Annotated in this window: 48 protein-coding genes, 1 tRNA gene and 1 rRNA gene (1 of these 50 only partly in view); 20 read left to right on the forward strand and 30 right to left on the reverse strand. The window is 65.7% G+C overall.

What is annotated here, in order from left to right; genetic code table 11:
• Positions 1–176 precede the first annotated feature (176 nt).
• Positions 177–290: ribosomal RNA gene (gene rrf / locus A3CW_RS0136850) — 5S ribosomal RNA — on the forward strand.
• A gap of 191 nt (positions 291–481) precedes the next feature.
• On the opposite strand, the gene A3CW_RS53500 is transcribed toward rrf, so the two are convergent.
• Positions 482–655 (reverse strand): hypothetical protein, encoded by a 174-nt coding sequence (locus A3CW_RS53500; RefSeq protein ID WP_165822956.1) that lies wholly within the window; start codon positions 653–655, stop codon positions 482–484.
• Positions 656–788: 133 nt separating this feature from the next.
• On the opposite strand from A3CW_RS53500, the gene A3CW_RS53505 reads away from it, so the two are divergent.
• A complete protein-coding gene (locus A3CW_RS53505; protein WP_169739135.1) occupies positions 789–959 on the forward strand; it encodes a hypothetical protein in 171 nt (56 codons plus the stop codon).
• Positions 960–984: 25 nt separating this feature from the next.
• Here A3CW_RS53505 and A3CW_RS0136865 read toward each other — a convergent pair whose 3' ends face one another.
• The 4 genes from A3CW_RS0136865 to A3CW_RS0136880 form a co-directional block, all read right to left on the reverse strand.
• The gene (locus A3CW_RS0136865; protein ID WP_169739134.1) at positions 985–2,337 is read right to left on the reverse strand and encodes an MATE family efflux transporter; all 1,353 of its coding nucleotides are present in this window, start codon (positions 2,335–2,337) and stop codon (positions 985–987) included.
• The gene (locus tag A3CW_RS0136870) at positions 2,334–2,642 is read right to left on the reverse strand and encodes a DUF2288 domain-containing protein (protein WP_028208010.1); all 309 of its coding nucleotides are present in this window, start codon (positions 2,640–2,642) and stop codon (positions 2,334–2,336) included. The genes A3CW_RS0136865 and A3CW_RS0136870 overlap by 4 nt, the downstream gene beginning before the upstream one ends.
• A 658-nt stretch (positions 2,643–3,300) precedes the next feature.
• Positions 3,301–4,020 (reverse strand): peptidoglycan DD-metalloendopeptidase family protein, encoded by a 720-nt coding sequence (locus A3CW_RS0136875; RefSeq protein WP_028208011.1) that lies wholly within the window; start codon positions 4,018–4,020, stop codon positions 3,301–3,303.
• A 165-nt stretch (positions 4,021–4,185) separates the two neighbouring features.
• Positions 4,186–5,100 carry an aldose epimerase family protein gene (locus A3CW_RS0136880; protein ID WP_028208012.1) on the reverse strand — a complete coding sequence of 305 codons (915 nt, stop codon included), beginning with the start codon at positions 5,098–5,100 and terminating at the stop codon, positions 4,186–4,188.
• 497 nt (positions 5,101–5,597) lie between these two features.
• On the opposite strand from A3CW_RS0136880, the gene A3CW_RS0136890 reads away from it, so the two are divergent.
• Positions 5,598–6,428, forward strand: coding sequence for an undecaprenyl-diphosphate phosphatase (locus A3CW_RS0136890; RefSeq protein ID WP_028208013.1), 831 nt, complete (start codon positions 5,598–5,600; stop codon positions 6,426–6,428).
• Between the two features lie 116 nt (positions 6,429–6,544).
• A tRNA-Arg gene (locus A3CW_RS0136895) sits at positions 6,545–6,621 on the forward strand.
• 375 nt (positions 6,622–6,996) lie between these two features.
• On the opposite strand, the gene A3CW_RS0136900 is transcribed toward A3CW_RS0136895, so the two are convergent.
• The 3 genes from A3CW_RS0136900 to A3CW_RS0136910 all read right to left on the reverse strand — a co-directional run bounded on the left by A3CW_RS0136900 (position 6,997) and on the right by A3CW_RS0136910 (position 10,106).
• The gene (locus A3CW_RS0136900; RefSeq protein WP_028208014.1) at positions 6,997–7,491 is read right to left on the reverse strand and encodes a hypothetical protein; all 495 of its coding nucleotides are present in this window, start codon (positions 7,489–7,491) and stop codon (positions 6,997–6,999) included.
• 328 nt (positions 7,492–7,819) lie between these two features.
• On the reverse strand, positions 7,820–8,380 hold the full coding sequence (locus A3CW_RS48825; protein WP_154678150.1) for a PH domain-containing protein: 561 nt from the start codon (positions 8,378–8,380) through the stop codon (positions 7,820–7,822).
• 142 nt (positions 8,381–8,522) lie between these two features.
• Positions 8,523–10,106 (reverse strand): acid phosphatase, encoded by a 1,584-nt coding sequence (locus A3CW_RS0136910; protein WP_211254116.1) that lies wholly within the window; start codon positions 10,104–10,106, stop codon positions 8,523–8,525.
• A 284-nt stretch (positions 10,107–10,390) separates the two neighbouring features.
• Here A3CW_RS0136910 and A3CW_RS0136915 point away from each other — a divergent pair, with 284 nt between their 5' ends.
• Positions 10,391–11,809 (forward strand): cytochrome-c peroxidase, encoded by a 1,419-nt coding sequence (locus A3CW_RS0136915; RefSeq protein WP_028208016.1) that lies wholly within the window; start codon positions 10,391–10,393, stop codon positions 11,807–11,809.
• A 32-nt stretch (positions 11,810–11,841) separates the two neighbouring features.
• Here the strand turns inward: A3CW_RS0136915 and A3CW_RS0136920 are convergent, their stop codons facing one another.
• Positions 11,842–12,084, reverse strand: a complete 243-nt coding sequence (locus A3CW_RS0136920; protein ID WP_035515067.1) for a hypothetical protein — start codon at positions 12,082–12,084, stop codon at positions 11,842–11,844.
• A 189-nt stretch (positions 12,085–12,273) separates the two neighbouring features.
• On the opposite strand from A3CW_RS0136920, the gene A3CW_RS0136925 reads away from it, so the two are divergent.
• Complete coding sequence (locus A3CW_RS0136925) at positions 12,274–12,672, forward strand: hypothetical protein (protein WP_028208018.1); 399 nt, start codon at positions 12,274–12,276, stop codon at positions 12,670–12,672.
• A gap of 7 nt (positions 12,673–12,679) precedes the next feature.
• A complete protein-coding gene (locus A3CW_RS0136930; RefSeq protein WP_028208019.1) occupies positions 12,680–13,129 on the forward strand; it encodes an NUDIX domain-containing protein in 450 nt (149 codons plus the stop codon).
• Between the two features lie 84 nt (positions 13,130–13,213).
• Here the strand turns inward: A3CW_RS0136930 and A3CW_RS0136935 are convergent, their stop codons facing one another.
• Entirely contained in the window at positions 13,214–14,932 is a 1,719-nt protein-coding gene (locus A3CW_RS0136935; protein WP_028208020.1) for a glutamine--tRNA ligase/YqeY domain fusion protein, read from the reverse strand.
• A gap of 150 nt (positions 14,933–15,082) precedes the next feature.
• Here A3CW_RS0136935 and A3CW_RS0136940 point away from each other — a divergent pair, with 150 nt between their 5' ends.
• Positions 15,083–15,646, forward strand: a complete 564-nt coding sequence (locus A3CW_RS0136940; RefSeq protein WP_035515070.1) for an RBBP9/YdeN family alpha/beta hydrolase — start codon at positions 15,083–15,085, stop codon at positions 15,644–15,646.
• A gap of 22 nt (positions 15,647–15,668) precedes the next feature.
• Here the strand turns inward: A3CW_RS0136940 and A3CW_RS0136945 are convergent, their stop codons facing one another.
• On the reverse strand, positions 15,669–16,889 hold the full coding sequence (locus tag A3CW_RS0136945) for a CaiB/BaiF CoA transferase family protein (protein ID WP_028208022.1): 1,221 nt from the start codon (positions 16,887–16,889) through the stop codon (positions 15,669–15,671).
• A 326-nt stretch (positions 16,890–17,215) separates the two neighbouring features.
• Here A3CW_RS0136945 and alaS point away from each other — a divergent pair, with 326 nt between their 5' ends.
• Positions 17,216–19,840: an alanine--tRNA ligase gene (alaS, locus tag A3CW_RS0136950; RefSeq protein ID WP_028208023.1), complete on the forward strand. Its 2,625-nt coding sequence runs from the start codon at positions 17,216–17,218 to the stop codon at positions 19,838–19,840.
• 84 nt (positions 19,841–19,924) lie between these two features.
• Here alaS and A3CW_RS0136955 read toward each other — a convergent pair whose 3' ends face one another.
• A complete protein-coding gene (locus A3CW_RS0136955; protein ID WP_028208024.1) occupies positions 19,925–20,860 on the reverse strand; it encodes a LysR family transcriptional regulator in 936 nt (311 codons plus the stop codon).
• A 97-nt stretch (positions 20,861–20,957) separates the two neighbouring features.
• Between A3CW_RS0136955 and A3CW_RS0136960 the strand changes: the two genes are divergently transcribed.
• The 3 genes from A3CW_RS0136960 (at position 20,958) to A3CW_RS0136970 (ending at position 23,304) form a co-directional block, all read left to right on the forward strand.
• Positions 20,958–22,187: a YbfB/YjiJ family MFS transporter gene (locus A3CW_RS0136960; RefSeq protein WP_028208025.1), complete on the forward strand. Its 1,230-nt coding sequence runs from the start codon at positions 20,958–20,960 to the stop codon at positions 22,185–22,187.
• Positions 22,188–22,280: 93 nt separating this feature from the next.
• Positions 22,281–22,811 (forward strand): NUDIX domain-containing protein, encoded by a 531-nt coding sequence (locus A3CW_RS0136965; protein ID WP_028208026.1) that lies wholly within the window; start codon positions 22,281–22,283, stop codon positions 22,809–22,811.
• 52 nt (positions 22,812–22,863) lie between these two features.
• A complete protein-coding gene (locus A3CW_RS0136970) occupies positions 22,864–23,304 on the forward strand; it encodes an acyl-CoA thioesterase (protein WP_028208027.1) in 441 nt (146 codons plus the stop codon).
• Between the two features lie 63 nt (positions 23,305–23,367).
• Here A3CW_RS0136970 and A3CW_RS0136975 read toward each other — a convergent pair whose 3' ends face one another.
• The 3 genes from A3CW_RS0136975 to A3CW_RS0136985 all read right to left on the reverse strand — a co-directional run bounded on the left by A3CW_RS0136975 (position 23,368) and on the right by A3CW_RS0136985 (position 26,236).
• The gene (locus A3CW_RS0136975) at positions 23,368–24,279 is read right to left on the reverse strand and encodes an ATP adenylyltransferase family protein (RefSeq protein WP_028208028.1); all 912 of its coding nucleotides are present in this window, start codon (positions 24,277–24,279) and stop codon (positions 23,368–23,370) included.
• A gap of 6 nt (positions 24,280–24,285) precedes the next feature.
• A complete protein-coding gene (locus tag A3CW_RS0136980) occupies positions 24,286–24,771 on the reverse strand; it encodes an adenosine-specific kinase (RefSeq protein ID WP_028208029.1) in 486 nt (161 codons plus the stop codon).
• A gap of 208 nt (positions 24,772–24,979) precedes the next feature.
• A complete protein-coding gene (locus tag A3CW_RS0136985; RefSeq protein WP_028208030.1) occupies positions 24,980–26,236 on the reverse strand; it encodes an MFS transporter in 1,257 nt (418 codons plus the stop codon).
• A gap of 417 nt (positions 26,237–26,653) precedes the next feature.
• Between A3CW_RS0136985 and A3CW_RS0136990 the strand changes: the two genes are divergently transcribed.
• Positions 26,654–28,336, forward strand: a complete 1,683-nt coding sequence (locus tag A3CW_RS0136990; protein WP_028208031.1) for a methyl-accepting chemotaxis protein — start codon at positions 26,654–26,656, stop codon at positions 28,334–28,336.
• A gap of 74 nt (positions 28,337–28,410) precedes the next feature.
• Here A3CW_RS0136990 and iolB read toward each other — a convergent pair whose 3' ends face one another.
• From iolB to A3CW_RS0137025, 7 genes are all read right to left on the reverse strand, one after another.
• Positions 28,411–29,214 carry a 5-deoxy-glucuronate isomerase gene (gene iolB / locus A3CW_RS0136995; RefSeq protein ID WP_028208032.1) on the reverse strand — a complete coding sequence of 268 codons (804 nt, stop codon included), beginning with the start codon at positions 29,212–29,214 and terminating at the stop codon, positions 28,411–28,413.
• On the reverse strand, positions 29,211–30,125 hold the full coding sequence (gene iolE, locus A3CW_RS0137000; protein WP_028208033.1) for a myo-inosose-2 dehydratase: 915 nt from the start codon (positions 30,123–30,125) through the stop codon (positions 29,211–29,213). The genes iolB and iolE overlap by 4 nt, the downstream gene beginning before the upstream one ends.
• 33 nt (positions 30,126–30,158) lie before the next feature.
• Entirely contained in the window at positions 30,159–32,150 is a 1,992-nt protein-coding gene (gene iolD / locus A3CW_RS0137005; RefSeq protein WP_028208034.1) for a 3D-(3,5/4)-trihydroxycyclohexane-1,2-dione acylhydrolase (decyclizing), read from the reverse strand.
• Entirely contained in the window at positions 32,147–34,147 is a 2,001-nt protein-coding gene (locus A3CW_RS0137010; RefSeq protein WP_028208035.1) for a bifunctional 5-dehydro-2-deoxygluconokinase/5-dehydro-2-deoxyphosphogluconate aldolase, read from the reverse strand. The genes iolD and A3CW_RS0137010 overlap by 4 nt, the downstream gene beginning before the upstream one ends.
• 37 nt (positions 34,148–34,184) lie before the next feature.
• Positions 34,185–34,994 carry an ATP-binding cassette domain-containing protein gene (locus A3CW_RS0137015; protein WP_028208036.1) on the reverse strand — a complete coding sequence of 270 codons (810 nt, stop codon included), beginning with the start codon at positions 34,992–34,994 and terminating at the stop codon, positions 34,185–34,187.
• 13 nt (positions 34,995–35,007) lie between these two features.
• A complete protein-coding gene (locus tag A3CW_RS0137020) occupies positions 35,008–36,171 on the reverse strand; it encodes an ABC transporter permease (RefSeq protein WP_028208037.1) in 1,164 nt (387 codons plus the stop codon).
• A gap of 237 nt (positions 36,172–36,408) precedes the next feature.
• The gene (locus A3CW_RS0137025) at positions 36,409–37,470 is read right to left on the reverse strand and encodes a sugar ABC transporter substrate-binding protein (RefSeq protein ID WP_028208038.1); all 1,062 of its coding nucleotides are present in this window, start codon (positions 37,468–37,470) and stop codon (positions 36,409–36,411) included.
• Between the two features lie 275 nt (positions 37,471–37,745).
• Here A3CW_RS0137025 and A3CW_RS0137030 point away from each other — a divergent pair, with 275 nt between their 5' ends.
• The 4 genes from A3CW_RS0137030 (at position 37,746) to A3CW_RS0137045 (ending at position 41,111) form a co-directional block, all read left to right on the forward strand.
• Positions 37,746–38,636, forward strand: coding sequence for a MurR/RpiR family transcriptional regulator (locus tag A3CW_RS0137030; protein WP_028208039.1), 891 nt, complete (start codon positions 37,746–37,748; stop codon positions 38,634–38,636).
• Positions 38,629–39,651: an inositol 2-dehydrogenase gene (gene iolG, locus A3CW_RS0137035; RefSeq protein WP_028208040.1), complete on the forward strand. Its 1,023-nt coding sequence runs from the start codon at positions 38,629–38,631 to the stop codon at positions 39,649–39,651. Before A3CW_RS0137030 ends, iolG begins: the two co-directional genes overlap by 8 nt.
• A 58-nt stretch (positions 39,652–39,709) precedes the next feature.
• Positions 39,710–40,765 carry a Gfo/Idh/MocA family oxidoreductase gene (locus A3CW_RS0137040; RefSeq protein WP_028208041.1) on the forward strand — a complete coding sequence of 352 codons (1,056 nt, stop codon included), beginning with the start codon at positions 39,710–39,712 and terminating at the stop codon, positions 40,763–40,765.
• Positions 40,766–40,883: 118 nt separating this feature from the next.
• Complete coding sequence (locus A3CW_RS0137045) at positions 40,884–41,111, forward strand: sulfurtransferase TusA family protein (RefSeq protein ID WP_028208042.1); 228 nt, start codon at positions 40,884–40,886, stop codon at positions 41,109–41,111.
• Positions 41,112–41,194: 83 nt separating this feature from the next.
• Here A3CW_RS0137045 and galU read toward each other — a convergent pair whose 3' ends face one another.
• Positions 41,195–42,076 carry a UTP--glucose-1-phosphate uridylyltransferase GalU gene (gene galU, locus A3CW_RS0137050; protein WP_028208043.1) on the reverse strand — a complete coding sequence of 294 codons (882 nt, stop codon included), beginning with the start codon at positions 42,074–42,076 and terminating at the stop codon, positions 41,195–41,197.
• A 79-nt stretch (positions 42,077–42,155) separates the two neighbouring features.
• On the reverse strand, positions 42,156–45,023 hold the full coding sequence (locus A3CW_RS0137055; protein ID WP_028208044.1) for a valine--tRNA ligase: 2,868 nt from the start codon (positions 45,021–45,023) through the stop codon (positions 42,156–42,158).
• A gap of 258 nt (positions 45,024–45,281) precedes the next feature.
• Here A3CW_RS0137055 and A3CW_RS0137060 point away from each other — a divergent pair, with 258 nt between their 5' ends.
• Positions 45,282–47,663, forward strand: a complete 2,382-nt coding sequence (locus A3CW_RS0137060; protein WP_028208045.1) for a UvrD-helicase domain-containing protein — start codon at positions 45,282–45,284, stop codon at positions 47,661–47,663.
• Positions 47,664–47,706: 43 nt separating this feature from the next.
• Positions 47,707–48,525 carry a 5'-methylthioadenosine/adenosylhomocysteine nucleosidase gene (locus tag A3CW_RS0137065; RefSeq protein WP_051481963.1) on the forward strand — a complete coding sequence of 273 codons (819 nt, stop codon included), beginning with the start codon at positions 47,707–47,709 and terminating at the stop codon, positions 48,523–48,525.
• Between the two features lie 13 nt (positions 48,526–48,538).
• Here the strand turns inward: A3CW_RS0137065 and A3CW_RS0137070 are convergent, their stop codons facing one another.
• From A3CW_RS0137070 to A3CW_RS48835, 6 genes are all read right to left on the reverse strand, one after another.
• Entirely contained in the window at positions 48,539–50,437 is a 1,899-nt protein-coding gene (locus A3CW_RS0137070) for a propionate--CoA ligase (protein WP_028208047.1), read from the reverse strand.
• 211 nt (positions 50,438–50,648) lie between these two features.
• Positions 50,649–51,284 (reverse strand): hydrogenase maturation protease, encoded by a 636-nt coding sequence (locus A3CW_RS48830; RefSeq protein ID WP_051481964.1) that lies wholly within the window; start codon positions 51,282–51,284, stop codon positions 50,649–50,651.
• A 264-nt stretch (positions 51,285–51,548) separates the two neighbouring features.
• Entirely contained in the window at positions 51,549–52,412 is an 864-nt protein-coding gene (locus tag A3CW_RS0137080) for an efflux RND transporter periplasmic adaptor subunit (RefSeq protein WP_028208048.1), read from the reverse strand.
• 40 nt (positions 52,413–52,452) lie between these two features.
• Positions 52,453–52,653, reverse strand: coding sequence for a DUF1656 domain-containing protein (locus tag A3CW_RS0137085; RefSeq protein WP_028208049.1), 201 nt, complete (start codon positions 52,651–52,653; stop codon positions 52,453–52,455).
• Complete coding sequence (locus tag A3CW_RS0137090; protein ID WP_028208050.1) at positions 52,643–54,889, reverse strand: FUSC family protein; 2,247 nt, start codon at positions 54,887–54,889, stop codon at positions 52,643–52,645. The genes A3CW_RS0137085 and A3CW_RS0137090 overlap by 11 nt, the downstream gene beginning before the upstream one ends.
• Before the next feature lie 11 nt (positions 54,890–54,900).
• The gene (locus A3CW_RS48835) at positions 54,901–56,529 is read right to left on the reverse strand and encodes an efflux transporter outer membrane subunit (protein WP_051481965.1); all 1,629 of its coding nucleotides are present in this window, start codon (positions 56,527–56,529) and stop codon (positions 54,901–54,903) included.
• A gap of 156 nt (positions 56,530–56,685) precedes the next feature.
• Here A3CW_RS48835 and A3CW_RS0137100 point away from each other — a divergent pair, with 156 nt between their 5' ends.
• Positions 56,686–57,252, forward strand: the 5' portion of a protein-coding gene (locus A3CW_RS0137100; protein WP_028208051.1) for a LysR family transcriptional regulator. 372 nt of this gene lie beyond the right edge of the window; the window shows 567 of its 939 coding nt (coding positions 1–567); it begins with the start codon at positions 56,686–56,688; its stop codon lies beyond the right edge, outside the window.

Here is a 57,252-nt window from a genome sequence, read left to right on the forward strand (position 1 = left end):
CGTAAGGCTTGATCCTATAACAGGTGTGCCTCCGCCCCGCGTGGGTGGGCAGGACGCACAGGTTGAGAGATCGGTGTTGTGCCGGAAACAACACAACCCCAATTCAGCAACACCTCTTTACGCTTCTTCCCGATTGGCTGTGGCGCGATAACACCGCGACGCAGCAACCCGTCAAGCCTGATGACCATAGCGAGCTGGTCCCACCCCTTCCCATCCCGAACAGGACCGTGAAACAGCTCCACGCCGATGATAGTGCGGATTGCCCGTGTGAAAGTAGGTAATCGTCAGGCTCCTTATGCTGCAACGTCCAGAACCCCGGTGTCTCCGAAAGAGCACCGGGGTTCTGGCGTTTGGGCGCGTGGGAAATAAAAGGCTAGCTGCTCGTTCACAGAACGACGCAGCAAATCCACCTCACGGCCAGCTTGACTGGCCGCAGTGAGATTCAGGCAAGGGGCACGCCGGCGCGGTGCCGGCGCTGGGTTCAGTGCCTGCGGCGAACCCGGTCGAGCACGTGATGCTCGGCCAGCCAGTGATGCATCATGCCTTCGCCGTCGTGCTCTTTCCGATAGGCGCGCGATTCGAAAATCGATAGCCCAAGCAGAACCAGCAGACCCACAGCAAGACCGATCAGACCCGCAATAGTTTCAGCATCCATGGCAGCCTCCTGTCGATTGCAGCCATGTCCGTATCTTAGAACAGTGTCGCAACGGAAAAAATAGCGAGTTCAGCCGCTTCGCTATCTGGCGCGGAGCGCTGCTCGGATTACCATTCAAAAAGGATTTGACGCGATGTACCGTGTTTATCTGGCCCTTGCAATGGCCGCTTTGCTTTCGGCGTGCGCCGACAACGCAACGACCCACCGCCACGGCACCCCGCCGCAGGATCCGCCCGACTACCACGGTGTGCCGACCGACGACCGGCCGCCGATGATGATGGACAACCCGCCGCCTGCCCAGTAAGCGCCGTCGCCTGGCGCGAGCGCCGTCAGTGCAACTGCACAGGGACAGGTACGATCGCGCCGCTGATGCGCGGCAGCAAGGGCGAGAGCGTCAGACCGCGCGCGGCCATGAAGACGAGCAGGGCGATCCACAGCCCATGATTGCCGAGCGGCCCGACCAGCGCCCATGACGCGCACAGAAACACAGCCAGCGACACCGCCATGGCTTGCATGAGTTCGCGCGTGCGCGTTGCGCCGATGAATACGCCGTCCAGCAAAAAGCCCCAAACGGAGATGAGCGGCGAAAGCGCGGCCCATGGGAGGAATGCCTGGGCGGCGGCACGCACTGCCGGCTGGTTGGTTAGCTGCCCGATGATCCATGGGCCGCAGGCCCAGTAAACCAGAGAAAAACCGAAGGCCCCCAGCGCTGCCCAAAACAGGTTGATCTTCACGGCCTGGCGGAACGCATTGCGATTACCCGCGCCGATCGCTGCGCCTACCAGCGCCTCGGCTGCGTGGGCGAACCCGTCGAGACCGTAGGCCATGAAGGTCTGGAAGTTGAGGAGCAGCGCGTTCGCGGCAAGGATTGCGTCGCCTTGCTTCGCGCCCAGATGCGCGAACCACCCAAACGAGCCCAACAGGCAAAGCGTGCGCAGAAAGATATCGCGATTGATCGCGACGAGGCGTTTGAGCGCTGCCGGCTCGAGCACGGTTTGCAACGCGAGCGGTGCGAGCCCGCGAGGGCGAAGCCTCCACAGTACGCAGGCGCCGAAGACAAAACCGAGCGTATCGGCCGTAGCCGTCGCTGCGCCGATCCCGGCGATGCCCCACCGCAGCCCGTACACGTAGGCGAGCACGGCAACGACGTTCGTCAGATTGATGAAGATCTGCGAAAGCAGCGCAATGCGCACGCGCTGAATGCCGAGCAGATATCCAAGCACGACGTAGTTCGCCAAAGCGAAAGGCGCAGAGCCGATACGCGCAAGGCAGTAGACCCCGGCATTGCGTTGCACGTCTGCGCTGCCGCCAATGACCGCAAGCGTGTACCGGATCAAGGGCGATTGAATCAGCAGGATCGCGGCGCCGATCGCGAATGCCAGCAGCAGGGCGCGCAAGACATTCGTGCGCAATGCAGGGAGGTCGCGCGCGCCGTAGGCCTGTGCGACGAGCCCCGTCGTCCCCATGCGCAGGAAGCCGAAACCCCAAAACACGAAGTTGAAGAACAGGCCGCCTAGTGCGACGCCGCCAAGATCGGCTGCGCTGCCGAGGTGGCCTGCTACAGCCGTGTCGACGGCGCCGAGGATAGGCTGCGTGAGATTGGCGAGGACGATGGGAAACGCGAGCGTCAGCACGCGTCGATGCCAGCCTCGCAGGTCGGGCAGGGCCTCGGTGCCGCTCAAGCGCGTTCCTGCACGCACACCCAGGGCGAGACGACGACTGCCCACAACTCCGGCTTGCGCGCGGCGTAATCGGCAGCGGTTTCTGCCGGCATACGTGCGACGAGTCCCGAAGAAAGCCATTGCATGACGACCGCACTGTCGTCGTTGGCGATGGCCTCCGCTACGCTGACGAGGTCGAGATCGCGCACCACGCTCAGCAACTTGCCTTGCGCGAAGAAGCGTTCGAGATCCTGCCAGTCGATCTTGGCGGTTTCGCCGAGCAGCCTGGCGTACGTCGAACTGGGGTTGGCGTCTTCGATAGTCATGATGGTTGGAAATTCGTAGCGGCCGATACTATAAACGATAGTCTGCCTGCCGATCGGCGGCCGGAAGGCGAACGCTGGATCCGCGGTATTAATCACATTAATAAGTCGATATCCAGGCTTGCGGCGCCAAAATACAGACAATAAGCCACATTAAATCAGTCAAACATCTGACCTAAGCGCGCTGCGAATTGGCGTTTCAAATTTGTACGCCACACCGAATAAATGCACTCTTGCGTGCGCTTGCACACTAAAGCCGGCTGCCTCGAAAATGCGAAAAGCGCCGTGCTTTAAACCGATGATCCCGGCTCGCAAAACCGCTCGATAAAGCAATCTGCTTCAGCCAGAATAGCCCGTCCAGCAAGCCTTTGCGCCGTTTGACGACTTGTCGTTGTGTGTCATTGAAGCGTGCGATCTTATGCACGGCAGCAGTTGATTCGGGGTCCTCATTCGGTGCTGAAAAGTGATGCGACACATAATCCGTGCGCCGTAGCACATTTTCGCGCTAATTAAGTGATTGCGCCGCAGGAAGCGCGTTGATAGATTGCGATTCGGCGCATGGTAAACCGGTCCTTTGCCGATATGCGCCAAACCCCCGTTAGCCCGGCGCCATGCCGGGCTTTTTTTCGTCCAATGATTTGGGTGGCCGTAGCGGCCTGTCTCAACGTGCGGGAAGTTCTCGAGTCGGATCGATCGAGCGTCCCTGGTATCGCAGTTCGAAATGCAGCATGACGCGATCGTTGTCGCTGCTGCCCATTTCCGCGATCTTTTGACCTTGCGCGACGCTCTGACCTTCCTTCACGAACAATGCCTGATTGTGCGCATAGGCCGTCAGGTAGTCGCCGCTGTGCTTGATGATCAGCAAATTACCGTAGCCACGCAGACCATTACCGGCATAGACCACGGTGCCGGGCGCCGCGGCGACGATGGGCGTGCCGGCCGCATTGGCGATATCGATGCCCTTCGAGTTGCGGCCGTCAAAATTGCGGATGACCTGGCCGCTAGTCGGCCAGACGAGTGAAATCGACGGCGCGGCCGTTGCCGCCGGCGCTGATGAAGGCGCGGACGACGTATCGGTTGTGTCGGCGCTCTCGCGCGGGGCAGTCGCGGCGCTACGCGGCGCGCCACCGGTGCGGGCGCTCGCCGTGCCGGCGGGCGGCTCCACGCGCAGGACCTGGCCGACTTCGATGGCGTCGGCGTTCGACAGATTGTTCCAGCGCACGATGTTCTGCACGGACTGGCGATTGCTGCGCGCGATCTTGTACACGGTGTCGCCGCGCTCCACGCGATAAAAGCCGGGGCCGACCGGAGCCGATCCGCACGCCGCGAGCAGCGCAACGAGCGCCGCACATGCAATCCGTCTGATTCCTGGTGCCAACATTGAACCTCGCATGACCTTGCCTCGACGGACCACGGTCCGCCGCGCTGGCAAAACGCCTGATTTTAGCGGGTTTGCCAACGCAACTGGGGTTTTGCCTGACGAATGACTGACGCAAGCGGCAGCATCCATACCGGCGCCGGCCCAGCACGGCGCCGGTGCGCGCGATTAGCCGCCGAGCGTCTCGACACCGATGCGCAGCGTCGCCGTCTCCGTTTGACCCGGTGCGAGCCAGCGCAGGCCGAGCCCGTTGTGGATCGCGTCGGGCAGACCAAGCCAGGGTTCGACGCAGTAGAAGTCGGAGTCCGCGGCTTCCGTCCACGTCGTGACCGCGTACCAGGCAAGCGAGCCGGGCCGGTTCAGGTCGATCGTCACCGCGCGGCCGAGTCCCGGCGCTACGAGGCGCACCGGCGAGGCGGGCGGCGTTGGCTCGAGCACATGGAAGCGGTCGATGATGCTTGCGTCGTCGAGCCTGTATTGCGTTTTGCCCGGTTCGGGCGCACTGATCGAGCCGTCCGCGAGTTGATGACGGCGCTGGCTAGCCGGCAGGTCGAGCGTCGTCTGAGCGCGCTGGGCATGTGGCAGGGCGAAGTAGAAGTGATGGCCCGCGTACCAGGGAAGCGGATCCGGGCCGGTATTGGTCGCGGCGAGCGTCACGTCGAGCGTATGCGCGTCGGCCAGCCGGTAGGCCGCCTCGAAGCGAAACGCGAACGGGTAGCCGGCGCGGGTGGCGTCGGAGTCGACGAGCGTCATCTGCAGGCCGTGCCCATCGTCGTCGACTTGCGCCGCGAACGGCAGGTCGCGCGCGAAGCCGTGCATCGGCAGATCGCGGACCACGCCTTGGGCGTCGCGCCAGCGCCCGATCTGGCCGTCGACACGATGGCGGCCAAGGAAGGGGAAGAGCAGCGGATTGCCGCCGCGCACGCGTGCCGGCTCGGCCCAATTCGCATTTTCCGGCCACACGATGACCGGCTGGCCGCCGACGTGCCACGAAAGCAAACGGCCGCCGGCCCACGGCGCGAAGCGCAGCGCCGAGGCACCGCGGGTGAGGGTGAGGACGTCCTGTTCTGGATGTGCGTTCATGGGCGGGCCTGGAGTGGGTGGAAAGAGGGTGGCGCATATGCGCCGGGCAGAGGCGGATTTTGCGCCGCTTTCTCATGCGTGAAAACCCTCGTCGGGAAAGCGTGGGTGTCGTTGACGGACGCGAGTCAGCATAATCCGCATGACCGTGCGGTAGCGCACAGAGCATTTTCGCAGGAGACCTCCCCATGGACCTCGCAATGGCAATGAGCATGGCTCTGTTCAGCCTCTTTGTCGGTAGCAGCGCATATTTCTTCTACAAGATGGCGCGCTGATCGCGCCGCGGTCCGTCCCCCTCGTTTGATTCCCGCGAGCGCGACACGCGCGTTCGCGCCAGGTTCCCTGCATTCGCAGCCAATTTTGTTGCGACGCAGTAACTTTTCTGACAAATCCATCTTCAAGCTTGGCGCTGCAATACGCCCCAGGCATAATCGGTGCGCTTTGCCGCACCGGCTCCGCAACGGTCCGGCCCCTTACACCACCATTACGAGGATCCGCGCGTGAGTCTCTGGTTTCTATTCTTCCTGAGCGTGTTGCAAGGCGTCACTGAACTGTTTCCCGTGAGCAGCCTCGGCCATACACTGCTCGTGCCGGCACTGTTCGGCATGCACATCGACAAGCACGCGCCGCAATTGCTGCCGTTCCTCGTCGCATTGCACCTGGGAACCGCCGTCGCTCTGCTCTGGTATTTCCGCGAGCGCTGGGTCGCGTTGATCAGCGGCTTTTTTGCCTCGCTGGGCGGCCGCAAGAACGACGACGGGCACATGATGTGGGCGCTCATCATCGGTACGATTCCGACGGGTATCGTTGGCCTCGTGCTCGAAAAGCGCATCGAAGCCATCTTTCACGATCTGCGTATCGTCGCGGCCGCGTTGATGGTCAATGGCGTGCTGCTGTGGTTCGGCGATCGCCTCCAGCGTGCGCGTGCGCATCGTCCGCCCGAGAAACTTACGTTCCGCCAGGCATTTCTCGTCGGCCTCGCGCAGATCGGCGCGCTCATTCCCGGCTTTTCGCGCAGCGGCCTCACGATGATCGCTGGCAATGCAGCGGGCCTCACGGCGGAAAAGGCTGCGGAGTTCTCGTTCCTGCTCGGCACGCCGATCATCTTCGCGGCTGGCGTGCTCGAACTGCCCAAGCTCTTTCACGCGCGAGATCAGCTGATGACTGCGGTCGTTGGCGGCGTGCTCACGGGTATTGCGGCCTGGCTGAGCGTGAAGTTCCTCATGCGCTATTTCGAGGGACGCGGGCGCCTCGCATCGTTCGGTGCGTATTGCCTGATCGCCGGCGCGATTTTCCTTGGCTGGTTCGCGTTGCATCAGCAGCCGGTTTGATTCTGGCGCCAAGGCCCTTGGCACGCGTCACGAGCGAGGCGCGACCGCGTAAGACGATCGCGGTATAATCCAGCCCCGTCTTCGCGAGGCCCGCTTGCGGCCTTGCGCACGTTCACGCGACAGTAGCTCAGCTGGATAGAGCATCGGCCTTCTAAGCCGAGGGTCGGGGGTTCGAGCCCCTCCTGTCGCGCCAGTAAAATCAAGCACTGAGCCCGGTTCGCTGAACTGGGCTTTTTGTTTTCTGGTGGTCGTGTAACCGCCATGTAGCCCGATTTCGTCAACTCGGAGCCGCGCGATGTACTTTGAGCGCCTTTTACCCCCAAAAACGGGCGAACAGGGCTCAGCCTCCGCCATGGCGAAAACGGGATGGGCTGCTGATGTGGGGTTTCCGGTTTCCCGACACAACAAAACCGGCCAGACACCGTTTCCCTCTACCGCAGTAGTGCTGCGGCCTCACGCCAGCGCTTCGACAACATGTTGAGCGTGCCAGAATCCGCGTGACAGAAGATTCTGGCCAAAACCTCGCAGAATTGCCCGCCATTCAGTTCGGCGGGTTCCCAGTCCCTCGCTACTTTGCGGGCCGCTGACCCGAGGAAAGGATGGTGCTCAACTTGGTGCCTCCGATAGACTCGCACGTCACGGGCTTTGGATCGATCCACTGCACAGCGACTCCGCGCACGACCGGGCGGACCATCCGCCACGGCCAAAAGCCAAAGCGTTGACTCCCCGTGTATTGAACGATTGCATCGGCGCCGTCCGACTGAGCGTATGCGGCCAACTTGGGCAGGATGTCTTCCACACTTCCATAGGTGCCCTTGCCGATCTTCAGTTTCTTGACGACCTTGTATTTCTGATCGGAGGGCGGGAGCTGTGAGAAAAAGCAGAAGTCGCCTAGGCTGCTAGCGCGGTCAGCTGATGGGTTAGCGGCTGCGCTCGTAAGATTCAATTCTTCCTCGGACGTGGGGTCCGCCGAAGAGTCGGCCGCATACGCGGTACACGTTAGCACTCCCATAGCAATCAGTGCCGCGACTATCGGGCGCTTGAAGTGTTGTGGCCGTTTCATGGATGGTCTCATCGTTGTATGCGCCGCGGGACCGGCGCGTTTTTATGAACTCGGAGGGTAAGCGAGCGGGGTGCAATTGGCAACTCGTTCTATGGCATCGCCATTGCGGCTACCTCTCGATAGTCGCAGTGTGCTCAAATTGAGCTCAGAAGCCGCGCATCGGTTTTGGAGCCGCGTGCCACAGGCATGCGGCGAGTCACTTCTAAGCCGAGGGTCGGGGGTTCGAGCCCCTTCTGTCGCGCCAGCTCAAATAAACAAAAAGCCCGGCCTTCACGGCCGGGCTTTTTGCGTTTTCACACGCCACGAATCGCAGGCCAATTCAAACCCCTCACGCCACGAGCCGCAACGGCACCGGCTCCTCGGCCGCCTGCGCGAGAAAAACCATGCGGTGAAACTCGTGCGGGTTCGAAATGCCGGGAATTGGCGTAGCGATCAGGCCCCCGCCGCCCACGACGAGCGAACCATAGTCGAAGATCCGGCCGATCAGGCTTTGCTCGATCCGCACGCTCTCGATCTTCGCGAGCGTCAACTCCACTGTGTGACGGCGTACCGCGCCGAACCTGGCCACCACGCGCTTGTTGGTCACGGCATATTCCGTCGTCCACCAGGCAACTAGCGACGCGCCGAACAGTCCTATCCCTGCGGCAAAAAAACCCACCGCTGCGAACGGCGACGTCCCGATGGTGCCGATGAGCACGCCCCAAACCATGAGCAGAAGGCTCAGTGTGATACGCGGCCCCATCGCCCAGAAGCAGGGGTGTCCCTCGCAGACGATCCGTTCGCCTGGCAGGAGAGTCGATTCGACATATTTCACAATGACCTCCGTCAAGATTTGTGCAGTAATTAATCTGTAAGGTAGTGCATCCTGCCGCGTAGGATCCGTGGTCAAACGTCGCGGCTCAACGCCCGGCTGGCGCGCGGAGTGTGCCGGGGCGACGAATTCGCGGCGCAATAAAAAGGGCAGCCCGAGGGCTGCCCGTCAAACCGGATGAGCAACATCCGGCGATCGATGGTCCGATGGTTTGTCGCGCTTAGAGCTTCACGTCGAGCGCGTTGGTCAGATCGCCCATCGGCTGGGCGCCGTTGCTCTTGAGCGCGGCATCGCGGTTGGCGAGCCCCGGCAGCGTGGGCAGCGACCAGCGGCGCGTGATGAGGCGCAGGATCGAGGTCGTGTCGTACTGCGTGTGGTCGACGTAAGCCTTCTTCGCGTACGGCGAGATGATGAGCGCCGGAATGCGCGAGCCCGGACCCCAGCGGTCGCCCTTGGGTGGCGCAACGTGATCCCAGAAGCCGCCGTTCTCGTCGTAGGTGACGACCACGACCATGTTGTTCCACTGCGGACTCTTCTGCAGATGCGCGATGACGTCCGCGATGTGCTGGTCGCCGCTCGTCACATCCGTGTAGCCCGCGTGCTCGTTCAGGTTGCCCTGCGGCTTGTAGAACGCCACGGCAGGCAGCGCGCCTGCGTCGATCGCCTTGATGAACGCCGTGCCGTCCATGCCGCCGTCGAGCAGGTGCTTCGCGCGCGCGTCGGTGCCCGGCGCGTAGTTCGCGAAGTAGTTGAACGGCTGGTGGTGCGGCTGGAAGTTCGGCGCCGTCATGTTCGCGCCGTAGATCACGCCCGAGGTGCTGTTCTGCGCCGCGCTCACGGCCGCGCCCCATGCGCCGCCGTACCACGCCCACGTCACGCCCGCGTTCGAAAGCAGATCGCCGATGTTCTGGGCCGTTTGCGCGGGCATCGTGGAGGCGTTCGACGGGTCGGCCAGGTTCGCGTCGCCGCCCGAAGCCGCTGCGTTGCCGCTCGGCTGATACGGCGGCTGCATCGTGTTGATCGCGTAGAAGTCCGGCGTCAGATTGCCCGACTTCACGAACTTCGGAACGCCATCGAGCGCCGACTTCGGCGAGTTCGATGCGAGCGTGAGCGAGACGCCGTCGGCGTCCACGGTCGAGATCGTCGGCTTGGCCGGGTTCGTGTCCGCGTTCGCGTAGTACGGCGTGCACGCGCAGATCAGCCACTGGTGATTCAGGAACGAGCCGCCGAACGCGCCCATGAAGAAGTTGTCGGCGAGCGTGTATTGCTGGGCGATCTTCCAGAGCGGCAGCTTTTCGGCGCTCGTCGTGTAATGCCCCATCACGAGACCGCCCGAGTCGCCGTAGGCCGCGAACATGTCGTTCTTGCCGCCGTGAATCTGCATCTGGTTCTCGTAGAAGCGGTGATACAGGTCGCGCGTCGTGACCGAGAGCGGCACGTTGTAGCCCTTCGCGTCGTCGATGGCGAACGGCGCATTCGGCATGTTCTCGGTCATCGCCGCGGTCACGACGGGCGTGACGCCCGTTTGCGTGAGACCGTTCCAGACGGTCGGCAGCGTGGCCAGCACGGAGCCGTCGCGATCGAGCTGCTGCGCGCTTTGCGCGCTCACGTTCTGCAGGCCGTTGGCGCCCGGGAAGCTGCTGTACAGGTTGTCGAAGCTGCGGTTTTCCGCGTAGATCACGACGATGTTCTTCACCGACGAAAGGCCGGGCTTGCTACTGTCGTTGCCGCCGCAAGCCGCGACGGCCAGTACCGACGCCGCTACCGCGATCGGCGTGGCATAGAACCATTTTCTGTTGATCATTTTTCTCTCTCGCGTTGGGGGCCCGCATGGAGGCCGGCGCGAATGACACCGGTCTTCGGGCGAGGCGCAGTGTCGCAACGGATTTTGACAGCGATATGTAAAAAATTACATTTAGCTTTTTCTCAGCCTTTGATTGCATGACATCTGTCTTACGTCATGTCATTGGAGCGTCATATCCCTGACATACGCTTTCGCGACTTCGATGCGCGGCTGAGCGCATCGGCAATCGCACTGCAGCGGCGCGACGCCACGCGCGCGCCGCGCTCAAGCTTCGGGGACCAGGCATGTTGCGTAGATTGGCGCGTCGTTCGGCGCGAACAGAAGGTGAGACGCGGGCTCGATCGCACGGCGGCGCGCGCCGCCACGCAGGGCGCTTCGTGATGGCGGCGGGGCTGTCGCTGCTCCTGGCGGCATGCGACGGCAGCACGTCCGCTTCCGCCGACGCCGATGCGACGACAGGTGCATCCGGCAGCGCTTCGCGCGCGCACGACGCCAATGCGAACGCACGCGCCGTGCAGGGCGTGAAGCTCATGAAGATCGCCGCTCCGGCGCAAGGCGGGCAGACGCGTGCCGAGGTCTATGCGCAGGTGCGCCGCATGACGGCGCTCGGCAAGCAGATGTTCTTCGACCCGTCGCTCTCGGGCTCGGGCAAGATGGCATGCGCGTCGTGCCACAGCCAGGACCACGCGTTCACGCCGACGAACTCGCTCGACGTGCAGATCGGCGGCGCCGACATGCGACGCCAGGGCATGCGCGCCGTGCCGACACTCAAGTATCTGCAGGCGGTACCGGCGTTCGCCGAGCACTATCACGACTCCGATGACGAAGGCGATGAAAGCGTCGATGCCGGGCCGACCGGCGGCCTCACGTGGGACGGCCGCGTCGATCGGGGCTCGGACCAGGCGCGCATTCCGTTGCTTTCGACGTTCGAGATGGCGAGTTCGCCGAAGAAAGTCGCCGAAGCCGTGCGCGCGGCGCCCTACGCAGGGGCGTTTCGCGAGGCCTTCGGCGCGCGCGTCCTCGCTGACGACGACGCGACTTTCAAGGCAGTGCTGAAGTCACTGGAGACATTCGAGCAGTCGCCCGAGGTGTTCTATCCGTACACGAGCAAGTACGACGCGTACCTGGCCGGCAAGGCCACGCTGAGCGCCGCCGAACTGCGCGGGCTGCAACTTTTCAACGACGAGAAGAAGGGCAATTGCGCGAGCTGCCATATCAGCCAGCGCGCAAAAGACGGCTCGCCTCCGCAGTTCAGCGACTTCGGTCTGATCGCCGTGGGCGTGCCGCGCAACCGCGCGCTTGCCGTGAATCACGACCGTAAGTTTTTCGATCTCGGCGCATGTGGCCCGGAGCGCACGGACCTCGATCACCGCGCGGAATTTTGCGGGCTCTTCCGCACGCCGACGCTGCGCAACGTCGCTCTCAAGAAGTCGTTCTTCCACAACGGCATCTATCACTCGCTGGAAGACGTGCTGCGTTTCTACGCGCGGCGCGATACGAATCCGGAGGAGTTCTATCCGGTGGCGAAGGGCAGGGTGCAGAAGTTCGACGACTTGCCGCGGCGCTACTGGGTCAATCTCAACACGGACCCGCCGTTCGATCGCAAGCCGGGCGACGAGCCGGTGTTCAGCAACGCCGAAATCAAGGATGTGATTGCGTTTCTCGATACGCTCACCGACGGCTGGCAGCCGGGTGCGCGCTGAGTGTGAACTGAGCGTGAACCGGGCGCGCGGTGTCAGACGCCCGCGATCAGCAGGCAGGCGCCGGTGAGCACGAGGAAGGACGCGAGCAAGCCGACCGTGCCGATGCGCACCGTGGCGTCCGGCCAGCGCGGCGCGCGCTCGGGACCGACTGCGAAGCTCGTGCCGGACGCCTGCGGTTGTGGCGCGAGCCGATAGTGCGCGACGAAGGACATCAAGCCGATGCAGATGAGGGTCAGCAGGACCGCAAAGACCCTCAATGCGATGGCGTAGGTCATGTCAGGCATTCCCGATGGGCTGTAAGTGGGAGACGGAGCCATCGTAGTGATCGGCCCTCTGCCTCACCATCGGATCAATCCGAAAAGGAACCGGCCGCCGGCGCTTGTTCGGCCTTGCTGGGCGAGCCGAAAAAAGGGCGCGTGTTATGCTTTTCGCCGATTCGTTCAGTCCGCCTAGGAGAACACACAATGTCCAGCATGCCCCGAACCCTTCACACGCTGAGCGCCCTGGGCGCGGCGCTCCTTGTCGCCGTTGGCATGGGCAGCGCGCATGCCGCCAACCTGGGCTTCCTGAACAACACGCCCATGTCGTTCATGAATCAGGCAGACTACAACTCGCTCCAGAACGCCGTGCGCGATTCCGTCGAGCACAAGGCCGATGGCGAGAGCACGTCATGGTCGAACGAAGGCTCGCGCAACGGCACGCGCATCACCTCGACCATCACGCCGTCGAATACGCAAAAGGAAGGCGACAAGACGTGCCGCGATACGGAGGTCGTCATCAGTGCGAAGGGCCAGTCGATGACGCTGCGTCCGCACTTCTGCCGCACGGGCCAAGGCGCGTGGGTCTTCCAGAAGCAGCACTGAGCGCGCGGTGAACGGCAAGGTCGTTTCGTGCGGCATCGTGCTGCTCGATCCTGAAGGCCGCGTGCTGCTCGCGCACGCAACCGGCACGAATCACTGGGACATTCCGAAGGGGCAGGGCGAGCCCGGCGAGAGCGAATCGCAGAGCGCGCGCCGCGAGATGGTCGAGGAGACCGGTATCGAAGTCGCGGCGCCGCGTCTCGTCGATCTCGGGCGCTACATGTACCGGCGCGACAAGGATCTGCATCTCTTTGCCGCGCGCGCGAGCGCCGATGAGCTCGACCTCTCGCGTTGCATTTGCGTGTCGCTGTTTCCGCGCCGCGAGGACGGCGTGATGATTCCGGAAATGGACGCCTGGCGCTGGACCGTACCCGGCGAAGTGGATCGCTACGCGAGCCGCAGTCTCGCGCGGCTCTTTAGCACGTCGGTCTCGCTCGCGGAGCTGCATCGCAGACTGTAAGCCGGTCCCGCCAGACGCCGCAATGAAAAAAGCCCGCACGAATCCGTGCGGGCTTTTTGTTTGCCGGCAGGCGCGGCGCGAGGCTTACTTGCCCCAGCTGTCGCGCAAACCGACGATGCGGTTGAATACCGGCGCACCCGGCTTCGAATCGTAGCGGTCGGCGACGAAGTAGCCATGGCGCTCGAATTGATAGCGGTCTTCCGGCGCGGCGTCGCGTGCGCCCGGTTCCAGATACGCCTGCACCACGCGCTTCGAATCCGGATTGAGCGCTTCGAGGAAGTCGCGGCCGCCCGCATCGGGCTGCTCTTCGCGGAACAGGCGATCGTAGAGGCGCACTTCCGCCGGGCACGCATGCGCTGCGCTGACCCAGTGAATGTTGCCCTTGACCTTGTAGTTGTTCGCGCCTTCCGTGCCCGACTTGCTGTCCGGGAAGTAGTTGCAGTGCACGGCGATCACGTTGCCGTTCTCGTCCTTGTCCGCGCCCGTGCATTCGATCACGAAGCCATAGCGCAGACGCACCTTGTTGCCCGGGAACAGGCGGAAATAGCCCTTCGGCGGCGTCTCGTTAAAGTCCTCGCGCTCGATCCACAGCTCGCGCGAGATCGGGAACGTGCGCAGGCCGCGCTCCGGATGATGCGGATGCACGGGGGCCGTGCAGTCCTCGCTCTGGCCTGCGGGATAGTTGTCGATGATGAGCTTGAGCGGGTCGAGCACGGCAGCCGTGCGCGGCGCCTTGTCGTCGAGGTTGTCGCGCAGCGCGCCTTCGAACACGCTCATGTCGATCCACGAATCGACCTTCGTCACGCCGATACGCTCGCAGAACAGCTGGATCGCTTCGGGCGTGAAGCCGCGGCGGCGCACGCCGACGATGGTCGGCATGCGCGGGTCGTCCCAGCCTTCCACGTGGCCTTCGGTCACCAGTTGCAGCAGCTTGCGCTTGCTCGTGATCGCGTAGGTCAGGTTCAGGCGCGAAAACTCGATTTGCTGCGGCAGCGGGCGCGTGAAGACGCCGGCGTCGGCCAGTTCGCTCAGCACCCAGTCATACAGCGGGCGATGGTCCTCGAACTCGAGCGTGCACAGCGAATGCGTGATGTTTTCCAGCGCGTCCGAGATGCAGTGCGTGTAGTCGTACATCGGGTACACGCACCACTTGTCGCCGGTGCGGTAGTGATGTGCGAAGCGGATGCGGTAGATCACCGGATCGCGCATGTTGAAGTTCGGCGACGCCATGTCGATCTTCGCGCGCAGCACATGTGCGCCTTCCTCGAATTCGCCCGCCTTCATGCGGCGGAAGAGGTCGAGGTTTTCGTCGACGGAGCGGTCGCGGAACGGCGAGTTCTTGCCGGCTTCGGTGGCCGAGCCGCGGTTCGCGCGCATCTCTTCCGGCGACTGGCTATCGACATACGCACGGCCGCGCTGGATCAGCAGTTCGGCGAACTCGTAGAGCTTGTCGTAGTAGTCGCTCGCGTAGAAGAGGTATTCCTGATCTTCTTTCTTCCACTCGAAGCCGAGCCACGTCACGGCATCGATGATCGAGTTGACGTACTCGACGCTTTCCTTTTCCGGGTTCGTGTCGTCGAAGCGCAGGTGGCACACGCCGCCATAGCGCTTCGCCACGCCGAAGTTCAGGCAGATGCTCTTCGCGTGGCCGATGTGCAGATAGCCATTCGGCTCCGGCGGGAAGCGCGTTTCGACACGCTGCGCCCACTTGCCCGACTGGTTGTCGTCGTCGATGATGTTGCGGATGAAATTGGATGCCGCAGGCGCGTCCGTGCGGTCGGCGTCTTTACGTTCGGTATTCATGCGAAAAGGGAGTCGTTCGAGGGCGCCCGTCAAAAGGATAAAAGCGCGTAACTGGGCACCCGATAGTGTCTTCCATTCTACCTGACGCGACCCGCCGTGCCAGTCCCGGTGCCGGATCGTCGTGCGAACCACAACAAGCGAGGGGAAAACGTGACGACGAGCGAAACGGCTGTGCTGGTGCTGCCGGGCTATATGGATTCGGGGCCGGGGCACTGGCAGACGCGCTGGGAAGCCGCGCACGCGGGCTTTGCACGGGTGCAGATGCCCGACTGGATGCACCCGGACTGCGAGGCGTGGTGCGCGGCGCTGGAGGCTGCCGTACAACGCGCGCCGGCTGGCGTGCGCTTTGCTGCTCACAGCCTCGGCTGCCTGACCGTGGCGCACTGGGCCGCGCATCACGCGAGCGCGGCGACGCGCGCGAAGGTGGCCGGCGCGCTGCTGGTGGCGCTACCCGATCCGCACGGTCCCGAATTTCCGCGCGACGCGCGGGGCTTCGATCCGGTTCCGCTCACGGCGCTGCCGTTTGCGAGCGTCGTAGTCGCCAGCAGCGACGACCCGTATGGCGGCGTGGCGTTTTCGCAGCGCTGCGCGCAGGCGTGGGGCAGCCGCTGGATCGACATCGGCCCGCGCGGGCACATCAATGCGGACAGCGGGCTCGACGACTGGCCGCAAGGGCTGGAATGGCTGATGTCGATGGGGAAAGAGGGCGGCTAAGGGCCGCCCCGGGGCCTTGCGGTTACACCACGCCCTTGCTGCGCAACGCCGCCACTTGCTCCTCGCCGTAGCCAAGCACTTCGCGCAGTACCGCATCGGTATGCTCGCCGAGCGTGGGCGGATGGCTCGCCACGCGCGGCGGCGTTTCGCTCATGCGGATGGGATTGCCCACGAGCCGAGCCGTGCCGCCCGAAGGGTGCGGCACGTCTACCTGCAGCCCGCGCGCGATCACCTGCTCGTTCTCGAACACTTCCGCGAGGTTGTTGATCGGCCCGCACGGCACGCCCGCCGCTTCGAGCGCGCCGATCCAGTCGGCTTTCGTGCGCGTGCGGATCAGATCGGCGACGATCGGCACGAGCGTATCGCGATGGCGCACGCGCGCCGGATTGGTCGCGAAGCGCTCGTCGTCGGCAAGCCCGGGCTGGCCCGCCACCTCGACGAACTTGCGGAACTGCCCGTCGTTGCCGACGGCGAGGATGATCCAGCTGTCGCTCGTCTGGAACGCCTGATAGGGCACGATGTTGGGATGCGCGTTGCCCCAGCGCGCGGGCGGATTGCCGCTCGCCAGGTAGTTGGAATTCATGTTCGCGAGCATCGCCACCTGCACGTCGAGCAGCGCCATGTCGATGTACTGGCCCACGCCCGTGCGGTCGCGGTGCGCGAGCGCCGTCAGCACCGCAATGGTCGAATACATGCCGGTCATGAGGTCGGCGATCGCGACGCCCGCCTTTTGCGGGCCGCCGCCCGGCAGCGCGTCGCGCTCGCCCGTAATGCTCATGAAGCCGCCCATGCCCTGCACGATGAAGTCGTAGCCCGCGCGGGAGGCGTAGGGCCCGGTCTGGCCGAAGCCGGTGACCGAGCAGTAGATGAGGTCGGGCTTCACCTCGCGCAGCGACTCGTAGTCGAGGCCGTATTTCTTCAACTGGCCGGCCTTGTAGTTCTCCAGCACGACATCACTTTGCGCGGCCAGCTCGCGCACGATACGCTGCCCCTCGGGCGTGGCGATATCCACCGTTACCGAGCGCTTGTTGCGGTTCGCGGCGAGGTAGTAGGCGGCCTCGGCTGTGTCCGCGCCATCGGGCGTCTTCAGGTAGGGAGGGCCCCAGTGGCGGGTGTCGTCGCCGGCGCCGGGGCGCTCCACCTTGATCACGTCGGCGCCGAAGTCGGCGAGAGTCTGTGCGCACCACGGTCCAGCGAGGACGCGGGTGAGATCGAGTACGCGGATATGGCTGAGAGCGCCCATGCTGTGTCTTCCAATGTCGTTCTAAGGCGGCCCGCGAGCGCGCGTGGTGCGCCGGCCGATGCCGCTCATAGTAAGCGAAAAGGCGTGGGATGCGTCAATATTCGGTACAAGGTTCCGCAGTGCGGAACAAAATCACTCGTGTCGCTAGGCTGCCGCGCGCCCTGTCGCACCCATGCAAACCACGCCGGACGCGCCGCCGCGAGCGCGCGACGATCCCGTATAATCGTTCGATTCAGCATCGGGGTTTTTGCCAGTAACGCGGGCCCCGAGCGCGACCACGACAAAGATTCAGCACCGTACGCCCCAGGAAGGACCCAACGCACGCCATGAAAGCCGCCGACATCCGCGAGAAATTCCTCAAGTTCTTCGAATCGAAGGGCCACACGATCGTGCGCTCGTCGAGCCTCGTGCCGGGCAACGACCCGACGCTGCTCTTCACCAACTCGGGCATGGTGCAGTTCAAGGACGTGTTCCTCGGCACCGAGAAGCGCCCGTACACGCGCGCCACGACCGCGCAGCGCAGCGTGCGCGCAGGCGGCAAGCACAACGACCTCGAAAACGTCGGCTACACGGCGCGTCACCACACGTTCTTCGAGATGCTCGGCAACTTCTCGTTCGGCGACTACTTCAAGCGCGACGCGATCCACTACTGCTGGGAACTGCTGACCAAGGTCTACGCGCTGCCGGCAGACAAGCTCACGGTCACCGTCTACAAGGAAGACGACGAAGCCTTCGACATCTGGGCGAAGGAAATCGGCGTGCCGGTGGAGCGCATCATCCGTATCGGCGACAACAAGGGTGCGCGCTACGCCTCGGACAACTTCTGGCAGATGGCCGACACCGGCCCCTGCGGTCCGTGCTCGGAAGTGTTCTACGACCACGGCCCGGAAATCTGGGGCGGGCCCCCGGGGTCGCCTGAGGAAGACGGCGACCGCTTTATCGAGATCTGGAATCTCGTGTTCATGCAGTTCAACCGCGACGCCCAGGGCAACATGACGCCGCTGCCCAAGCAGTGCGTCGACACGGGCATGGGTCTCGAGCGTCTCGCCGCGGTGCTGCAGCACGTGCACAGCAACTACGAGATCGACCTGTTCCAGAACCTCATCAAGGCGGCTTCGCGTGAAACGAACACGCCCGACCTCACGAACAACTCGCTGAAGGTCATTGCCGACCATATCCGCGCGTGCTCGTTCCTGATCGTCGACGGCGTGATTCCCGGCAACGAAGGCCGCGGCTACGTGCTGCGCCGTATCGTGCGCCGCGCGATCCGCCACGGTTACAAGCTCGGCCAGAAGGGCGCGTTCTTCCACAAGCTGGTGGCGGATCTCGTTGCGGAAATGGGCGCCGCCTACCCGGAACTCGCCGAAGCGCAGCAGCGCGTGACGGACGTTCTGCGCCAGGAAGAAGAGCGCTTCTTCGAGACCATCGAGCACGGCATGTCGATTCTCGAAGCCGAACTCGCGGACCTCGAAGCCAAGGGCGGCAAGACGCTCTCTGGCGAACTCGCGTTCAAGCTGCACGACACGTACGGCTTCCCGCTCGACCTCACGGCCGACGTTTGCCGCGAACGCAACGTCACGGTCGACGAGCCGGCGTTCGACGAAGCCATGGCGCGTCAGCGCGAGCAGGCGCGCGCGGCAGGCAAGTTCAAGATGACGCAGGGCCTCGAATACTCGGGCGCGAAGACGACGTTCCACGGCTACGAGGAAATCGCGTTCGACGACGCGAAGGTCGTCGCGCTCTACGTGGACGGCGCGTCGGTCACCGAAGTGAAGACGGGCCAGGACGCCGTGGTCGTGCTCGACCACACGCCGTTCTACGCGGAGTCGGGCGGCCAGGTGGGCGACCAGGGCGTGATCTCGAACGCGAGCATCCGTTTCGCCGTGGCCGACACGCTCAAGGTTCAGGCCGATGTGAGCGGCCACCACGGCACGCTCGAGCAGGGCACGCTCAAGGTGGGCGACGTCGTGAAGGCGGAAATCGACGCCATCCTCCGCGCCCGCACGGCGCGCAACCATTCGGCCACGCACTTGATGCACAAGGCGCTGCGCGAAGTGCTCGGCTCGCACGTGCAGCAGAAGGGCTCGCTCGTCGACGCGGATAAAACCCGCTTCGACTTCGCCCACAACGCACCGATGACGGACGACGAGATCCGCCGCGTCGAGCAGATCGTCAACGCGGAAGTGCTCGCGAACGCGCCCGGCATCGTGCGCGTGATGTCGTACGACGACGCGGTGAAGGGCGGCGCGATGGCGCTGTTCGGCGAGAAGTACGGCGACGAAGTGCGCGTGCTCGACCTCGGGTTCTCGCGCGAGCTGTGCGGCGGCACGCACGTCACGCGCAGCGGCGACATCGGTTTCTTCAAGATCGTGATGGAAGGCGGCGTGGCCGCAGGCATCCGCCGCGTGGAAGCGATCACGGGCGACAACGCCGTGCGCTTCGTGCAGGAGCTCGATGCGCGCGTGAATGCGGCAGCGGCGGCGCTCAAGGCGCAACCTTCGGAACTGACCCAGCGTATCGCGCAGGTGCAGGACCAGGTGAAGTCGCTCGAGAAGGAACTGGGCGCGCTCAAGTCGAAGCTCGCTTCGAGCCAGGGCGACGAGCTCGTGGGGCAGGCCATCGAAGTCAACGGCGTGCACGTGCTGGCCGCGACGCTCGATGGCGCCGATTCGAAGACGCTGCGCGAGACCGTGGACAAGCTCAAGGACAAGCTCAAGAGCGCGGCGATCGTGCTGGCGGCTGTTGACGGCGGCAAGGTCAGCCTGATCGCGGGCGTAACCGCCGAGGCGAGCAAGAAGGTCAAGGCCGGCGAACTCGTGAACTTCGTCGCCCAGCAGGTCGGCGGCAAGGGCGGCGGCCGTCCCGACATGGCTCAGGCGGGCGGCACCGAGCCGGCCAACCTGCCGGCCGCGCTCGCCGGCGTGAAGGGCTGGGTCGAAGCGAAGCTGTAACCCGCGCGTCGCGGCTTGAATGCCGCTTTGCGACGAAGAGGGGCTGTCCGTGAGGGCAGCCCTTTTTGTTTCCCGCGCGGCTTGTCAGGCGTGAAGGCCTGCGGGCGTGGCTGCCGCTTCAGCCGTTAATTGCGCCGTGCTGCCCGTGCGTTGCGCATCCTCCAGCAGCGCGTCCTTCAACGCGCCGAGCGCAGGCGAATAGTGGCCACGCCGCCAGGCAAGCAGCGTGTCGATCTGACCGAGCTTGCCAAGCGAATGAATCGTGACGTCGTCGGCACTGCGTGGCAGTTCGAGCACCGAACGCGGCGCGACGGCCACACCCGCGCCCGCCGCCACGCACGCAATGATCGCGTGATATGAGCCCAGTTCCAGCACGCGCGAAGGCCGGATGCCATGCTCCAGATACCAGCGCTCGACATAGGCGCGATACGCGCAGCTGCGTTCGAACGCGACGAGCGTGGAGAGCGCGATGTCGTCGGGCTGGCGGATCGGCCGGTGGCCGCGCGGCGTGATCATCACGAGTTCTTCGCGATAGACCGGCACGTGCTCGAATATTTCAGGGTCCGGCAGTCCGTCGAGCGGCGTGGCGATCAGCGCCGCATCGACTGCGTATTCGCGCAGGCGCTCGATCATCGTGCCGGTCGTGCCCGTTTCCAGTTCGAGCGTGACTTCGGGCCACGTCTGGTGATAGCGCGCGAGCGGGCCAGGCAGACGGCTTGCTGCAGCGCTCTCCATGGTGCCGAGGCGCAGGCGTCCCGCCGGACGCCCGGCCTTCAGCGCGTGGCGCGCTTCGTCCGCGAGCGCGAGCAGGCGCTCGGCGTAGGGCAGCAGGGTTTCGCCAGCGGGCGTGAGAATCAGGCGGCGGCCCTCGCGCGTGAAGAGCGGGGTGCCGAGTTGATCTTCGAGCTGCTTGATGCGCGTGGTCACGTTCGACTGCACGCGGTTGAGCTTGGCAGCGGCTCGCGTCACGCCGTTTTCCCGCACGACCGCCCGAAAAATCGCCAGTTCGGCAAGGTCCATAGTTCTCTCCTCGGAATGCATCGATTCATGATAATTCATTTTTCGTGAACGATAGAATCGCCTACGATGGTAGGTAGCCGCTTAATCCGCCGATCTCATGAACGATTACGTCCCCCGCGCCGTCCACGTTTCCGAACCCCGCCCGCATGCCGGTCGGCGCGCGGCGTTGGCCTGCATGGTGACGCTCGCCATCGCGCTGGGCGTCGGGCGCTTCGCCTTTACGCCGCTGTTGCCGCTGATGCTGCACGGCGGCGCGCTCGACCTGCGTCACGGCGGCTGGCTCGCCTCGCTGAACTACGCGGGTTACTTCGTTGGCGCGATCAGCTGCGTCGCGCTGCGCACGGCGCCCGCGAAGATCGTGCGCGCGGGCCTCGTGGTCACGGTGCTCCTCACGCTCGCGATGGGCCTCACCCAGCAGTTCTGGATCTGGGCCGTGGTGCGCTTCGTGGCGGGCGCGGTGAGCGCGTGGACCTTCGTGTTCGCCTCGCAGTGGGGCCTGCGGCGGCTCGCGCAGCTCGGCGCGAACGAGTGGGGCGGCGTGATCTACACCGGTCCCGGCGTCGGCATCATTGCGACCGGGTTGTTCGTGAGCGCGGCCGGTGGTCTTGGCGCGCGCGCGGGCTGGATCGGCTTCGGGCTGATCAGCGCGCTGCTCGCCGCCGTCGTCTGGTCGACGTTTGGGGAAGACATGCGCGCGCTCGCGCCGCGTCCCGCCGCGCGTGCTGCGGCTAGCGTCGCGCGCAAGGAGCGCGACGGCCGCCGCGCCGACGCCTTCTGGCTCGTGCTGCTCTACGGCGTGCCCGGCTTCGGCTACATCATCACGGCGACGTTCCTGCCCGTGATCGCACGCCATGCACTGCCCGGCTCGGCGTGGCCCGACCTGTTCTGGCCGATGTTCGGCGCGGCGCTGATCGCCGGCGCGCTGCTGGCTGCGCGCCTCCCGCTACATTGGGACAACCGCCTGATGCTGGCGGGCGCCTACGTGCTGCAGGCCATGGGCATTGCGCTCGGCATCATCTGGCCCAACGCCGCGGGCTTCTCGTTCGGCAGCGTGTTGATCGGCCTGCCGTTCACGGCGATCACGCTCTTCGCGATGCGCGAGGCGCGTCTGCTGCGCGGCGAGCATGCCGCCGCGCTGATGGGTTATGCGACGGCCGCCTATGGCGTCGGGCAGATCGCGGGGCCGCTCGTGGCCGCGCCGCTCGCGGCGTCGACGGGCTCGTTCTCGCCTTCGCTGTGGCTCGCGGCGGCTGCGCTCGTGGCCGGCGCGATCGGGCTCGTATGGCGGGCCTGGCATACGCGCGAGGCCGCACGCGGACTCCGATAGCACACTAGAATGGACGCTTTCGCGCAAGCCGCGAGCGTGTCCGCCGGGCCGCGCGGCCGGTTCCCAGCGCCATCGACCCGTGTCTTTCCCCCCATGAGCGACTACCAGTTTTGCCCGCGCTGTGCCACGCGCCTGACCGAGCGCGCCGATCCCGCCCACGAAGGCGGCCGTGTGCGTCTTGCCTGCCCGGACCACGCCTGTGGCTATGTCCACTGGAACAATCCGCTGCCCGTCGTGGCGGCGATCGTCGAGTACGAGGGCCGCATTCTGCTGGCCCGTAACGCGGCCTGGCCCGAGGGCATGTTCGCGCTCGTCACCGGCTTTCTCGAAAACGGCGAGACGCCCGAAGAGGGCATCGCGCGCGAAGTGCATGAAGAAACCGCGCTGCGCGCCGAGAGCGTCGAACTGGTTGGCGTGTACGAGTTCATGCGCAAGAACGAGCTCATCATCGCGTATCACGTGAAGGCGTCGGGCACGATCGCGCTCTCGCCGGAACTGCTCGAATACCGCCTCGTCGAGCCCGCGAAGCTGCGGCCGTGGCGCGCGGGCACGGGCCAGGCGCTCGGCGAATGGATGCGCCGGCGCGGCCTGCCGTTCGAGTTCGTCGAGCGTCCGGGCCAGTGATCGCCGCGCGCCAAGCGACGCTTTCCCGCCACGCCTTCCCTGGATCTCTTCGATGAACCGACCCGTCACCGTCGCCCGCTCCGGGTATCGTCACTACCTGCCGATCGGCACGCGCTGGATGGACAACGATGTCTACGGGCACGTGAACAACGTCGTCTACTACAGCTATTTCGACACCGTGGTGAACGAGTATCTGATTCGCGCGGGCGCGCTGGACATCGAGCACGGCACGACCATCGGGCTCGTCGTCGAAACGCAGTGCAACTACTTCGCGCCGCTCGTGTTTCCGGAGCGCGTGGAGGCAGGGTTGCGCGTTGCGCGTCTCCGGTCGTCGAGCGTGCGCTACGAGGTCGGGCTCTTTCGCGAAGGCGAGGATGCGCCCGCGGCGCAGGGGCATTTCGTGCACGTCTACGTCGACCGGGCGACGCGCCGGCCCGTGAGCGCGTTGCCCGACGCGCTGCGCGCGGCGCTCGAGCTGCTCGTCGTCGGCTAGACGCGGTTGGCTAGACGCGGTCGGCTAGACGCGGTCGGCCAGACGCGGTCGGCTAGACGCGCCTCAGCGCGGCACGCTCACGCGTTCGAGCGCCGTCATCGGGCCGAGCTGCGCGAGCGTCTGCAACTGCGCCGCATTGCGCACGAAGAACGAGCCGGCAAAGCCGAGCGAGTTGACCGAGATGCCCTCGACCCATTCCGTCGTGCGCGGCACCACCAGCATCCACCGCCGCGTGACGAGCAGGTTGTATGGGGCGCCCTGATGCGCGACGCCGCCCACGTCGATTGCGGGCACGCCCGCCGCGTCCAGCAGCGCGCGATAGCAGTCGAGTGCGACCTGTGTGGCATCTTCGGCCGTGCCGATGTCGGGGCCGAGATCGAGGCGCGCGAACGCATGGCGAAACGCGAGCCCCGGCACGATCGCGATGGGACGCGCGCCGTGGACCGCCTGCGCACCGCCGAGCAGCGCTTCGAGCGGCGCCACGTGAGGCGCGTCGCCTGCGAGCGGCAGCGGCACCATCTGCAAATGCTTGTGCGGCTGGCTCGCGCCTGCGGCTGCGCCGCCGTTGTAGAACCCGAGTCCGTCGATCTCGCGCAGCACCGCGATCAGCGCGGTGAAGTCCGCCGCGTCGAGCAGCGCTTCCTGCGGTTCGTAGCGCCGCGTCACGATCAGCAGATGCCGGTCAATCACATTGAACTTGTTGAGCAGCGCGACGTGGGTGGGCGAGAGGTCGCCGACGAAAAGATCGGGCTCGTAAGGCAGGAACGGATCGCGCGGCGCCGCTCCAGTGGATGAAATCGAAGTCTGCGGCGTGAACCGCGCCGCCTCCTTGCGCGCGAGATTCCCGGCCACGCGCACGGAGAAACGCATGCCGCCATCGTCGATGAAGGTATGCGCCGTCTCGATGGGATGGAGCGCGCCGCACGCGAGCGCGTGCGCCGTCTGCCGCCCGATCGCCGCGCACAGCGTTGTCATCGGCGCTCAGGCCTTGTAGCCGATGGCGCGCAACAGGTCCTTGCGCCAGCGCACGTCGTCCTCGGCCTCGACGCCCAGCGGCGGCATGCCGTCCACCACGCCGACGATGCCGCGCCCCTGGTCCGTCTCCGCGATCAGCACCTGCGTAGGGTTCGCGGTGGCGCAGAAGATGCGGCAGACCTCGGGCACGGCCTTGATCGTGTTGAGCACGTTGATGGGGAAGAAGCCGTCGCCGAGAAAGACGATGAAGCTGTGACCTGCCGCGATGCGCAACGCGTTTTGCGTCGCCATCTCGATGAGCGCGTCCTGCGTGCCCGAGCGCCGCACGAGCCGCTTGCCCGACGCCTCGCAGAACGCGATGCCGAACTGGATGCCCGGCACCGTGCCGTAGAGCGCCTCGTGCAGATCCTCGACGGATTTGATGAAGTGGGTCTGGCCAAGGATGAAGTTGGTGGCTTCGGGCTTTTCGATCTCTACCGTGGACAGTTGCATGGCGAACCTCGCGCGCGGGCGTCTCGAAAGCGCCGCCTTTCGCCGGGCCGAAGAGGCTGGCGGGCGGCGGCGGCCAACCACAAGCCTAGTACGAAGTCGCGGCGAGGCAAAGCGTGTGCAGGCGCACAACGAACAACGGCCGGAGCCCCGAGGGGCGTCCGGCCGTTTTGCAGAGCGACGCGTGCGCCGCTGCGCTTGTGCCGCCTGCTTATGCGGTCTTCTTCGCGCGCTTGCCTTCCACGTCGGGCAGCAGCACGGTGAGGATGCCGATGAGCGGCAGGAACGAGCAGACCTTGTAGACGAAGCCGATGCTGGTCGCATCCGCCAACTGGCCGAGCACCGCCGCGCCGATGCCGCCGAGACCGAACGCGAAGCCGAAGAACAGACCCGCGACCATGCCCACCTTGCCCGGAATCAGCTCCTGCGCGTAGACGAGGATGGCCGAGAACGCCGAAGCGAGCACCACGCCGATGATCACCGTGAGCACGCCGGTCCAGAACAGGTTGGCGTAAGGCAGCAGCAGCGTAAAGGGCGCCACGCCGAGAATCGAGACCCAGATCACGTACTTGCGGCCGATGCGGTCACCCACCGGACCGCCGATGATCGTGCCTGCGGCTACGGCGGCGAGGAACACGAACAGATGGATCTGCGCGGCCTGCACGGAGAGGTGGAAGCGGTCGATCAGATAGAACGTGAAGTAGCTGTTGATGCTCGCGAGGTAGAAGTACTTCGAGAACACGAGCAGCACGAGCACGCCGATGGCGCCCGCCACGCGTCCACGCGAGAGCACGACGTGCGGCACCTCGGCGCGCTTTTTCTTCATCGCGGGATGGGCCTTGTACCAGCGACCGATCTGCGTGAGCACGACCATGCCGACGAGCGCCGCCGCCGAGAACCAGGCGATGCTGCGCTGGCCGTGCGGAATGACGATCGCGGCGGCGAGCAGCGGCCCGAGCGACGTGCCCGCGTTGCCGCCCACCTGGAAGAGCGACTGCGCGAGACCGTGACGCCCGCCCGACGCCATGCGCGCCACGCGCGACGATTCGGGATGGAACACCGACGAACCGCAGCCCACCAGGGCGGCCGCCACGAGCAGCACGCCGAAGGTCGGCGCGACCGACATCAGCAGCAGGCCGCACAGCGTGAAGCCCATGCCGACGGGCAGCGAGTACGGCAGGGGCCGCTTGTCGGTGAAGACGCCCACCAGCGGCTGCAGCATCGATGCCGTGATCTGGTAGGTGAGGGTGATGAGGCCGATCTGCGTGAACGACAGCGAGAAGTTGTCCTTGAGCATCGGGTAGATGGCGAGGATCAGCGACTGGATCATGTCGTTGAGCAGGTGCGAGAAGCTGATCGCACCCAGCACCGAATAGACGGTGCGTTGCACCGCCGCGGGGGCGGAAGCGGCCGCGGACGAACCCGCGGCGGCGCCCGGCAGGGCGCGCTTGTCGAGACTGGTTTCCATGTTTTCGGCAGCAGCAGAGAGTTTTCAGCGGGCACCACGCCAGGCGGGCAGCGGCGACGGCATGAAAGGACATGTATAAGAGTTATGAGCGCAGTGTAATGTGTCTTGCTCGAACTGTACGGACAAGGTTTGTCGAGAATCGGACATGAGCGGCACGCCGTCACCCTGCGGCCCAATGCCGCAAGGGGCGGGAGCCAATACTCAAAATTGATCCGGGAATTTTGGCATCTCATTTTGGCCGTGTATAAACCGCCGTTATGCGCGCCCACGAGGTGTGCAATACGGGGCCGGAATACGAGCCGCACCCGCGCGTGAACGCGTTAAAGAATGCGCGGCGGTGTGCCGTAGACCGGGGTTGAGGCGTAGCGCAAATCAAGAACGATGGCGCTGAGCCTGACAACAATGCTGGAGACCAAAATGAAAGCAGTATCGCAAGGCGGCAGGCACGCGGGCTTCGTGCCGCAGGATCCGGCAGGCAGCGCGGCGAACGCGCAGCAACGCAAAACGGGACGCGCCGGCGCGGCGACGCGCAGCTCGCGGCTTTCCGTGAAGGCCACACTGCGCCTCGCCTTCGCGCTGGTGCTGATCGGCACGCTCGCCATCGGCGCGATTTCGCTCGCGCAAATCAGCCGTCTCAACGGCTCGACGCAATCCATCTACGAACAGGGCTACGTCGCGAGCCGTGCCGCCGAGGAAGCGCGCGGCCACGTGCTGCGCGCGAGCCGCGCGCAGAAGATGCTGCTCACCGCGACCACGGCACGCGAGCGCGACGAACTGGGCCAGGACATCGACAAGGATCTCGGTGCGCTGGAGCGCGGCATGAGCCAGTTGCAGCAATACGCGCAGGAGCAGGGCGGCGACGCGCTCGCCCTGCAAAAGAAGCTCGCCGATGCGACCACGGCGTGGAGCGGCCATCTGCGCGAGTTCGTGACGCTCGTGAAGCAGCAGCCGCTCGATCTCTCGCAGATGAGCTGGCAGGTGGGCACGCAGGACGTCTCGCTGCTCGTGGAGACCGGCAAGCTCGAAACGCTCGTCAACGACCTCGTCGCGCAGCGCGGCACGGCCGCGAAGGCGACCATCGCGAAGGCCGAGTTCATCTTCCAGTCGTCGTTCGTGATGATGGCCGTGGCGACGGTGGCGATGTTCGTGCTCGCGTTCTTCGTGAGCGAATGGGTCGTGCGCCGCATCGCGCGGCAACTGGGCGGCGAGCCCGCGCACGCCAAGGCCATCGCGGCCCGTATCGCGGCCGGCGATCTCGCACAGCCCGTCACGGTTCACGCACGCGACGCGGCGAGCATGCTGGGCGCGCTGCGCGACATGCAGAACGGTCTCTCGACCACGGTGGCCGAGATCGCCGCGAGCGCCGAGGCGATCGCCTCCGCCTCGGGCGAAATCTCGACCGGCAATCTGGATCTGTCGCGCCGCACCGAAGAACAGGCCATGGCGCTCGAGCGCACGGCGAGCAGCATGGAGCAGCTCACGTCCACGGTGCGTCTGAATGCCGAAAACGCCGAACAGGCCAGCACGCTCGCGGGCAATGCCTCGGCAATCGCGGAGAAGGGCGGCTCGGTGGTCGGGCGCGTGGTCGCGACGATGCAGGAGATCAACGACAGCGCGAAGAGCATCGCGGACATCATCGGCGTGATCGAGGGCATTGCGTTCCAGACCAACATTCTCGCGCTCAACGCCGCCGTGGAAGCGGCGCGCGCGGGCGAGGAAGGGCGCGGCTTCGCCGTGGTGGCGGGCGAGGTGCGCAGCCTCGCGCAGCGCAGCGCGGCGGCGGCCAAGGAGATCAAGACGCTGATCGGCGCGTCGGTCGAGCGCGTATCCAATGGCTCGACGCTCGCGCAGGACGCGGGCTCGACGATGGACGAAGTCGTGAAGGCCGTGCGGCGCGTGAACGACATCATCGGCGAAATTTCGGCGGCGTCGCGCGAGCAGCGCTCGGGCATCGAGGAAATCAGCCGCGCGGTCACGCAGATGGACGCCGGCACCCAGCAGAACGCGGCGCTCGTGGAAGAGGCGACCGCGGCTGCGCAATCGCTCGACGATCAAGCCAAGGTGCTCAAGCGGCTGGTGGGGAAATTCCGGCTGGCTTGACGCTCCTGCAGTTCGTTGCGGTCACAACGAAAAACGCCGCGTGGTTCTGCACGCGGCGTTTTTTTATGGACGCGTCACTTCGCGTCGCGCTCGATGATCCACTCGTGCGCCGGGTCGTTATGGAAGTGCCATTCGCGCGTGGGGCCCGCCATCACGTTCAGGTAGTACGAGTCGTAGCCATACGGGACGACGACCGGGTGATAGCCGCGCGGCACCATCACGACGTCGTGATTTTCCACGGCCATCGTTTCGTCCAGATCGCGCGCGTCGGTGTACACGCGCTGGAACGCGAAACCCTGCTGCGGATTGAGCCGGTGATAGTAGGTTTCTTCGAGCGCGCTTTCGTGCGGCAAGCGGTCGGCGTCGTGCTTGTGCGGCGGGTAGCTCGACGAATGGCCCGAAGGCGTGCGCACCTCGACCACGAGCAGCGATTCCGCGGGCGCGTCTTGCGGCAGGATATCGCAGACGTAGCGCGTATTCGCGCCCTTGCCGCGCGTGGAGCGCTTCATCTGCGCGGGCTCGATGAGGCGAACGGGCAGCGTGCCTTTGGCGGGCGCGCTCGCCACGCCCACTTCGGCGTTGCGGGTGGCGCGCACCGTCGCCTTCACGCCGGGCGGCACATAAAGGGCATACGGCGCGGCGTCTTCGAAGACGCTGTCGCGCGAGCCGAGACTCGACCAGCGCTCGCCGAGCGCCTCGATATCCACCGCGCCCGAGAGCACGACGATGCAGCTCTCGCGATCGGGCTCGCTGACGTAGACGAGTTCATCCGCCTCGAGCCGATATGCGGCGAAGCCGACATAGCGCCAGCCCGCGGTGTCGGGCGTGACGCGCGCGATCGTTTGGCCTTCGCGCGCGGCCTTGACCAGTAGAGTCATGCTGCCTCCTTCGATTGGGTATCCGTCGCATCGACGAGCGTGCGCAGCGTACGGTAACCCTTTTGGGCATATTCGTAAGACGGTGCGATCACCGGGTCCTGCTCGGCTTCGACGACGAGCCAGCCGCGATAGCCGTGACGCTTGAGCCGCGCGATGATCGCGGGGAAATCGATGGCGCCGTCGCCCGGCACGGTGAACGCACCTGCGAGCACGGCGTCGAGAAAGCTCCAGTTGCGGTTGCGAGCGAGTTTCATGACCGCAGGGCGTACGTCCTTGCAGTGCACATGGCACACGCGCGCAATGTGCTTGTCGAGTTCGGCAACGGGGTCGCCGCCGGCAAACGTCATATGGCCCGCGTCGAACAGCAGGCCCACGGCGTCGCTCGTGCGCGCCATGAGCTTGTCGACGTCGGCGGGCGTTTCGACATAGGCGCCCATGTGATGGTGGTACGCGAGCCGCACGCCGCGCGAGAGCGTATGGCGCGCGAACGCGTCCACGCGCGTGGCGTATTCGTCCCACTGCGTGTCGCTGAAAAAGCGCGGACGCTGATAGAGCGGACGCGGCGCGCCCTGGATCGTATCGGCGACCTCGCCGTAGACCATCACGGTTGCGCCGTTCTGCGCGAGCAGGTCCAGATGCTTCTCTACCGAGGCGATCTCTTCCTCCACGCTGCGCCGCGCGAGCATGCCCGAGTACCAGCCGGAGACGAGTGACAGATCGTATTGCGCGAGGAGCGCCTTGAGCGCCTGCGGCTCGCGCGGAAACTTGTTGCCTAGCTCGAAGCCCTCATAGCCGATCTCGCGGCCCTCGGTCAGCGCCTGCGAGAGCGGCGTCTCGCCGCCGAGCGAGGGCAGGTCGTCGTTCATCCACGACAGCGGGTTGATGCCGATGCGTACTTCAAATGCGCTCATGTGCGCTCCTCGATGTCTGTGTCGTCAGCCGCGTTATGGGTTGCCGGGTTCGTCGTCGCTGGCGGGCGCATCTTCACCCGCTTGCGCGCGTCCGCTGCGCTGCGCGACCTGTTCTTCATAGTGCTCGCGCGCCTCGCGCACCGCAGCGCGAGTGGACACCTCGGGCACGGCGACCTCCCACCACCAGCCGCCTTCCTCGGTCGTGCGCGCGGGGTCAGTGTCGATGCAGACCACGTAAGTGCGCGACGAAGCGCGCGCGCGTTGCAGCGCCGCTTCGAGTTCCGCGACGTTCGCCACGTGCTCGGCCTGCGCGCCGAGCGAGCGTGCGTGCGAGGCGAAGTCGATGCGCGGCGCGCCGAGCGGCCCTTGCGCGCAGTCGTCGAACAGGTTGTTGAACGGCGCGCCGCCGCAAGCCTGCTGCAACCGGTTGATGCAGCCATAGCCGCGGTTGTCGAGCACGACGACGATGAGCTTCGCGCCCAGCATGACCGAGGTGGCGATCTCGCTGTTCATCATCAGATAGCTGCCGTCGCCCACCATGACGATGACCTCGCGATCGGGCCGCGCGAGCTTCGCGCCGAGACCGCCCGCGATCTCGTAGCCCATGCACGAGTAGCCGTATTCGACGTGATAGGCGCCGGGCTGGCCCGCACGCCAGAGCTTATGCAGTTCGGCGGGCAGCGTGCCGGCCGCGCAGACGACGATATCCTCGGTGTACGAACGACTCGACGAGCGCTGGACAGCGCCGATCACATCGGCGTCGTAGGGCAGGCGGTTGCGATCCTGCGGCGCATGCGTGAGGCGCTCGATGCTCGCGCGCCACTCGTTGGCGAGGCCTTGGGCGTGGGCGGTCCAGTTCGCGTCGGCGCGCCAGTTGATCAGTTCGTCGTTGAGCGCGGCGAGCGCCTGGCGCGCGTCGGCCTGCACGGCGAGGCCATCGTGCTTGAGTGCGTCGAAGCCGTTGGCGTTCACGCCGATCACATGCGCGTTCGCAAAGAGCGAGTTCGAGCCGGTCGTGAAGTCCTGCAAACGCGTGCCCACGGCGAGCACGCAGTCGGCGTCGCGCGCCAGTTCGTTGGCGGCGGGCGAGCCCGTCACGCCGAGCGCGCCGACGTTGAGCGGATCGTCCCATGCGAGCGAGCCTTTGCCCGCCTGCGTTTCGGCCACGGGAATGCCGCGCGAGGCCGCAAGCGTCTGCAAGGCCTGCGAGGCGCGCGCATAGAGCACGCCGCCGCCCGCCACGATGAGCGGGCGTTTCGCGCGATGCAACTGCGTAAGCGCCGCGTCGATTTCGGTCTGCACAGGCGCGGGCGTGTGGAACGTCACGAGGCGCGGCGTGAAGAAGCTCGCCGGATAGTCCCACGCCATGGCCTGCACGTCCTGCGGCAGCGCGAGCGTGACCGGGCCGCAGAGCGCGGCGTCGGTGAGCACGCGCAGCGCGCGCGGCAGCGCCGTGAGCAACTGCGCGGGATGCACGATGCGGTCGAAGTAGCGCGACACGGGGCGCAGCGAGTCGTTCGCGGAGATGCCGCCGTCGTGCAGGTCCTCGATCTGCTGCAGCACCGGATCGGGTTCGCGCGAAACGAAGATATCGCCGGGCAACAGCAGCACCGGCAAGCGGTTCACGTGCGCCAGCGCGGCAGCCGTGACGAGATTCGTCGCGCCCGGGCCAATCGAGGTCGTCACCGCCATCATGCGGCGGCGAAAGTGGGCCTTGGCATAAGCGATCGCGCTGTGCGCCATGGCCTGCTCGTTGTGCGCGCGCAGCGTGGGCAGTTCGTGCCGATACTGATAGAGCGCCTCGCCGATGCCGGCCACGTTGCCGTGACCGAAGATCGCGAACACGCCGCCGAATAGCGGCTCGGTGCGGCCCGAGCCGTCCTCGCTCGCCACGCGCTGCGCAGCGAGATAGCGCACCAGCGCCTGCGCTGCCGTGAGCCGCACGGTGCTCGCGTGCGCTGCGGGCGTCGCGTTCTGCGCGCTTTCCAGCGAGGCGTCATCGCCAGGAGCAATGCGTTGATTCATGCCGCCTTCTCCTCATGATTGTCGTGCGCGCCTTGAGGCTCGGCGCGCGCGGCGCGCCACGCGCCGATCAGCGTTTCGAATGCGCGGCGTGCGCGGGCGATCACTTCGTCGTCGCCGATTTCGCCTGCGAGCCAGGCGAGGCTCGGTTCGTAGAAGATCGAGCGGCCCACCGTGAAGCCCCGGCACGTGTTCGAGGCGGCCGCGGCGCGGAAGCCCTCCACGAGCTGGTCGATCGGCGCGGAGAGCCCGAGCAGCACGACGCCGCGGCAATACGGGTCGCGCTCGGCGATCAGCGCGTCGATCTCGCGCCATTGCGCGGCGCCCGTCGGTTCGAGCTTCCACCACTCCGGATAGAGGCCGATGTTGTAGAGCCGCTTGAGCGCGCGATAGACCGTATCGGGGGCATTCGGCTTGCCGCCCAGCTTCGGCGGAATCACTTCGAGCAGTAGTTCGTGGCCGCTCGCCTGGGTGGCGTCGTAAAGCGCGCGCAGTTGCGCTTCCTGTTCGAGACGCTGTTCGATGGGCTCGTCGGGATGGAACTGCACGAGGCACTTCACTGTGTGGTCGATGGGCCAGGACGCGAGCGTCGTGCCGATCGAGCGGCCATGGTCGAACACGAGCGGCACGGAGCCCGGCAACTCGACCGGACGGCCGATCCACCAGCCGCGGCCGGTTGCGGCGTTGAGCGCATCCTGGCCGTAACGGTCATCGATCAGGACACCGATGCGTCCCTGCAAACCGAGCGTGCGCTCGGTCTGCGCCACGGCTTCGACGAAGAGATTCTTCAGATACGAAATGCGCGCTTCGCTTACGCCGGTTTGCTGCGCGAGATCGAAGAACTGGTTGCGGTGATCGAACGCGAAGCCGAGCACTTCGTCGTGCCGCTTGCGCGCGGGCGTGACGCGATGCAGGCGCGCAAGCGTTGCGTCGCGGTCGGGGCGGCGCATGCGCACGGGGTCGGCGGCCGCTTCGCGCAGGAAGTAGTCGAGTTCCACGGGCGTGGGCATGGCGGGCGCGCAGCCATGCCGCGAGACGACGAGGGCGCCGCACGCGTTGGCCGAGCGCGCGCAGTCTTCGAGCGAGGCGTCGCGCAGCCAGCCGGAAAGAAAGCCGGAGGCGAAAGCGTCGCCCGCGCCGAGCACGTTGAGCACTTCGACTTCCACGCCGCGCTGCATCGGCAAATCGTCCATCGAGGCGGGCACCGCGCCTTCCACGATCTGGCAGCCGAGCGGCCCGCGCTTGACGAGCAGCGTTGCGCCCGTGACTTCGCGCACGCGCCTGAGCGCATCGACGAGCGATTCTTTGCCGCCTGCAATGCGGAACTCCTCCTCGGTGCCGATCACGAGATCGAAATGCGGCAGGATGCGCTGCAAATGCGTGCTCACGCCTTCGCTCGCGACGAAGCGCGTCTCGCCGTCCGCCTTGCCCGTGAGGCCCCAGAGCACGGGACGGTAGTCGATGTCGAGCACGGTGCGCACGTTGTTGCGGCGCGCGTAGTCGAGCGCGGTGAGGCTCGTGCGGTTCACCTGTTCGGTCGAGAAATGCGTGCCGGTGATGAGCAGCGCTTTCGAGGAGGCGATGAATGCTTCGTCGAAGTCGCTCGAATCGACGGCCATATCGGCGCAGTTCTCGCGGTAGAAAATGAGCGGGAACGTGTCGCGGTCTTTCAGGCCCAGCAGCACGAGCGCCGTGAGGCGTTCGTGGTCCACGCACACATGGCTCGTGTCGCAGCCTTCCTTCGTGAGCGTTTCGACGAGGAAACGCCCCATATGGTCGTCGCCCACGCGCGTGAGCATGGCCGACTTCAGGCCAAGACGCGCGCAGCCGAAGGCGATGTTCGCGGAAGAGCCGCCCAGATACTTCGCAAAGGTGGAGACGTCTTCGAGCCGCGCGCCCACCTGTTGAGCGTAGAGATCGACGCCCAGGCGTCCGAGGCAGACGATGTCGCGGCTGCGTCCGGCGGCGAACCGGCTTGGAGTGGAATGAGTCAGGGCCATGTGTATTCCTGTTGGGTGCTGTGCCGTGCGGGCGTCCTCAGATGGTCGCGCCGTCGAGCTCGGCGATCATCTTCTGCATCTCCGCGCCGCCTGCCATCATGTCGAGCACTTCGTTCTTGCTGATCGTGTCTTTCGTGTAGGTCCCGAGCGAGCGACCGCGATTGAGCAGCGTGAACGAGTCGCCGATGGGGTAGGCGTGGTGCACGTTGTGGGTGATGAAGATCACCGAAATGCCCTTGGCGCGCGCGGCGTGAATCAGCCTGAGCACGTTGAAGCTCTGCTTCACGCCCAGCGCGGCGGTCGGCTCGTCGAGAATCAGCACGCGTGCGCCGAAGTGAATGGCGCGTGCGATCGCGAGGCACTGTTTCTCGCCGCCCGACATCGTGCCGATGGCCTGATGCGGGTCGCGCACATTGATGCCCATTCCGGCGAGGCGATCCTTCGCAATCGTTGCGCTCGCATCGAGGTCCATCACGTTGATGAAGCCGAACAGCTTCTTTTGCGGCTCGCGGCCCATGAAGAAGTTGCGCGCGACCGAGAGCAGCGGCACGAGCGCGAGATCTTGATAGACGGTGGCGATGCCGAGATCGAGCGCGTCTTTCGGTGAATCGAACGTAACAGGCTTGCCGTCCACGAAATACTGGCCGGAGGTCGGCTGGTGCACGCCGGCGAGCGTCTTGATGAGCGTGGACTTGCCCGCGCCGTTGTCGCCGAGCAGGCAGTGCACCTCGCCGCGCTTCAGGCGCAGCGTGACGCCGTTCAGTGCGATGACCTTGCCGAAGTACTTGCTGACGTTCTCGAGCGCGAGAATCGTGTCGCCGTCTGCGGTATTCTGGATATCGGACATTTGAGCCTCCGGCTTACGATTGCGCGACGCGGCGGCGCACATAGTGATTGAAGAGCACGGCAATGAGCAGCATCACGCCGAGGAACACCCGGAACCAGTCCGAATCGATGTTCGTGTAAGTGATGCCGATCTGAACGACGCCGAAGATAAGCGCGCCGAATGCCGCGCCGATCACCGAGCCATAGCCCCCCGTGAGCAGCGTGCCGCCGATCACCGCGGCGATGATGGCTTCGAATTCTTTCTGCAGCCCGCGGTCGGCAGCGGCCGAACCGATGTCGGACACTTGCAGCACGGCGAACAGGCACGAGCAGAACGCGGTGAGCATGAAGAGCGAGATCTTGACGCGCTTTACCGGCACGCCCACGTTCTTCGCGGCGTTGGAGTCGCCGCCCACGGCGAGAATCCAGTTGCCGTAGCGCGTCTTGGCGAGCACGAATGCGCCGATTGCGACGAGTGCGAACCACCAGAGAATCACCTTGGGCACGCCTGGCACGAGCGGCTGGCCGTTGTCGAGCATCTTGCCGATGCCGATATGCGCGAGGGCCGCGAACAGGCCCTTGAACGCCGTGCCGTGAAAGAGCAGGTTGGTCACGAAGTCGGCTTTGGCCACGTCGCCCACGCCTGAGACGATCGTGCGGTCGGCGAACATGATCGAGAGCGCAAGCGTCAGGCCGCGCAGAATGAAGAGGAACGCGAGCGTGACGATGAACGAAGGCAGCCGCGTGCGCATCACGAGGTAGCCGTTGAGCGCGCCGAGCGCGGTACAGCCCACGAACGCGAACAGAATGGAAAGCGCGATGGGCCAGTGGAAGTACATCGTGGGAATCGCGACCATCATGCCCGCGAAGCCGATCATCGAGCCGATGGAGAGGTCGAATTCGCCGGCGATCATGAGCAGGCACGCGCCGACGCTCAGGATACCGAGGTAAGCAGCGACCTGGGACCAGTTCATCACGCCGTCGAGATCGAACATGCCCGAGCCGCCCGCGCCGATCGCAAAGACGGCGAAGACCAGCACGGCGCCGGAAATCGCGGCGAATTCGGGGCGGCCGAGCAGATGGCCGAACCACGATTCGCGGCGCACGCGTTCGTCGCTTGCGCCTGGCTGCGGCGCGGGCGCGTCTTGCGCGCCGTCTTCCTGAGCGTGCGAGGGGAAGTGTTTGCCGGCTACACCCATGATGTCTCCTGTATCGACCAGAGTTGGTGCTTTAGCGCCTTACGCTGGTCCTATGCAAGGCGATCGGCCGTGGCAGGCGCGTTCGCATCTGCATTGGCTCAAATGCCCGAGCGCATTCCCTGCAAGCCACTGCCTTGCAGTAGAAGCAACACGGTGAATGGCGCGCGGCGAGGCTGGCGAGAGGCGATGGGCATCGGAAGATGCTGGCCACCGCCGCGCGTGGCTGACGAAAAACGCTTAGCGGTACTGACCTGCGTACTTCACAACCTTGTCGAGATTCTCCTTGGTGATGAAGCCCGGACCCGAGCGAATGTTCTTCGGACCGTACGAAGGCTGCAGGCCATAGGTTTCGAGGCGCTGCTTGAACTTCGGATTCGCTTCGAGAATCTGGCGGATCTTCTGCGGATCCGTGGTGTGCTCCTTCTTCACGATCGCGAGCACGGCCACGGGGATATAGCCCTGCAGGTACGGCTGCTGGTCGATTGCGAACTGGATGGTGCCCGCGCGGATCGCCTTGGCAATGTCATCCGAGAAGTCGAACGTGCAGAAGTAGATCTTGCCTGCGAGGCCCATCTGCTCGATCGCCTTGAGCGTAGCGGCCGCCGGCACCGGGCCGAGCGTGAGGATCGCGCCCGTGTTCGGATGGTTGCGCAGATACGCGCTCACCTTCGACTGGATTTCCGTCGGGTCCTGGCCGGAGTCGATCGTCGAGCTCTTGTAGTCCACGCCGAGCGCATCGGCAAAACCGCGACAGCGTTCGAACGACACGGCGTTGGTCGCGAAGTGATTCACGCACAGGAACGACTTCACGCCCGCGGCCTTGGCCTTCTCGCCGGCTGCGTGGCCCGCCACATATTCAGGCTGACCCACGTGCATGATCGCGCCGAGCTTCGCACTCTGTTCCTCGGTGCCCGAGTTGATCGTCACGAGCGGGATCTTCTTTTCCGTGACCTTGCCGATGGAGCTCTTGAGCACGTCATAGTCGGCGATGGTGACGATCACGCCGTCGTAGTTGCGCGCGGCGGCCTGTTCGATCAGCCGCGACATGTCGGCGATGTCACCGTTGGGTGGATTGCGGTAGTCGGTCTCGACGTTCCAGTCTTCGTCGGCCTGCTTGATGGCGTTCTTGATCGTGTTCCACCACGAGTCGGAATCAGGCGCGTGGCTGATCAGCACGAAATGCGCGTCGGCGGCTTGCGCCGTTTGCGCGCTGAGCACGCTCGCACCTGTCAGCCCCGCTGCCAGCGCGAGCACTGCGGCCAACCTTCGGAGCATGGTCTTGCCATTGCGTTGAGTCATTGTCTCCACCTTTCTCGGTCTGTCGTTCGTTCTTGGGGTGAATGCCGCAGCCGCGCTTTTGACATGCCGCTTGTTACCTGCACCAGCTGCCGCGCTCATCGACAAGAGTAGGACATCGCTTCGCGACTTGCAACGAAAATTTCATTGCAAATAAAAATGGAAAATCTGTTCCATTCGTGTGACACGCTGCCTATAATCGGCTCCGTCGGCATGCCGTGGAATCGAGGCCTGGTAAGGCTTTGCGGCAGTGCGGCAACCAGCCGAGGAAAACAATCATGGCGGATGACACAACCGACGCCGTAGCGGGCGTAGACGAATTGATGCAGCGCATCGCGCAGGAATACGAGGCGCTGCCGCGTCAGCTGAAAAGCATCGCGAGCTACATCGAACAGCACCGCGCGAGTGTGATGATGGACCGCACCAGTGACATTGCCGCGAGCTGTGGCGTGCATCCTTCGGCGGTGGTGCGCTTCGCGCAGCGCTTCGGTTTCTCGGGCTTCTCCGACCTGCAGGCCGTGTTCCGTCAGGCCTATGCGGGGCAGGGCGCCTCGGCCACGAGCTATCAGCAGCGCATTCGTCAGCTGATCGACGCCAAGGAGGGCGAGGCGAGCCCGGACATGGGCGGCGCCGTGGCGCGCGAATTCATCGGCGCGTGCCGCAGCGGGCTCGACGAACTCGAAGCCGGCCTCGATGGCGCGCAGTTCGACGAGGCCGTGAAGATGCTCGAACAGGCGGACAACATCTACGTGATCGGCGTGCGCCGCTCGTTTCCGGTGGCGAGCTACATCGTCTATGCCTTGCAGCACACGCGCAAACGCGTGCACCTCGTCTCGGGGCTCGGCGGCATGTACCACGAACAGATTCGCAGCGTGAAGAAGGGCGACGTGGTGATCGCCATCAGCTTCGCGCCCTATGGCAAAGAGACGCAGTACTGCCTGCGCGTGGCGCAGCAGCATCACGCCAAAACGCTCGTCATCACCGACAGCCAGCTTTCGCCGCTCGCGCGCCACGCGAACGCGCAACTCTATGTGAAGGAGGGGAGCGCGTTCGCGTTCCGCTCGCTCACCAGCACCTTCTGCCTGTGCCAGGCGCTCTTCATTGCGCTTGCGTACCGGCTCGAACTCAACGTGGAAGAATCGACCGACACCGGAGGATACGATGACTAGTGCAGCAAGCGGCGCAGCGACAACGCTGGATGTGGCGGTATTCGGCGCGGGGCGCATTGGCCGCATTCATGCGGGCAATCTCGCGCGCCAGCCGGGCGTGCGTCTGAAGTACGTGATCGATGTCAATCGCGAAGCCGCCGCCGCGCTCGCCGCACAGCACGGCGCGCAGGTCGTGGACGTCGACGCCGCGTTCGGCGACGCTTCGATCGGCGCCACGGTGATCTGCTCGAGCACTGATACGCATTCCGAACTGATCCTGAAGTCGGCCGCGGCGGGCAAGCATATCTTCTGCGAAAAGCCAGTCGACCTGACCATCGAGCGCGCACGCGCCTGCGCGCAAGCGGTGCAGCGCGCGGGCGTCGTGGCCATGATCGGCTTTCAGCGCCGCTACGATCCCACGTTTGCCGCGCTCAAGACGCGTCTCGATGCGGGCGAGATCGGCACGCCGGAAATGCTGATCGTCACGAGCCGCGATCCGGGCGCGCCGCCGGTGGAGTACATCAAGCACTCGGGCGGCATCTTCAAGGACATGCTGATCCACGACTTCGATATCTTCCGCTGGATTCTCGACGACGAGGCGCTGAGCGTGCACGCCACGGGTAGCTGCCTGTCCGACCCGGCGATTGCCGACGCGGGCGACATCGATTCGACAGCGGTGACGATCCGCACGAAGCGCGGGCGCCTTTGCCAGATCAACACGGCGCGGCGCGCGGCCTATGGCTACGACCAGCGCTTCGAGGTGCTCGGCAGCGAGGGCATGCTGCAGGCGGGCAACATGAAGCCGACCGAAGTGGTCGCGTGGTCGAAGACCGCTGTCGCGCAGGACGTGCCCGAGGCGTTCTTCCTCGAACGCTATCGCGCGGCCTACGCGCGCGAAATGGCGCACTTTCACGAAGCGGTGACGCAGGGCGTGCCGGTGCGCACGTCGGTCGCCGACGGCCTGAAGGCGCTGGAGCTGGCCGAAGCCGCCTCGCTGTCGTGGCGCGAGGGCCGTGTGGTGACGCTGGGCGACTGAAACGGAACGAGCGCAACTCGATCGCAAATCGAGCGCGGATCAAGCGAGGAGAGCAAGGATGCAGGCAATCGATCGTGCCCAGCCGTTGCGCGTGGGCGTGGCGGGACTTGGGAGGTTGGGGCGGCGGCATGCGCAGAACCTGGCGTATCGCGTGCCGGGTGCAACGCTCGCGGCCGCGTGCAGTCCGCTCGAAGCGGATCTCGCGTGGGCGCGCGAGGCGCTGCCCGCCGCGCGGCTGTATGGCGAGTACGCCGACCTGCTGGCCGATCAATCGGTCGATGCGGTGTGGCTCGTCACGCCTTCGGCATTGCATGCCGAACAGATCGTGCAGGCGCTCGAAGCGGGCAAGCACGTGTTCTGCGAGAAGCCGCTCTCGCTCGACGTGGCCGAATGCGAGCGGGTGGTCAACGTGTCGCGTCGTCATGCCGACCGGCAGGTCACCATCGGCTTCATGCGCCGCTTCGATCCGAGTTATCAGGATGCCTACGCAAAAGTGCAGGCCGGCGCGATCGGCAAGCCGTTTCTGGTGCGCTCGCAGACCTGCGATCTCAACGATCCCGAAGGCTTTTTCGTGCGCTTCGCGCCGACTTCGGGCGGCATTTTTCTCGACTGCACGGTCCACGACATCGACGTCGCGCGCTGGCTGCTCGGCAAGCCGCGCGCCACGCGTGTGTATGCCGCGGGCGCGATCGCGCTGCACGAAGGCCTGCGCGAATCGGGCGACGTGGACAACGGCGTGGCGATCTGCGAGTTCGAGGGCGGGCGCCTCGCGATGTTTTACGCCTCGCGCACGATGGCGCACGGCAACGACACATCGAGCGAAGTGATCGGCACGGCGGGCGCGCTGGCGATCGGCCGCATCCCGCGCGCGAATCGCGTCGAGGTCTACGACGCGACGGGCGTGCGCAGCGTTTGCACGCCCACGTTCTTCGACCGTTTCGAAGAGGCGTTCCTGATCGAAGCGCAGGCGTTCGTCGCGGAAGTCGCGGCGCGCAAGGCGGGTGGAGCGCAGAAGGGGAGCCTCGGCGCGGCGCTCGAAGACGCCCTGGAGGCCACGCGCATCGGCCAGGCGCTGCGCGAATCGCTGCACACGGGGGCGGCGGTCGAGCTGTAAGCCGTGCCGTGATCGGGACGCAAGCGGCGGCTGGCGTAGCTGCGGTAAAATCGACGCTATTGCCAGCGCCGTCTCACGCCGTGACGGTGCGCCACCGAAGGATCCAACCCCGATGCAGATTCAGGTTCACAAGGAAGTGGATGCGCGCGGGCTGAACTGCCCGCTGCCGATCCTGCGCGCCAAGAAGGCGCTCGCCGACATGGAAAGCGGCCAGATCCTCAAGGTCCTCGCGACCGATCCCGGCTCGCAGCGGGATTTCGCCGCCTTCGCCAAGCAAACCGGCAACGAGATCGTGGAAAGCTCGCAACAGGACAAGACGTTCGTGTTCCTGATGCGCCGGCGCTAAGCGCATCGGCAGAAAAAAGGCCCGCATGAGAATGCGGGCCTTTTTCATTTGTGCGGGACCGGGAGGGCTTGGCCGGGGGCGCCTTAGCCTTCCAGCACTGGCTTGCGCGTGCGCAGATATTCGTCGAAATCCGCACCGACTTCCGGGTGACGCAGCGCGAACTCGACCGTCGCCTTCAGGTAGCCGAGCTTGCTGCCGCAGTCGAAGCGCGTGCCGTGGTACTTGTAGGCGAGCACCTGCTCGTCGGCGAGCAGCGACTGGATCGCGTCGGTGAGCTGCAGCTCGCCGCCCGCGCCCGGCTTGATCGACTTCAGATGCTCGAAAATGCGCGGCTTGAGCACGTAGCGGCCGACCACGCCGAGGTTCGACGGTGCGACTTCCGGCGCCGGCTTCTCGACGATGCCCGAGAGCTTGACGATCGAGTCTTCCCACTCCTTGCCGTCGACAATGCCGTACGAGCGCGTTTCCGAGGGCGGGATCTCTTCCACGCCGAGCACCGAGCTATGGTAGTGGTCGAACACCTCGACCATCTGCTGCATGACGGGCGGCGTGCCATAGAGCAGGTCGTCCGCGAGAATCACGGCGAACGGGTTGTCGCCCACGAGCTTTTCCGCGCACAGCACGGCGTGGCCAAGGCCGAGCGCCTCGGGCTGACGCACGTAGAAGCAGTCGACATTGTTCGGCTTGATGTTGCGCACCAGTTCGAGCAGCTTGGCTTTGCCGCGCGCTTCGAGTTCGGCCTCGATCTCATACGACTTGTCGAAATGGTCCTCGATCGCGCGCTTGCTGCGCCCGGTCACGAAGATCATTTCCGTGATGCCCGCAGCCACAGCTTCTTCGACCGCGTACTGGATGAGCGGCTTGTCGACCACGGGCAGCATTTCCTTCGGGCTGGCTTTCGTGGCCGGAAGGAAGCGCGTGCCGAGGCCCGCTACCGGGAATACCGCTTTTGTCACTTTCAGCATGTCTTTTGTCCCTGTCCTGGTGCTCGTGTGACGCCGCGGGTGCGGCGCCACGCGTTACAGCCTTTGGCCGATATGGCGCTCAGGCCGGCAACCGCGTGAGTTGCGCGGTCAGCTTGTCCAGCGTTGCCTGGTATTCTGCCAGTCTTTTCTGCTCCTGCTCAACGACTGCGGGCGGTGCCTTTGCTACAAAACTGTCGTTGCCCAGCTTGGCCTTGCACTTCGTTACCTCATTGCCGAGGCGGGCGATTTCCTTCGACAGGCGTTCGCGTTCGGCGGCTACGTCGATCTCCACCTTCAGCACGAGCTTGTCCGTCCCTACGATAGCAACTGGCGCGCCTGCCGAGGCCGCGTCGAGCGCCGCTTCGTCGGCGATGATCTGGACCTCTGAAAGCTTTGCAAGCGCCTGCGCATAGGGCGCGAACGTCGCGAGCCGCTCGGCGTTGCCCGTGGCGAGCAGCGGCACCTTGGTGGCGGGCGAGAGGCCCATTTCGCCACGCAGGTTGCGGCATGCGTCGATCACGGCCTTCAGGTCGGCGGCCCACTGTTCCGCGGCTTCGTCGATCTTCCTGGCTTCCGCTATCGGGTAACGCTGCACCATGATCGATGCTGCGCCTTCGGCGGCACCCGCGGGGTACGCGTCGGTGAGCGGCGCCACCTTCTGCCACAGCGCTTCGGTGATGAACGGAATCACCGGGTGCGCGAGGCGCAGCACCGTCTCCAGCACGCGCAGCAGCGTGCGGCGCGTGGCGCGCTGCTGCTCGGGCGTACCCGTCTGGATCTGCACCTTCGCCAGTTCCAGATACCAGTCACAGTATTCATCCCAGACGAACTTGTATATGGCGTTGGCCACGTTGTCGAAGCGATAGCCCGCGAAGCCCTTCGCGACTTCGGCTTCCACGCGTTGCAGGAGCGAGACGATCCAGCGGTCGGCCTGGGAGAAGTGCGTGTAGCCGCCCGGCTCGCAATCGCCCGGCGCGCAGGGGCCCGGCTTGCTGAAGCCGCAGTCGTGGCCTTCGCAGTTCATCAGCACGAAGCGCGTGGCGTTCCAGAGCTTGTTGCAGAAGTTGCGATAGCCTTCGCAGCGCGCGAGGTCGAAGTTCACGTTGCGGCCGAGCGTGGCCATGGATGCCATCGTGAAGCGCAGCGCGTCGGTGCCGAACGCGGGAATGCCGTCCGGGAACTCCTTGCGCGTCTTCTTTTCGATGGTCGCGGCCTGCTTGGGATTCATGAGGCCGGTCGTGCGTTTGGCGACCAGCGCTTCGAGGCCGATGCCATCGACGATATCGATCGGGTCGAGCGTGTTGCCCTTGCTCTTCGACATCTTCTGGCCTTCGGCGTCGCGCACGAGGCCGTGCACGTACACCGTGTCGAACGGCACCTTGCCGGTGAAGTGCGTGGTCATCATGACCATGCGCGCCACCCAGAAGAAAATGATGTCGAAACCCGTGACCAGCACGGAAGAGGGCAGGAAGGCCTTCAGTTCAGGCGTCTCTTGCGGCCAGCCGAGCGATGAGAACGGCACGAGCGCCGACGAGAACCACGTGTCGAGCACGTCTTCGTCGCGCTTCAATGCGCCCGTGTAGCCCTTGGCTTCGGCCTGTGCGCGCGCCTCTTCCTCGTTCTTCGCAACGAAGATCTCGCCGTTCTCGCCGTACCACGCCGGGATCTGGTGGCCCCACCAGAGCTGGCGCGAGATGCACCAGTCCTGGATGTTCTCGAGCCACTGGTAGTAGGTCGTGGTCCAGTTTTCCGGCACGAATTTAATCTGGCCGCTGCGCACCACGTCGAGCGAGGTTTCGGTGATCGACTTGCCGGGGTTGAACGTGCCCTCGGGGGCGGGCTTCGTCATTGCCACGAACCACTGGTCCGTGAGCATCGGCTCGATCACCACGCCCGTTCGGTCGCCGCGCGGCACCATCAGCTTGTGCGGCTGCACCGAGTCGAGCAGGCCGAGCGCTTCGAAGTCGGCCACGACCTGCTTGCGCGCCTCGAAGCGGTCGAGGCCGCGGTACTTTTCAGGTGCGTTGTCGTTGACCTTCGCGTCGAGCGTGAGGATCTCGATCATCGGCAGGCCGTGGCGTTGGCCCACCTGGTAGTCGTTGAAGTCGTGCGCGGGCGTGACCTTCACGACGCCCGTGCCGAACTCGCGGTCCACGTATTCGTCGGCGATGATGGGAATCTCGCGCTCCGCGAGCGGAAGCTTCACGGTCTTGCCGATCAGGTGCGCGTAGCGTTCGTCTTCCGGGTGGACCATCACGGCCGTGTCGCCGAGCATGGTTTCCGGGCGCGTGGTCGCGACCGTGAGGTGGCCCGAGCCGTCCGTGAGCGGATAGCGCAGGTGCCACAGGTTGCCGTTTTCCTCTTCGCTCACGACTTCGAGATCCGAGACGGCGGTGCCCAGCACCGGGTCCCAGTTCACGAGGCGCTTGCCGCGGTAGATCAGGCCCTGTTCGTAGAGGCGCACGAACACGTCGCGCACGGCGGCCGACATCTTGTCGTCCATCGTGAAGTACTCGCGCGACCAGTCGATCGAGGCGCCCAGGCGCCGCACCTGGCCCGTGATGGTCGAACCCGATCGCTGCTTCCATTCCCACACGCGCTCGACGAACTTCTCGCGGCCCAGGTCGTGGCGCGAGATCTTCTGCGCGTCGAGCTGGCGCTCGACCACGATCTGCGTGGCGATGCCCGCGTGGTCCGTGCCCGGCACCCACAGCGTGTTGTCGCCGAGCATGCGGTGGTAGCGCGCGAGGCCGTCCATGATCGTCTGGTTGAACGCGTGCCCCATGTGCAGCGTGCCGGTGACGTTGGGCGGCGGCAACTGGATCGAGAAATTGTTGCGGCCGGGCTCGAAGGTCGCGGCGGCGTAGCCGCGACGCTCCCATTCGGGGCCCCAGTGGGCCTCGATCGTCTGGGGCTCGAAGCTTTTCGCTAGCGTGCTGTCGCTCATGGGTGGAATCTGCCGAAAAAAGGATGCGGAAACGTTCGATTATAAGGGGAAGTCCTGTCGGAGCCGACGCGCCAGCCGTGCTGGGGCGACGCGTGGGCCATGGCGCGGGCGTGGTGTGCGGGAGGCGCGCCACGCCCGGGTCGCCCAAGCCGCGGCGTGCGTGCGCACTTATAATGGCGGTCTGCCATTCAACGGCGCGCCTTTGCCGCGCGCCACGTCCCCGGGGCCCCGCCTTGGGGTCACGCTCCTTTTCAGCCCATGCCCGAACTGCTCGCGAACCTGAACCCCGAACAACTCGCCGCCGTCACGTTGCCCAACGAACCGGCGCTCATTCTGGCCGGGGCCGGCAGCGGCAAGACGCGCGTGCTGATCACGCGCATTGCATGGCTGATCCAGCAGGGCATGGCCTCGCCCTCGACCATCCTGGCCGTGACCTTCACGAACAAGGCCGCGCGCGAAATGATGGGGCGCCTCCAGGCGCTCCTGCCCATCGACACGCGCGGCATGTGGATCGGCACGTTCCACGGCCTGTGCAACCGCATGCTGCGCGCGCATTTCCGCGACGCCGGCCTGCCGCAGACCTTCCAGATCCTCGACACCGCAGACCAGCTCTCGGCCATCAAGCGTCTGATGAAGGGTCTGAACGTTGACGACGAGAAGTACCCGCCCAAGAACCTGCAGTACTTCATCAACAACGCGAAGGAGCAGGGCCTGCGTCCGAAAGACGTGGATGTGAGCGACGACTTCAACCGCAAGTTCGTCGAACTCTACGAAGCGTACGACCAGCAGTGCCAGCGCGAAGGCGTGGTCGATTTCGCGGAGCTGCTGTTGCGCTGCTACGAGCTGCTCGCGTACAACCCGCCGCTGCGCGCGCACTACCAGGGGCGCTTTCGCGACATTCTGGTGGACGAGTTCCAGGACACCAACAAGCTCCAGTACGCGTGGCTCAAGCTGCTCGCGGGGCCGGGCAACGCGATCTTCGCGGTGGGCGACGACGACCAGTCGATCTATGCGTTCCGCGGGGCGAACGTCGGCAACATGCGCGACTTCGAGAACGAGTTCCGCGTGAAGCACATGATCAAGCTGGAGCAGAACTATCGTTCGCACGGCCATATTCTCGATGCGGCCAACTACCTGATCGCGCATAACTCGCGGCGTCTGGGCAAGAACCTGCGCACCGATGCGGGCCACGGCGAGCCGGTGCGCGTGTACGAAGCGGCCACCGACTCGCAGGAAGCCGGCTGGATCGTCGAGGAAATTCGCGCGCTGATCAACCAGGGGCTGGCGCGCAACGAGATCGCCATCCTTTATCGCAGCAACGCGCAGTCGCGCACGATCGAGCACACGCTCGTGAATGCGGGCGTGCCGTACAAGGTGTATGGCGGCTTGCGCTTCTTCGAGCGTCAGGAGGTCAAGCATGCGCTCGCGTATCTGCGTCTCATCGACAATCCGAACGACGACACGGCGTTCGCGCGTGTCGTGAATTTCCCCACGCGCGGCATTGGCGCGCGCTCGATCGAGCAGCTGGCGGATGCCGCGCGCCTCTACAATTGCTCGATGGCTGCGGCCATCCCGTACGTCACGGGCAAGGCGGGCTCGAGCCTCGGTTCGTTCGCCAATCTGGTCGCGAAGATGCGTGCCGAGACCGCCCAGATGAGCCTGCCGGAAACCGTCGAATACACAGTGCGCATGAGCGGTCTCGCCGAGTTCTACCAGAACGAGCGTGAAGGTCAGGACCGCCTCGAGAACTTGCAGGAACTCGTGACCGCGGCCACGGCGTTCGTGAGCGAAGAAGGCTACGGCCTCGACACGCCCGCGCGCTCGATTCCGCTGCGCCCGGGCGCGAGCGCGGTGCCCGAGATCGTCTCGCAAGACGGCGAGATCGAAGTGCTCGACGCGCCCACGATCACCGACCCCGCGCAGAACCCCGACGTCATGACGCCTCTCGCGGGCTTCCTCTCGCATGCGTCGCTCGAAGCCGGCGACAACCAGGCGCAGGCAGGCCAGGACGCCGTGCAACTGATGACGGTGCACGCGGCGAAGGGCCTCGAATTCACGGCGGTCTTCATGACCGGTCTCGAAGAGGGCTTGTTCCCGCACGAGAACAGCGCGATGGAAGCCGACGGCCTCGAAGAAGAGCGCCGCCTGATGTACGTGGCGATCACGCGTGCGAAAGAGCGGCTCTATATCTCGTTCGCGCAGAGCCGCTTGCTGCACGGCCAGACGCGCTACAACGTGCGCTCGCGCTTTTTCGACGAACTGCCGCAGGAGTCGCTCAAATGGCTCACGCCCAAGGTCGAGGCGGGCGCGCGCTGGGGCGGACGTTCCGACAACGCGGGCTGGGGCCGCGACTGGTTCTCGCGTCCGGGCGGCGGCAGTGGCGGCAGCAGCGAAGGCGGCCGTCGCGAACGCGACGCCTATATCGCGGACAAGAGCCCGGCGCCTGCGTTCGCCAACGAGCAGCGCGCCGCCGAGACGGGCTTCCGGGTGGGCCAGGGCGTGTTCCACACGAAGTTCGGCGAAGGCACGATCACGGCGCTCGAAGGCAGCGGCACCGACGCCAAGGCGCAGGTGCGCTTCAAACGTCACGGCGAGAAGTGGCTTGCGCTGGCGGTGGCCAAGCTGCAGCCGGTGGAGTGAGCGCGCGTCAGCCTCAAACGACTCAGACGGAAATCATTCGAAGATGAACCTCTCGATCCAGGCGGGCGGCACGACCGCCCGCCCGCTCGGCGTGCTCGCCGCGCTGCCCCAGGAACTCGGCGATCTGATCGCGGCCATGCAGGCCGAATCGGGTGTCGTGACGCGCACGTTCGGCCGGCGTGACTATCACCTCGGTACCGTGCACGGCGCGCCGTGCGTGGTGACGCTCGCGCGTGTCGGCAAGGTGGCCGCCGCCGCCACCGCGAGCGCGCTGATTCACGCGTTCGATGTGGAAGCGATCGTCTTTACGGGCGTTGCCGGCGGCGTGGGTTCGGGCGTCCACGTGGGCGACGTGGTGGTGGGCGAAACGCTGCTCCAGCACGACATGAACGCCGAGCCGCTGTTCCCGCGCCACGAGATCCCGCTGCTCGCGCGCTCGCGCTTCGATGCCGATCATGTGCTGGCGCAGGCGCTCGCCGCCGCGTGCGAGCGTTTCATCGCGGAGGAGGGGCCGGAATTGACCGCGCGCTTCAAGGCCGCGCTGCCGCGCCTCGAGACCGCGTTGCCGCAGGTGCATCGCGGGCTCGTGATCAGCGGCGACCAGTTCGTGGCGAGCGCGGCGGCCGTGGGCGCGCTGCGCGCGCTGCTGCCCGATGCGCTCGCCGTCGAGATGGAAGGCGCCGCGATCGCCCAGGTCTGCCACGAGTACGACGTGCCGTGCGCGATCGTGCGCACGATCTCCGACACCGCCGACGAGCACGCGAGCACCTCGTTCTCGAGCTTCCTCACCGATATCGCGGGCACGTACTCGACGGGCATCCTCAAGCGCTTTCTGGCCGGCTACCGCCCGCTCGCGCGCTGAGCGGGCGCAGGCGTCAGCTGTCGCCTGCGCTCATCGCCTCGCGAATCGACTGCAGCGCCGAGGCATCCTCGATGGTCGGCAGATCGCCCGGGTCGCGCCCTTCGGCGAGCGCCGCAATCGCGCGGCGCAATAGCTTGCCGGAGCGCGTCTTGGGCAGCATCGGCACGAAGTGCACGCGCGCGGGCCGGCCGATCGCGCCGAGCTGGCGGTCCACCGTCGCGGTGAGCGAAGCCGCGAGCTTCTGTGCATCGGCGGGACTGGCGGCGGCATTCGCGTCGCGCAGCACGACGAACGCCAGCGCCGCCTGACCCTTCACCGCGTCGTTCACGCCCACCACGGCCACTTCCGCGACCGCCGCGTGCGACGAGATCGCCTCTTCGATCTCGCGCGTGCCGAGACGATGGCCCGCCACGTTGATCACGTCGTCGGTGCGCCCGAGGATCGTCACGTAGCCGTCGCTGTCCTGCACGCCCCAGTCGAAAGTCGAATACACCTGCTGGCCGGGCACGCTTTCCCAGTACGTTTTCACGAAGCGCGCGTCGTCGCCCCACACGGTCTGCATGCAGCCGGGCGGCAACGGGTAGCTAAGCGTGATCACGCCTTTCTCGCCTTGCGCGCAGGGCTCGCCCGTATGTTCGTTGCGCAGCACGAGGTCGTAGCCGTAGCAGGGCACCCCCGGCGAGCCGAGCTTTTGCGGCAGCGGATCGACGCCGCGCTGGATGGCCAGCATCGGCCAGCCGGTCTCGGTCTGCCAGTAGTTGTCGACGACGGGTTTGCCGAGTGCATCGGAGATCCATTCGGCCGTGGGCTCGTCGAGCGGTTCGCCCGCGAGAAAGAGCGTGCGCAGGCTCGACAGATCGGCGCAGTGCAGCAGCGCCGGGTCCTGCTTCTTGAGCACGCGAATGGCCGTCGGCGCCGTGAACATCAGGTTGATGCGGTGCTGCTCGACGAGGCGCCACCAGATGCCGCCGTCGGGGCGCACCGGCGTGCCTTCGTACATCACCGTGGTCATGCCCGCGAGCAGCGGCGCATAGATGATGTAGCTGTGACCCACCACCCAGCCGATGTCCGACGCCGTGAACATGGTGTCGCCGGCGCGTCCTTCGAAGATGTATTCCATCGATGCCGCGAGCGCGACCGCATAGCCGCCCACGTCGCGTTGCACGCCCTTGGGTTTGCCCGTCGTGCCCGAGGTGTAGAGAATGTACGAAGGCTCGTTCGATTCGAGCCACTCGCAGGAAATCTGCACGTCGTAGTGCTGCGCGCGCAGCGGCTCGTAGTCGACGAGATACGGCGCGTTCAGCCGCTCGGGCGCGAGCTGGCGGTCGATCAGCAGCACCTTGGGCGGCGCGTATTCGGCGCGCGCCATGGCTTCGTCCACGAGCGGCGTGTAGTCGATCACCTTGCCGCCACGTGCGCCGGCGTCGGCGGTCACGAGCAGCACGGGCTTCGCGTCGTCGATGCGCGCCGCGAGGCTCGGTGCGGCGAATCCGCCGAACACCACCGAATGGATTGCGCCGAGGCGCGCGCAGGCGAGCATGGCGAATACGGCCTCGGGAATCATCGGCAGGTAGATCAGCACGCGCTCGCCGCGCGCGACGCCGAGCGAGCGCATCACGGCGGCCATGCGGTTCACTTCGGCGTGCAGGTCGGCGTAGGTGTAGCGCCGCTCGATGCCGGTCTCGGTCGAGACATAGACGAGCGCGTTCTGGTGCGCGCGCGACGGGAGGTGACGGTCCACGGCGTTGAAGCACAGGTTCGTGCGGCCGCCGCAGAACCAGCGCGCGAACGGCGGGTTCGAGCGGTCGAGTACCTGGTCGAACGGCGTCTCCCAATGGATGCGCCCGGCCTCGCGGCGCCAGAAGTCGTCGGGGTTCGCGACCGACTCGCGGTGAAAATCGCGGTAACGCATGACTACCTTCCTCCCGTGCTGATGGTGCAGGCGGCCGCCGCAACCGGCCTATGCCGCTGGCCGGATCTGGCGCAGTTTTTCAGGATAGTGCAGTGCAATGCGCGCGGGCAACGCGGGTTCTCCCGCGGGTTGTCCCGCAGATTTCTGGGTAGCGGCGCATGCGGCGCGCCCGCCGGGCTCGTGCAAAGCCCGCACAACCCGTGCGCGGCGCTCAGCCGCCGATTTCGGGATGCTCGAGACGCGGCAGCGGTGCGACGCGCCAGCGGCGCAGCCACAGCCGTGCGGCATCGACAGTCGCATCGAGTTGCGCGCGCACCGTGCTCGACAAGCCCGCGCCGTAACAGTCGCTGCCTTGCGGCTGCACGCCGATCAGCACGATCTCGCGCGGCGAGCGGCCGCTCAACTGCGCGCAGGCGAGCGCGGCGGCGAAGCCCATGCCGGGCCGGCTCGGACGGCGCCTGTAGAGGTGTTCGGCCGCCGCATCGCCGGTGAGGACGCGCAGCGCGCCCGGCTCGAGCCCGAAATCGATTGCGGTGAGCACGATCAAACGCTGCGTGGATTCGACGATGGGCAGCAGCGCACTGCCGCGCGTGCCGCCTTCCACGAGTTCGACCTGCGCGGGGCATTGCCAGGTCGCCTTCAGCCGCTCGAGCGCGAGCACGCCCACGCCGGCGTCGCCCCATTGAACATTGCCTAGGGCGAGCACGACCACCCGTTGCGGCGCGTGGGCCTGGCGCTTCGCGAACCCGGTCAGTGCGCGGCGCGCGAAGGCGCGCACCGCGCCGTCGTCGCGCGTTGTCCGCGGTATGGCGCCGATTTCGTGAAGTCGATGAAGGCGAAGGATCACGTTGATGGCTGGTTGGGAGAGTGGGGAATAGGAATAATCCGAGTAATTCGGCAAATTTCCGTTGATATGGATCAATCGAGATAGGCTTTAACGTGATAAAGACAATGTTTTGCAATGCTCATCGATTCGCTGTCGGCGCACTGTGCGGCAATCGCTAACACTCCGTGTGCGCAGAGCAACAAAAAAGGGAACGTCAAACTGGCGTTCCCTTTTTGCGTGCGCTTTTGCGTAGCCCGGCTGGCGGTACGCGCTGTCACTGCTCCATCACGTGCCCGGTTTGACGACCACCGTGCAGGTCGTGCCCGCGGCGAGGACCATGTCGTCCGGCACCTTGTCGATGTGGATGCGCACCGGCACGCGCTGCGCGAGGCGCACCCAGTTGAAGGTCGGGTTCACGTCGGCGAGCAGCTCGCGGCTTTGCGGATTGTCGCGGTCGTAAATGCCGCGCGAGATGCTCTCGACGTGGCCCTCCAGCGTGCCGCCGCTCATCAGCTTGATGTCGGCCTTGTTGCCCACCTTCACGTGCGGCAGCTTGGTTTCCTCGAAGTAGCCGTAGACCCAGAACGAATGGCTGTCCACCACGGCAAGCTTGGCCTGGCCCGAGATCGCGTAGTCGCCCTGGAACACCTGCAGGTTCGTGATGTAGCCGTCCACCGGCGAGACCACGCGGGTACGTTCGAGATTGAGCTTTGCGGCGTCGAGCGCGGCGATTGCCTGCTGGTACTGCGCCTGTGCCGAGTTCGCCGTATGCGAGGCGTTTTCGCGGTTTTCGGCCGAGACGACTTCGCTGTCCATGTCGGCGCGGCGGCGCGCGTCGTCCTGGCGCATCGTCAGCTCGGCCTTGCGCGCGGCCACGGCGGCCTCGGCCTGCTCCACGGCGATCTGATAGTGCGACGGATCGATCTGCATGAGCAGGTCGCCCTTGTGCACGAACTGGTTGTCCTTCACGGGCAGCTCGACCACGGCGCCCGAGACGTCGGGGGCGATGTTCACCACTTCGGCGCGCACGCGGCCGTCGCGGGTCCACGGCTCGTCCATGTAGTGAACCCACAGGACGCGCCCGACCAGAATGGCGACGACGAAGATGATGGCCGTCGCGATAAAGCCAATGAGGTTGCGGATTGTCATGATTCGGTTGATTCGTTCAGCGATGCATTCAGTGACGCATTTAGTGATAGACCGCGAGACCGAGCACGCAGCACACGACCACGAGCAGGCTCACGCGAAAGAGGGACGGGTGCCACACGACCCGGTAGAGGCCGGTTCGGGCCAGTACGGAATCGAGCACCCAGGTGATCGCCGCGCCCAGAATGAAGAGCAGCACGATCGCCGGGATATAGGCGTCGAGAAACGCGACGTCACGAGGCATGGTTGGCTCCTTGGCTCACGCCAGGGTTCGCGCTTTCGTTGCCCGCATACGCCGCGAGCGGCGATTGCGGATCGATCAGCGCGGTGCGGATGAAATGCAGATGGCTCTGGATGCGCTGCAACTGGTGGCGCTCTTCGCGCGGCGGCGCGTCGCCACGCTCGGTGGCGCTCGTCGCTTCAGGCTTCCACATGCCTTGCAGCACGGCCTGGCTTGCGTCGATGGCGCGCACCGTTGCCGCAAGCGCGTCGCGGTAGCGCGCCTCGCTCGGGCGATCGAAGAGTGCGCTCACGGACTTGAGCGTCGCGTCGATCGCCACGCGCCATGCGGTTCCCCGCGCGTATTGCGGATGCGTGGGCAAGGTGGAGAGTTCGTGGCGCAGATCGAGCGCGGCGTTGCCCACTTCGAGCGTCGAGAAGAGCCAGCGCAGCGTGTCGCGGCGTTGCGCGTCGTCGTTGCCGGCGATCGCCGAGAGCTGAAACATCAGGTCGCGCGCGCCGCTCTCGAAGCGGTTGCGCAGTCCCTTCAGGCGCGCGCGGCAAGCATGCACGGCGCCGCCGCGCAGGTCGGCGAGCAGACGCCGGCGCAGCCACGGCGTGGAAGGCGGCAGGAACACGGCGAACGCCAGTGCCGAGACCGCCATCGACGCGATGAGTGCGAGCGCGTCGTTCATATAGCTGCTCGGGTTGTACTGCACGAGGTTGTCCGGCCCCGCGAGAAAGCACAGGAAAATGCAGTAGCCCACGCCGTAGCCCGCGTACTTCGGGCGCGTCGTGAGGAACACGCCGAACCCGAGCGCAGGGGCGAGCGCGACGCACAGCATGACGAAACCGTCGATATGCGGAAACACGCCGAATGTGAGAATCATGCCGACGACCGAGGCGAGCACGGTGCCGAGCGCCATCTGCGTCGCCATGCGCGAGGGCTGCGGCGCGGACGAGGCGAGCGCGCAGGTCGCGGCGGCATTGAGCACGAGGTTCGTGCCGCTCGGCCACGCGGTGGCGATCCAGAACGCGCCGAGCAGCGTCATCACGATGGCGGCGCGCAGGCCCGCCACGCCCGCCGCGATCAGGTTCGTCTTCGGCACGTAGCGCGCGATCCATTTTTCGCGCGAGTGCGTATCGACGGCGAGCGACGCGTAGGTGGCCGTGTACTCGGTCATCTCGTGCACGAAGCGGTAGAACAGTTCCGTGGCGGTGTCGAAGTCGAGCAGGCGCGCATCGCCTTGTGCTTCGAGCCCGGCGCGCGTGGCGCGCACGCGCTTCGGCAGCGCCGAGCGGTAGTCGTCGAGCTGCTTCGAGACATGCGTCGCGTCGGCAGCCGTGAGCACCGGCTCGCCCGCTTTGGCGAACAGCGGCGCGATCTCGCGGAAGTACGGTTCGAGCGCAGCGACGGTGGCCGGGGAGCCATCCGCGCGCAGACGGTTCATCAACTGATGCAGCGCGTGAAAGCGCGTGGAGACCGTCATGAACTCGGTGTTCAGGCGCGCGAGACGGCCCGAGCGCATCCGCGCGTCGGGCGACTCGAACACGGCCATGCTGCGGCTCGCTTCGAGACCCACGACGTCGGCGACGAAGCGCGCATTGCTCGCTTCGATGTGCGAACGATCGATACGCCCGGCAAGCGCCGCCGAAACGTAATCGACGAACGACGAGAAACGGCGCCGCACGCTCGAGCGCAGCAGCTCGCCCGTAAACTGCGGAAACACCACCGCGCTGACGAAGCCCGAGCAAAGGATGCCGATCGAGATCTCGCCCACGCGCGTCATCGCCGACATGAACGCGCCGTCGGGATGCTGCGAGGCCGGAATGCCGATCAGCGCCGCCGTATAGCCCGCAAGCACGAAGCCGTACGAGCGGAAGTTGCGGTTGCGCGCGGCGCCCGCGGTGCACAGGCCGACCCACAGCGCCGTCGAGACGATGAAGAGCTCCGGCTGCTGCGCGAAGAGGCCGATCAGCGCGAGCATCACGACGAGGCCCACGAGCGTGCCGCACAGCCGGTAGAAGCTCTTTGCGAACACGGGACCGCTTTGCGGCTGCATCACGATGAACACGGTGGTCATGGCCGTGCGCGGCTGCGGCAGATCGAGCTTCATGGCGATGCCGAGCGCGAGCAGCGCAGCGGCAATCGCCTTGAAGAGATAGATCCAGACGAGGCCGTCGGTACGCGCCCAGTCGGCGAGCGCGGCGTAGAGGCTTTGGCCGCCCGGCTGCGAGGGTGAGGAGGTGGACGCTTGCATTGTCGGCTGCCTCAGTGCGCCGCGCCGGTTGCGCCGGCGTTGCCGGACGCGCTCGCATCGGCGGCGTCGGGTCCGGACGAAGCGTGCGAGCCGCGCGGCGCGAGCAGCGCCGCGGGCATGAGCGGCACGTCGCGCGTCTTCTTGCCGTGCGCCGGGAGTTGCTCGGCTTCGGTCGGGCCTTTCGCTGCGGCATCGCTCGAGGCGTCGATCATGCCGCCGCCGAGCGCCGCGACGAGCGTGGCGTGTGCGGCCAGCCGGTCGGCCTGGATGTGCGCGACGCCTTCCTGCGCGCGCAGCAACTGCGTTTGCGCAATCAGCACGTTCACATAGTCGGTCAGGCCGCGGCGGAAGCCTTCCTGCGCGAGATCGTAATTGCGCTGCGCGGCGGCGACCGAGCGGTGCGCGTCGTCTTCCTGGGTCGCGAGCGAGCGCATCCGCACCACTTGATCGGCGATTTCCTTGAGCGCGGTGACGATCGTCTGGTTGTACTGATCGACAGCGATGTCGTACGCGGCGGACTGCGCGCCGAGCTGCGCGCGCAGGCGTCCGCCGTCGAAAATCGGCAGCGAGAACGCGGGGCCGCCCGCATAGCTGCCGCTCATCGACTTGAGGAACTGGAACAGCGGGCCGGCCGCCGCGTAGCCGCCCATCGAGACGAGCAGGTTCACGTTCGGATAGAAGTCGGCCTTCGCGACGTCGATGCCGCGCGCCTGCGCGGCGACGAGCCAGCGCGCCGCGACCACGTCGGGGCGATAGCCGATCAACTGGGCGGGCAATGCCGAGGGCAGGCCCGCGGGCGCGGCGAGCGAGAGCGCAGGGCGCTCGATCGACTCACCGGCGCCCGGGCCCTTGCCCGCGAGCGCCGCGAGCTGGTTCTTGCCGAGCGCGATGGATTCTTCGAGCGCGTCGATCTGGCGTTCGTACTCGGGCAGCGGCGTTTGCGCCTGGCTCACTTCGAGCTGGGTGCCGATGCCGCCCGCCAGGCGCTTTTGCGCGAGCGCGAGAATGCGCTGCTGCTGGCCGAGCGTTTGCTTCGCAATGTCGAGCAATGCGTAGTTCATCGACATCTCGATGTAGGTGCGCGTGACATTGACTTCGAGTTCGAGCTGCGCCGCGCGCGCATCGGCGGCGCTGGCGTGGGCCACGTCGAGCGCGCGCTCGGCGTTGTTCTTGTCCTGGCCCCAGAGGTCGAGGTGATACGACAGGCCGAGCGTAGCCGTGTTGTTCCAGGTGTTTGCGCCCGCGAGCGGTCCCGGCCCGTAGTAGACGTTGTCGGACCATTGCTGGCGCTGGATGGACATGCTGCCGTTGATTTGCGGCAGGAGCCCGGCCTGGGCCACGCCCACCATCGAGCGCGCTTCGCGCACGCGCGCCTGGGCGGCGGCAAGCGAGGGGTTGCCGGCCACGGAGGCTTCGATCCAGGCGTTCAGTTGAGGGTCGTTATAGCCGCGCCACCAGTCGCTGGCGGGCCAGCCGGCGTCGGTATTGGCCGCGCGGATCGCCGAGCCGGCGTCGAGTTGCCCGGCTTCGGCCTGTTTCGCTTGCGGTGCGATGCCCCCGGTACTGGCGCAGCCCGCGATTATCAACGAGAACGTAAGAACCGTGAGTGCGGCTAGTCCTTTCGGTACCGGAGACTGCACGATTTACTCCTTATCTTGGCTATGAATCACTGTGCGTCATTATATTTTTTGCGCGATTGATGAATAACCGGTAAGGATGCAAGGCATTTTTACGAAACGTGAGACAATCGATCTTGCGAAATATGAAACAATTCGTGTGTCAGAAAGAGGATTGGTATGGATACGCTTCAAAACATGCGTGTATTCGTCCGGGTGGTGGAAGCGGGCAGCTTCACGGGCGCGGCGCAATACCTGAACACGACCACGGCTTACGCTTCGCGCGCGGTTTCCGATCTGGAGGCGCATCTGCGCACGCGCCTCTTGAACCGCACGACCCGCCGCATCGCGCTCACCGAGGCGGGCGAGCGCTACCTGCAGCGCTGCGAGCAGATCCTGGCTTACGTCGATCAGGCTGAAGCGGAAGCCGGCGACGCGCATGCGCGCCCTTCGGGCAAGCTCAAGGTCCACGCGATGACGAGCTTCGGCCAGCACTATGTGGTGCCGGCGGTGGGGCAGTATCAGCAGCTGTATCCCGACGTGCACGTGGAACTCACGCTCGCGCAGCGCATGCCGGACCTGCTCGACGAGGGTTATGACGTGGCCCTCGTGCTCGCGACCGATCTGCCGGATTCCGGTTTCGTGTCGCAGCGGCTCGCGAGCGCGTGCAGCATCGCGGTTGCCTCACCGGCGTATCTGGAAAAGCGCGGCGTACCGCAAAAGCCCGCCGATCTCGCGAACCACACC

Source organism: Paraburkholderia nodosa DSM 21604, from assembly GCF_000519185.1.
Lineage (GTDB): Bacteria > Pseudomonadota > Gammaproteobacteria > Burkholderiales > Burkholderiaceae > Paraburkholderia > Paraburkholderia nodosa.

Coding starts and splice junctions, on each gene's coding strand:
- A3CW_RS53500 (WP_165822956.1), bottom strand. CDS start 655: ATGGATGCTGAAACTATTGCGGGTCTGATCGGTCTTGCTGTGGGTCTG.
- A3CW_RS53505 (WP_169739135.1), top strand. CDS start 789: ATGTACCGTGTTTATCTGGCCCTTGCAATGGCCGCTTTGCTTTCGGCG.
- A3CW_RS0136870 (WP_028208010.1), bottom strand. CDS start 2,642: ATGACTATCGAAGACGCCAACCCCAGTTCGACGTACGCCAGGCTGCTC.
- A3CW_RS0136875 (WP_028208011.1), bottom strand. CDS start 4,020: ATGTTGGCACCAGGAATCAGACGGATTGCATGTGCGGCGCTCGTTGCG.
- A3CW_RS0136880 (WP_028208012.1), bottom strand. CDS start 5,100: ATGAACGCACATCCAGAACAGGACGTCCTCACCCTCACCCGCGGTGCC.
- A3CW_RS0136900 (WP_028208014.1), bottom strand. CDS start 7,491: ATGAAACGGCCACAACACTTCAAGCGCCCGATAGTCGCGGCACTGATT.
- A3CW_RS0136910 (WP_211254116.1), bottom strand. CDS start 10,106: ATGATCAACAGAAAATGGTTCTATGCCACGCCGATCGCGGTAGCGGCG.
- A3CW_RS0136915 (WP_028208016.1), top strand. CDS start 10,391: ATGTTGCGTAGATTGGCGCGTCGTTCGGCGCGAACAGAAGGTGAGACG.
- A3CW_RS0136920 (WP_035515067.1), bottom strand. CDS start 12,084: ATGACCTACGCCATCGCATTGAGGGTCTTTGCGGTCCTGCTGACCCTC.
- A3CW_RS0136925 (WP_028208018.1), top strand. CDS start 12,274: ATGTCCAGCATGCCCCGAACCCTTCACACGCTGAGCGCCCTGGGCGCG.
- A3CW_RS0136935 (WP_028208020.1), bottom strand. CDS start 14,932: ATGAATACCGAACGTAAAGACGCCGACCGCACGGACGCGCCTGCGGCA.
- A3CW_RS0136945 (WP_028208022.1), bottom strand. CDS start 16,889: ATGGGCGCTCTCAGCCATATCCGCGTACTCGATCTCACCCGCGTCCTC.
- alaS (WP_028208023.1), top strand. CDS start 17,216: ATGAAAGCCGCCGACATCCGCGAGAAATTCCTCAAGTTCTTCGAATCG.
- A3CW_RS0136955 (WP_028208024.1), bottom strand. CDS start 20,860: ATGGACCTTGCCGAACTGGCGATTTTTCGGGCGGTCGTGCGGGAAAAC.
- A3CW_RS0136960 (WP_028208025.1), top strand. CDS start 20,958: ATGAACGATTACGTCCCCCGCGCCGTCCACGTTTCCGAACCCCGCCCG.
- A3CW_RS0136965 (WP_028208026.1), top strand. CDS start 22,281: ATGAGCGACTACCAGTTTTGCCCGCGCTGTGCCACGCGCCTGACCGAG.
- A3CW_RS0136970 (WP_028208027.1), top strand. CDS start 22,864: ATGAACCGACCCGTCACCGTCGCCCGCTCCGGGTATCGTCACTACCTG.
- A3CW_RS0136975 (WP_028208028.1), bottom strand. CDS start 24,279: ATGACAACGCTGTGCGCGGCGATCGGGCGGCAGACGGCGCACGCGCTC.
- A3CW_RS0136980 (WP_028208029.1), bottom strand. CDS start 24,771: ATGCAACTGTCCACGGTAGAGATCGAAAAGCCCGAAGCCACCAACTTC.
- A3CW_RS0136985 (WP_028208030.1), bottom strand. CDS start 26,236: ATGGAAACCAGTCTCGACAAGCGCGCCCTGCCGGGCGCCGCCGCGGGT.
- A3CW_RS0136990 (WP_028208031.1), top strand. CDS start 26,654: ATGAAAGCAGTATCGCAAGGCGGCAGGCACGCGGGCTTCGTGCCGCAG.
- iolB (WP_028208032.1), bottom strand. CDS start 29,214: ATGACTCTACTGGTCAAGGCCGCGCGCGAAGGCCAAACGATCGCGCGC.
- iolE (WP_028208033.1), bottom strand. CDS start 30,125: ATGAGCGCATTTGAAGTACGCATCGGCATCAACCCGCTGTCGTGGATG.
- iolD (WP_028208034.1), bottom strand. CDS start 32,150: ATGAATCAACGCATTGCTCCTGGCGATGACGCCTCGCTGGAAAGCGCG.
- A3CW_RS0137010 (WP_028208035.1), bottom strand. CDS start 34,147: ATGGCCCTGACTCATTCCACTCCAAGCCGGTTCGCCGCCGGACGCAGC.
- A3CW_RS0137015 (WP_028208036.1), bottom strand. CDS start 34,994: ATGTCCGATATCCAGAATACCGCAGACGGCGACACGATTCTCGCGCTC.
- A3CW_RS0137020 (WP_028208037.1), bottom strand. CDS start 36,171: ATGGGTGTAGCCGGCAAACACTTCCCCTCGCACGCTCAGGAAGACGGC.
- A3CW_RS0137025 (WP_028208038.1), bottom strand. CDS start 37,470: ATGACTCAACGCAATGGCAAGACCATGCTCCGAAGGTTGGCCGCAGTG.
- A3CW_RS0137030 (WP_028208039.1), top strand. CDS start 37,746: ATGGCGGATGACACAACCGACGCCGTAGCGGGCGTAGACGAATTGATG.
- iolG (WP_028208040.1), top strand. CDS start 38,629: ATGACTAGTGCAGCAAGCGGCGCAGCGACAACGCTGGATGTGGCGGTA.
- A3CW_RS0137040 (WP_028208041.1), top strand. CDS start 39,710: ATGCAGGCAATCGATCGTGCCCAGCCGTTGCGCGTGGGCGTGGCGGGA.
- galU (WP_028208043.1), bottom strand. CDS start 42,076: ATGCTGAAAGTGACAAAAGCGGTATTCCCGGTAGCGGGCCTCGGCACG.
- A3CW_RS0137055 (WP_028208044.1), bottom strand. CDS start 45,023: ATGAGCGACAGCACGCTAGCGAAAAGCTTCGAGCCCCAGACGATCGAG.
- A3CW_RS0137060 (WP_028208045.1), top strand. CDS start 45,282: ATGCCCGAACTGCTCGCGAACCTGAACCCCGAACAACTCGCCGCCGTC.
- A3CW_RS0137065 (WP_051481963.1), top strand. CDS start 47,707: ATGAACCTCTCGATCCAGGCGGGCGGCACGACCGCCCGCCCGCTCGGC.
- A3CW_RS0137070 (WP_028208047.1), bottom strand. CDS start 50,437: ATGCGTTACCGCGATTTTCACCGCGAGTCGGTCGCGAACCCCGACGAC.
- A3CW_RS0137080 (WP_028208048.1), bottom strand. CDS start 52,412: ATGACAATCCGCAACCTCATTGGCTTTATCGCGACGGCCATCATCTTC.
- A3CW_RS0137085 (WP_028208049.1), bottom strand. CDS start 52,653: ATGCCTCGTGACGTCGCGTTTCTCGACGCCTATATCCCGGCGATCGTG.
- A3CW_RS0137090 (WP_028208050.1), bottom strand. CDS start 54,889: ATGCAAGCGTCCACCTCCTCACCCTCGCAGCCGGGCGGCCAAAGCCTC.